The organism is Microbacterium barkeri (genome assembly GCF_027921765.1).
GTDB lineage: Bacteria > Actinomycetota > Actinomycetes > Actinomycetales > Microbacteriaceae > Microbacterium > Microbacterium barkeri.
Window position 1 is genome coordinate 54,779 of sequence record NZ_BSEJ01000001.1, and the last position, 55,970, is coordinate 110,748.

Sequence of the window (55,970 nt, forward strand, 5' to 3'; positions counted from 1 at the left end):
CGTCGGCGCACCGGTCTGCGATCCCCGTCGCCGCCTGGACGATCGAGTCGAATCCCGCACGGGCACCCCAGGGGCCGTCCTCGCCCCACGCCGAGAGGGTCGCGACGATGAGGCCCGGGTGATCGGCCGCGAGGGAGGTCGGCGTCAGTCCGAAGCGGTCGAGGGAACCGGGACGGTAGCCCAGCACGACGACGTCGGCGTCGGCGACGAGAGCCCGCGCGTCGGCGGCGCGGCTCGCGAGATCGAGCTCGATCGAGCGCTTGCCCATCCCCGTCAGGAGGTGCTGCTCGAGGATCTCCGGCCGGTCGGGCGGATCGACCCGCAGCACGTCGGCGCCGAGGCAGGCGAGGAGCTGCGTGCACGTCGGTCCCGCGAGCACGCGGGTGAGATCGACGACCCGCACGCCCGCGAGCGGGGCGATGTCGGAAGGCGCGATGCGGCTCTCCCCGTCCGGGACCACCTCGGTCCAGGCCGCGTCATGCGTCACGCGTCCGTGTGGATGGTCCTTCCACTCATCGGCCGTGCGCACGCGGGCCGCGATGCCGCCCGCCGCGACGACCGTGTCCTCGAGCTCCTGCGCGGGCATGCCGGCAGCGCGCGCGTCGAGCTCGCGCCGCGTCTCGACCCCCAGTGCGCGGCGGATGGCGTCGGCATGGTGCGGGTAGTTGCCGTGCAGACGCGCGAACCCGTCGGCGCAGGCGACGAAGCCCGAGAGATCAGCCCACGGCGACACGCTCCGGCCGTCGACGCGGGCGTGCTCGACCGTCTCGAACGCCGATCGGATGAGCTCGGAGGACGTGTCCACCGAGACGGACAGTCCGCGGGCGCGCGCGACAGCACGCGCGCCATCCGCCGCCGCGGAGACCGCCGTGATCGCGAGGCCCTCGACGTCGAGCGGGCCCTGCCACCACCGGCGGATGCCGATGCTCACGCGGGCGCCCCGGGCCGCGCGATGGTCAGAGCGGCGGTGTCCGTGAACTCCCGCTCGATGTCCGCGTTCGCGCGGTACGTCGCGAGGCTGACGAGCACGGCGATGATGAGGGCGCCGATGAAGCCCGGGAGCAGCTCGTACACGCCGGTGCCGAGCAGCGGCCATGTGAAGACGATGACGGAGCCGGAGACCATGCCGGCGAGGACGCCCCACGCCGTGAGGCGCTTCCAGAACAGGCTGAGGAGGATGAGCGGCCCGAAGGACGCACCGAACCCGGCCCAGGCGAACGCCACGAGCCCGAGGATCGTGTCGTTGGGGCTGATGGCGAGGAGTGCCGCGACGATCGCGACGGCGAGGACGCACGAGCGCCCCAGGATCACCAGCGTGCGGTCACGCGGCGGAGCCTTCCGCACGACCTTGTAGAGGTCCTCGACGAGTGCCGAGGAGCACACGATGAGCTGGCTCGAGATCGTGCTCATGATGGCGGCGAGGACGGCGGCGAGCACGAAGCCGGCGATGAGCGGGTGCAGCAGGATCTGCGACATCCGCAGCACGACCGTCTCGGGGTTCGCGAGCTCCTCGACGCCGGGCTGGTCGAAGTAGGCGATGCCCGCGAGGCCCGCGATGACCGCGCCGCCCATCGAGATCACCATCCAGCCGATCCCGATGCGCCGGGCGGGCTTCGCCCCTGCCGGCGACGGCAGCGCCATGAAGCGCACGATGATGTGCGGCTGCCCGAAGTAGCCCAGGCCCCACGCGAGGGCCGACACGATCGCGAGCACCGTGGCACCGGACAGCGCCTCGCCGCCCGTGAACGAGAGGGCGTCGGGCGATGCCGAGGCGATCGCCTCGCCGACGGCGCCCAGCCCGCCGACGTTCGCGATGGCGACGACCGGCACGAGGATGAGTGCGACCATCATGAGCAGGCCCTGCGCGACGTCGGTGAGAGATGCGCCGAGGAAGCCGCCGAACAGGGTGTAGGCGAGTGTGACGCCCGTGACGAGGAGCATGCCCACGAGGTAGTCGCCGTCGAACGAGCTCTCGAAGAACACGCCGCCGGCGACCATCCCCGATGAGATGTAGAGCGTGAAGAAGACGAGGATGATGAGGGCCGAGACGATCCGGAGCAGCCGCGACCGGTCCTTCAGCCGATTCTCGAAGAAGCTCGGCACGGTGATCGAGTTGTTGCTGACCTCGGTGTACGCGCGCAGCCGGGGCGCGACGATGAGCCAGTTCAGGTAGGCGCCGATCGTGAGCCCGATCGCGATCCAGGCCTCGATGAGGCCGGTCGCGTAGATCGCGCCCGGGAGTCCCATCACGAGCCATCCCGACATGTCCGACGCGCCCGCCGAGAGAGCGGCGACCCAGGGCGGCAGGTTGCGCCCCGCGAGCATGTAGTCCTCGTGGTCCTTCGTGCGGCGGGCGGCGAAGAAGCCGATCGCGAGCATGCCCGCGAAGTAGATGCCGAGCGCGATGTAGAGGTAGACCTGGTCGGACATCGTCGTTCCCGCCTTTTCCTGTCGAGCCGCCCCGCCCGCGCGGGTCTGTCGTGCACAGCACGGTACTCCCCGGCCGCGCGTCGCGGGGAAGGCGCTCCGCCGCGTCAGCCGGCGCGCGAGAACTCGGAGGCCCGGCGCACCTGATCGGGCGTCGGCGTGATGCCCGTGTACCGGGCGAACTGACGGGCGGCCTGCAGGGCGATGACCTCGGCGCCCGTGATCAGCCGCTTGCCGGCGTCGCGTCCCGCCCGCACGAGCGGCGTCTCCGAGGGGAAGGCGACGACATCGAAGACGACGTCGGCGGCCTCCACGTGCGCGGGCGAGAAGGCCAGCGCGTCGGCGTCGGGGCCGTCCATGCCGAGCGGCGTCACGTTGACGATCACGCCCTCGCCCGGCTCGGGGTCGGTCGGCGCCCACCGGTACCCGTAGGCGTCGGCGAGGGCCGGTCCGGCCTGCGGGTTGCGCGCGACCACGGTCAGGCGGTCAAATCCCGCGCCCCGGAAGGCCGCGACCACGGCCTTGGCCATCCCACCCGAACCCCGCACGACCACCGGGAGTGCGGGGTCCACGTCATGCGCCGCGAGCAGCTCGGCGACGGCCTCGTAGTCGGTGTTCGAGGCGATGAGGCGGCCGCCGTCGTTGACGATCGTGTTCACCGAGGCGATCGCCTCGGCCGAGGGCTCGATCTCGTCGACGAGCGGGATGACGGCCTCCTTGAACGGCATCGACACCGAGCAGCCGCGGATGCCGAGGGCCCGCACGCCGCGGATGGCGCCCTCGATGTCGTCGATCGTGAAGGCCTTGTACACGAAGTTCAGGCCCAGCTCCTCGTAGAGGTAGTTGTGGAACCGCGTGCCGATGTTCGAGGGTCGGCCCGAGAGCGAGATGCAGACCGACATGTCCTTGTTGAGGATGGGCATGACGCCATTCTGCCCGGGCCGACCCGCGGCTCCCGATCAGCCGACGTCGATCGCGTCGCCCGCGTCGAGGTCGTGGAAGACGCCGCCGCCCTGCTCGGTGGCCCAGCGCAGGCGCCCGCGGTGCATCGCGAGGCCCTGTGCGGACAGCGGCACGTCGTGGGTGCCGAACGCCGCGCGCGGCGCGACCGCGAGGACGAAGTCCATCGCCTCGCCGATCTTGAGCCAGGGCGCGCCGATCGGGGCGGCGAGCAGTGGCACCTCGCGCCCGGGGAGCGCGTATGAGTCACCGGGGTAGTAGAGGAGGTCGTCGACGAAGACGCCGATGTTCTCGACGAGCGGGATCGAGGAGTGGATCTCGTTGTGCACGCCGCCGTGGAACGAGAGGCGGAAGGGGCCGGCGGTCGCGCTGTCGCCCGATGCGACGACGACCGCGTCGCCGTCGAGCTGCGCAGCGACGGCGCGCGTCGTGAAGACGGGAGCCGACGGGTGGCGCGCGCGGAGCGCCGCGAGGTGCTCGGGGGTCCAGTGATCCGGGTGCTCGTGGGTGATGACGATGCCCGCCAGATCGGAGATGTCCGGCAGGGCGGCGGTGAACGATCCCGGGTCGACGACGAGCGTCGCCCCGTCCTTCTCGATGCGGAGGGCGGCATGTTCGTGCTTCGTGACGCGCATGAGGATCAGTCAACCACCCGGAACGCGAAGAAGCCCGGATCCTCGGATCCGGGCTTCTTCTCTACGGTGACCCCAGCGGGATTCGAACCCGCGTTACCGCCGTGAGAGGGCGGCGTACTAGGCCGCTATACGATGGGGCCGTAGTCTGTGTTCAGTTCTTCGTGTTCTTCCCGTTCCCGGGCACCAGAAGAGTATGACACGGAGAGACAGGGGCGGGCAAATCGAGGCCCCCTCCTGCGGTCGCCCGCGCGTGTCTGGCCGATCAGCGCCGGTTTTCCGGAACGGCCTCTCCGCGTGCGCGCCGCCGCCTGCGCAGGCGGACCACGAGCCAGCACGCTCCTGCGACGATCGAGGCCGCCCCCAGCCACGGGAGGAGGAAGCCGAGCGCGACGACTGCGCCGCTCACGGCCGCCACGAGGCCGTTCCAGCCGGCGACGAGTCCGTCTTGGAAGCCGGCCGGGTCCGGCGCCGTCACGGGGGGCTCCGTGGTGAGCGTGATCGTGAGGCTCGACATCGCGACCTGGTCCTCGAGGAGCGCGAGCTCCTGCTGGTAGGACTCGAGCTGCGCCTGCCGCTCCGAGAGCGACTGCTCCGCCTCGAGCAGCTCCGAGACCGACCGCGCCTGCGCCATGAGCTCGGTGAGCCGGTCGACCGACGCCTGCGCCGCCGCGATGCGCGCGCGCAGATCCACCGCCTGCGTCGTGACGTCCTGCGCCGAGAGCTCCGTGTCGTGGACCTCGCCGACATCGCCGAGCGCGTCGACGACGGCGTCGAGGTCGTCGGCCGGCACGCGCACCGTCACCCAGCTCGCCCCGGGGAGCGCGGCGTCCTCCGCGGCCGCCTCGGTCACGCGGAGCCCCTCGACGTGCCCTCTGTGCCGCTCGACGAGAGCGCGGATGTCGTCGATCGCGTCATCGACGTCGTCGACCTCGACCGAGGCGGATCCCGTGCGGATCACCTCCCTGTCGGCTGCGGCGTCGTCGCCCTCGACCGGCGCCGTGACGCTCTCGCCCTGCAGGGGAGCGGACTCGCCGCCCTCGCTCGAGCTCGCCGAGCCGTCGTAGGCGGCTTCCGAGCCGCGCGGCTGATCGAACCAGGACACGGCAGCCGGGGCGATCGCGAGCGCGAGGACGAGCACCGCGGCTCCCGAGACGATCCCCGGCCACATCCGACGCCGTCGCGGTGCCGGACGCAGCGCGCGATCGCGGTCCCGCTCCTCGTCGATCGCCGCGAACACCCGCTCCTCGATGCGGTCGATGACCTCGGCAGGCACCTCGGGCAGCACGGCGTACTCCCTCTCGTCCATCACGACTCCTCTCCGACGACGGCACGCAGGCGCGTGCGGATGCGGGAGAGACGATTGCGGACGACCCCGTGGCCGACGCCGAGCTCCTCGGCGGCCGCGGCATAGGCGTACCCGTCGACCGCGCACAGCCGGAAGATCCGCTGGTCCAGGGGGCTCAGCGTGCCGACCTCCTCGACGATGCGCTCGGCGAGCCGCGCGTCGAGCACCTGCTGCTCGACGCTCACGAGGCTCGGAAGCGCCTCGTCGACCTCGTCGGCGGCAGCGCGCCGTCGCGCGCGGATCCGGTTCGCGGCCTGGAGGCGGCAGATCGCGGCGAGCCACGGCAGCAGCGATTCGCCGACGAGCTCGAGCCCCGCGATCTTCCGCCACGCCGTGACGAACGTCTCCTGCGTGACGTCCTCCGCGTCGGCATCGGATCCGACGAGGCGGTGCGCGATCCAGTACACAGGTCGGGCATGCCGACGGTAGAGCGCGCGGAACGCGACCTCGTCGCCCGCCCTCGCGGCGGCGACGAGCTCGGCGTCGCGCTGTGCGTCGTCCATCGCGCCTCCCGATGCGGATACGTCGTCTCTCATCGATCAGGTGTCCGGCGAGAGCGCGTTCGTCTCACATGCAACCATCCGCCCTGGCCGCTTGGGTATCCTGATGGTCGAAGGGGAGTATCCCGTCAACGCCTGCTCGTCATCACGGACCTCGACGGAGGGGTCCCGGTCAGGCACCGTGCGCAGCACGGGGGAGAGACTTTCGCATACCGTCGTCCCCTCCGAAAGGCCCTGAGCTTGGACATCCCTGTCTGGTTCCAGGTCGGATCCCTCGTGATCCTGACCCTCATCCTCGTCGCCGACCTCCTCATCATCCTCAAGCGGCCGCACATCCCGTCGACGCGCGAGTCGACGCTGTGGGTCGTGTTCTACGTCACTCTCGCGCTCATCTTCGCCGGCGCCCTCTGGTTCCTCGGCGACGCGCAGCACGCGGGCGAGTTCGTCGCGGGCTGGCTGACGGAGTACAGCCTGTCGATCGACAACCTGTTCGTCTTCGTGCTGATCATGACGCAGTTCTCGGTGCCCCGCCGCTACCAGCAGGAGGTGCTGATGGTGGGCATCATCATCGCGCTCGTGCTGCGCGCCGCGTTCATCCTGCTCGGCGCCGCCCTCATCGAGAACCTCAGCTGGATCTTCTACATCTTCGGCGCGTTCCTCATCTTCACCGCCGTGCGCCAGGCCCTGCCGGAGAAGCACGAGGCCGACGAGCAGACCGAGAGCTTCATCGTCCGGACCCTCCGCCGATTCGTCGACATCAGCGACGAGTACGACGGGGCGAAGCTCCGCACCGTCGTGAACGGCAAGAAGATGCTCACCCCGATGATCATCGTGTTCGTCTCGATCGGCGTGACCGACCTCATGTTCGCGATCGACTCGATCCCCGCGATCTACGGCATCACGCAGGAGCCGTTCCTCGTCTTCGCGGCGAACATCTTCGCGCTCATGGGCCTGCGGCAGCTGTACTTCCTCCTCGGCGACCTGCTCGAGAAGCTCAAGTACCTGCACTACGGCGTCGCGTTCATCCTCGCGTTCATCGGCGTCAAGCTCATCCTGCACGCGCTGCACGTCAACGAGCTGCCGTTCATCAACGGCGGCCACCACATCGACTGGGTGCCCGAGATCAACAACTGGATGTCGCTCGGCGTCATCGTCGGCTCGATGGCCGTGGCCACCATCGCGAGCCTCATCTCGTCCTCGCGCGAGGCGCGCCGCGAGAAGGCCGTCACGGAGCCCGGACGCTGACCGGCTGAGCACTCTGACGACGCGGCGCGTCGATCTGCCCACAGGGCGGGTCGGCGCGCCGCGTCGCACTGTGCAGATCTCGCAGATCGACAGGGGTCGGTGAGCACCCTGCTATCCTGAAGGGGTGCGGTGCGCCCGACTTCTCCTTATGCGCCGCGACGGGATCACGCTCTAGGCCTCTCCCCGTCGCGGAGTCCGTCGTAGGCCGACACCGACGACCGCTAGGAGCAGGAAGAGCATGAGCACCAACGACATCCGGGTTCCGGATCGCCCCCGCACGCTGGCCGAGAAGGTCTGGGATGACCACCTCGTCGTGAAGGGCGAGGACGGCCAGCCCGACCTCATCTACATCGATCTCCACCTCGTCCACGAGGTGACGAGCCCGCAGGCTTTCGACGGCCTGCGCGCCGAGGGACGCGGTCTCCGCCGGCTGGATCTGACGATCGCCACGGAGGACCACAACACCCCGACGATCGACATCGACAAGCCGATCGCCGACCTCACGAGCCGCACCCAGATCGAGACGCTGCGTCGCAACGCCGAGGAGTTCGGCGTGCGCCTGCACTCGCTGGGCGACGCCGAGCAGGGCATCGTGCACGTCGTCGGCCCGCAGCTCGGGCTCACGATGCCGGGCATCACGGTCGTGTGCGGCGACAGCCACACGTCGACGCACGGCGCGTTCGGCGCGATGGCGTTCGGCATCGGCACGAGCGAGGTCGAGCACGTGATGGCCACGCAGACCCTCCCGCTGAAGCCCTTCAAGACGATGGCGATCACGGTCGAGGGCGAGCTGAAGCCGGGCGTCACGGCGAAGGACATCATCCTCGCGGTGATCGCGAAGATCGGCACGGGCGGCGGCCAGGGCTACGTCCTCGAGTACCGCGGCAGCGCTATCCGCTCCCTCTCGATGGAGGGGCGCATGACCATCTGCAACATGTCCATCGAGGCCGGGGCGCGCGCCGGCATGGTCGCGCCGGACGAGACGACGTTCGCCTACCTCGAGGGCCGCCCGCACGCACCCCGGGGCAAGGACTGGGACGACGCGGTCGCGTACTGGAAGACGCTGCCCACCGACGAGGGGGCGGTGTTCGACGCCGAGGTCTTCATCGACGCGAACGAGCTCGAGCCGTTCGTCACGTGGGGCACGAACCCCGGTCAGGGCGTCTCACTGAGCGACGTCGTGCCGGCCGCCGACGACTTCGAGGACCCGAACGAGCGCGCAGCCGCCGAGCGCGCGCTCGAGTACATGGACCTCGTCCCGGGGACCCCGCTCAAGGAGATCCCGGTCGACGCGGTCTTCATGGGCTCGTGCACGAACAGCCGCATCGAGGACCTGCGCGCCTTCGCGTCGATCATCGAGGGCCGCAAGAAGGCCGACGGCGTGCGCGTCATGGTCGTGCCGGGCTCGGCGCGCGTGCGGCTCCAGGCCGAGGCCGAGGGCATCGACCGGATCGTCAAGGAGTTCGGCGGCGAGTGGCGCTTCGCCGGCTGCTCGATGTGCCTGGGCATGAACCCCGACCAGCTCGCGCCGGGCGAGCGCTGCGCGTCCACCTCGAACCGCAACTTCGAGGGGCGCCAGGGCAAGGGCGGGCGCACGCACCTCGTGTCGCCGCTCGTCGCGGCGGCGACGGCCGTGCGCGGCACGCTGTCGAGCCCGTCCGACCTCGCATCCGCCGACCAGCCGGCCCTGTCGGGCGCGGGAGCGTAAGGAGACCGTCATGGAGAAGTTCACCACCCACACCGGGATCGCCGCTCCGCTGAAGCGCTCGAACGTCGACACCGATCAGATCATCCCCGCGGTGTTCCTCAAGCGCGTGACGAAGACGGGCTTCGACGACGCGCTCTTCCACGGCTGGCGCCAGGACCCCGAGTTCGTCCTGAACCAGGAGCCCTACCAGGGCGCATCCATCCTCGTGGCGGGGCCCGACTTCGGCACCGGATCGAGCCGCGAGCACGCCGTCTGGGCGCTGCGCGACTTCGGGTTCAAGGTCGTGCTGAGCCCGCGCTTCGCCGACATCTTCCGCGGCAACTCGGGCAAGCAGGGCCTGCTGACGGGCATCATCTCGGAGGCCGACCTCGAGCGCTTCTGGGCGGCCATCGAGGCGCAGCCCGGCGTGCGGATGACGGTCGACCTCGTCGAGCGAACCGCCGTACTCGGCGACTTCACGGCCGGGTTCGAGATCGACGATTACACTAGGTGGCGGCTCCTCGAGGGGCTCGATGACATCGGGCTCACCCTCCGCAACGAAGACAAGATCGCGGAGTTCGAGGCCCGCCGCGAGGCGTGGCGGCCACGGACGATCCCCGTTCCGTGAGCCCGGGGCTCGGGGCCCCGTCAGCACGGCGGACAACCCGCCAGAACGGTAGTGAGGCCACCAGCACATGACACTCCTGGGCGACACGAAGGTCGCGGGCGCTTCGGCATCCCGCAGCGGCGAAGTGATCCAGATCCGCGGCGGACGTCCGCTGCGCGGGCAGGTCGACGTGCGAGGCGCGAAGAACCTCGCCACCAAGGCCATGGTCGCGTCCCTCCTCGGTGAGACCCCGAGCACCCTGCGCGACGTGCCCGACATCCGCGACGTCGAGGTGGTCCGCTCGCTTCTCGAGGTGCACGGCGTGGCCGTCTCCGAGGGCGAGGAGCCGGGTTCGCTCATCCTCGACCCGAGCGCCGCGAAGTCGGCGAACTTCGAGGAGATCGACGCGCACGCGGGCTCGTCGCGCATCCCGATCCTCTTCTGCGGCCCGCTCCTGCACCTCCTCGGACAGGCGTTCATCCCCGACCTCGGCGGCTGCCGCATCGGCGACCGCCCCATCGACTTCCATCTCGACGCCCTGCGCGCCTTCGGAGCGATCGTCGACAAGCAGCCGAGCGGCATCCGCCTGTCCGCGCCCGAGGGCCTCCACGGCGCCGACATCGAGCTGCCGTACCCGAGCGTGGGCGCGACGGAGCAGGTGCTCCTCACGGCCGTGCGCGCGAACGGCGTCACCGAGCTGCGCAACGCGGCGATCGAGCCCGAGATCATGGACCTGATCGGCGTCCTCCAGAAGATGGGCGCGATCATCTCCTACGAGCCCAACCGCGTCATCTTCATCGAGGGCGTGCAGGAGCTCCGCGGCTACGACCACCGCTCGCTGTTCGACCGCAACGAGGCCGCGTCGTGGGCCTCGGCGGCGCTCGCCACCGACGGCGACATCTTCGTCAAGGGCGCGCGCCAGTACGAGATGCTCACGTTCCTCAACGTCTACCGCAAGGTCGGCGGAGACTTCGACATCACCGACGAGGGCATCCGCTTCCGCCGCGGCGAGGCCCCGCTCAAGCCGGTCATCGTCGAGACCGACGTGCACCCCGGCTTCATGACCGACTGGCAGCAGCCGCTCATCGTCGCGCTCACCCAGGCGCACGGCACGTCCGTCGTGCACGAGACCGTCTACGAGAACCGCTTCGGGTTCATCGAGGCGCTCAACCAGATGGGCGCGGACATCGTCGTGCACCCGCGCGGGCTCGACGGCCCCTACCGTCGCGTGCCGCGTCGCGCGCTCGAGCAGGCCGCGGTCATCACGGGGCCGACGCCGCTGCGCGGCGCCGACATCGTCGTCCCCGACCTCCGGGGCGGATACAGCCACGTCATCGCCGCTCTCACAGCGGAGGGCACGTCGCGCGTGTCGGGCGTCGGCATCATCCGCCGCGGATACGAGAAGTTCTTCGAGAAGCTGACCGCTCTCGGCGCCGACTTCGACGTCGTGGGGTGACGGTGGGCGCTCCCGCCTCACCTGAGAAGAGCCGCCCGAGCATCTTCTGGCCGCTCGCGGCGATCGTCATCCCGCTCGTCGGGCTGCTCGCGCGGATCGAGCTCCGCGGCTCCGAGAACCTGCCCCGTCGCGGTGCGTTCGTCCTCGCGCCGAATCACCACAGCGAGATCGACCCGCTCATCGTCGCGATCGCGACGTGGCGGGCCGGGCGCGCGCCCCGGTTCCTCGCGAAGGAGAGCCTGTTCCGCATCCCCGTCGTCGGATGGGTGCTGAAGGCCTCCGGGATGGTCCCGGTCGCGCGATCCCGCGGCGCGGCCGCGCAGGCGCTCGCGCAGGCGAAGGAGCTCGCCTCGAGCGAGCGCGGCGTGATCGTCTACCCGGAGGGCACCCTCACGCGCGACCCCGGGCTGTGGCCGATGCGCGGCAAGTCGGGCGCGATCCGCCTCGCCCTCGCCGGCGACATCCCGCTCATCCCCCTCGCGCAGTGGGGCACGCAGGCGGTCATGCCGCGCTACGGCAAGCTGTCCCTGCTCCCGCTGCGCAAGCCGATCACCGTCCTCATCGGCGAGCCCCTCGACGTGTCCGACCTGCGCGGGCGGACCGACCAGGCCGCCATCCAGGAGGGCACGGAGCGCCTCATGGCCGCGATCACCGCACTGCTCGAGGAGCTGCGCGGCGAGAAGGCCCCGCCCGAGCGGTGGGACCCGACGCAGCACGGCCAGGCCGAGACGGGCAAGCTGTGATCCCCGAGCGCGTCGTCGTCCTCGGCGCGGGCAGCTGGGGCACGACGTTCGGCAAGATCCTCGCCGACGGCGGCGCCCAGGTCACGATGTGGGCCCGTCGCGCCGAGCTCGCGCACGAGATCGACCAGGCCAAGCGCAACTCGCAGTACCTGTCCGGGATCAACCTGCCCCGGTCCATCCGCGCCACCCACGTTCTCCAGAAGGCCGTCGAGGGCGCAGAGCAGATCTACCTCTCGGTGCCGAGCAAGTCGGCCCGCGACACCCTCAAGCAGCTGCGCCCGCTCATCGGCTCGTCCGACGTGCCGGTCGTGAGCCTCATGAAGGGCGTCGAGAAGAAGTCGGGTCTGCGGATGAGCCAGGTCATCGAGCAGGCGCTCGGCTGCGACCCCGCGCGCATCGCCGTCGCGAGCGGCCCGAACCTCGCGCTCGAGATCGCGCGCGAGCAGCCGACCGCGGCGGTCATCTCGTCGTCGAGCCAGGAGACCGCCGACCGGATCGCGCGCACGGCGCGCAACCGGTACTTCCGCAGCTTCGTCAACACCGACGTCATCGGCACCGAGTTCGGCGGCGTGCTGAAGAACCTCATCGCCGTCGCGATCGGCATCGTCGACGGCGTCGGATACGGCGAGAACACGAAGGCGTCGATCATCACGCGCGGCCTCGTCGAGATGACCGACTTCGCGGTGGCGTACGGCGCGCAGGCCGAGACGATGCAGGGCCTCGCGGGGCTCGGCGACCTCATCGCGACGTGCCAGTCGCCCCTCAGCCGGAACAACACGGCAGGACGTCTGCTCGGGCAGGGCTACACGCTGCAGGACGTCGTGAAGCAGATGGAGCAGACCGCCGAGGGCCTCGGCTCGGTCGCCCCCATCCTCAAGCTCGCGAAGGCGAAGGGCGTCGAGATGCCCATCGTCGAGCAGGTGCGGATGGTGCTCGACGGCACGCTCGATCCGCGCGACATCGCGCCGCACCTCACCACAGACGACGACACCCCCCAGGGCGAGAGGACGACGAATGACGACGGCGACAGTGGCGGTGCTCTTCGGCGGGCGCTCCAGCGAGCACTCCATCTCCTCCGCGACGGCGGGCGGGGTGCTGGGAGCGATCGACCGTGACCGCTACCGGGTGATCCCGATCGGTATCACCCGCGACGGCGTCTTCGTGCTCGAGGACGACGACCCCGGCAAGTTCCGGCTCGACGCCGAGAGGCTGCCGGAGGTCGTCGACAACGGCACGCGGGTGATCTGGCCCGCAGGCGGCGGCGACCGCGTGCTGCGCGTGCGCGACGCGGATGGCGTCGAGCGCGAGCTCGGCGCGGTCGACGCGGTGCTGCCCATCCTGCACGGCCTGCACGGCGAGGACGGCACCATCCAGGGCTTCCTCGACATCCTCGAGCTCCCGTACGCGGGCGGCGGCGTGCTCGACTCCGCCCTGTGCATGGACAAGCACTTCATGAAGATCGCGCTGCAGGCGGCGGGCGTGCCCGTCGCGCCGTGGACGACCGTCCGGCGGTCGCGCTGGAGCACGGCGCCCGACGCGGTCCGCGCCGAGGCCGACGCGCTCGGGTACCCGCTGTTCGTGAAGCCCGCGCGCGCGGGCTCGAGCGTGGGCGTCTCGAAGGCGCACGACGCGTCGGAGCTCGACGAGGCCATGCGCATCGCCTTCGCGGAGGACGACAAGGTGCTCGTCGAGAAGGGCATCGGGGGGCGCGAGATCGAGGTCGCGATGCTCGAGGGCCGCGACGGGGGAGAGGCGCGCGCGTCGCTCCCCGGCGAGATCGTGCTCACGACGCGCGACTTCTACGACTTCGAGGGGAAGTACCTCGGCGGCGAGGGCGTCGACGTCGTGTGCCCTGCCGACCTGTCGGAGGACGAGATCGAGGCGATCCGCGCGGTCGGCATCCGGGCCTTCGAGGCCGTCGACGGACGCGGGCTCGCTCGCGTCGACGTGTTCCTCACGCCCGAGGGCGAGATCGTCGTCAACGAGCTCAACACGATGCCGGGCTTCACGCCGATCTCGATGTTCCCGAAGTGCTGGATCGCGTCCGGGATGACGTACTCCGAGCTCATCACGGAGCTCGTCGAGCTCGGCCGCGCCCGCGCCGCCTGAGCCGGGTCAGTCCTCCGGCTGCGTGCCGGTCGTCGGGGCGTCCTCGCCCTCCGGCGCGGCGTCGGGGTCGGTGCACTGGGCCGCGCGCGGCAGCGTCGAGACCGCGCTGCCGAGCGCGCTGCCCGCGAGCACCGCGTCGGCCGACACGACGGTCGTGTCGACGTAGACCTGCACCGCGGGCTCACGGCCGTACGTCGTCATGCGCAGATTCGGCCGCTCGCTCTCATCGACGATCCAGTCGACGCCGTCGATCGTCACGCACTGCTGGGTGGTGGGGGCGGGAGCGTCGTATCCGCACGAGAGGATGACCGCGGTCGGCTCGCCCCACGCCGCGGTCGCCTGAGCGTCGGTCCAGCGGCGCTCGAGGCCCGAGACCGAGTCGGGCATGCGCACGGAGACCTCGGCGCACAGCGGGTCGTTCGCGCGCGGGGCCGCCTCGAGGTGCACGGTCGGCGCACACCCCGTGAGCGCGACGACGGCGGCGAGGCACGAGACGGCGGCGAGGCGGCGGATCACCCCACCAGCCTACGTTCGGGTGTCCTGGGCGTTCGCCTACGCTGGAGGGATGCATGAGGATCCCACGGTCGGCGAGCTGAGCGAGGGCGAGATCCTCCGGCGGATCCTGGCGCGCACGGGCCGCGCGGGCGCGAGCCTCGTCGGGCCCGGCGACGACGCCGCCGTCGTCGCCGCGCCGTCGGGGTCGGTCGTCGCGACGACCGACACGCTCATCCACGGACCGGACTTCCGGCTGGCCTGGTCGAGCGGCTACGACCTCGGCTGGAAGTCGGCCGCCGTCAATCTCGCCGATGTCGCGGCGATGGGGGCGCGGCCGACGGCGCTCCTCGTCGCACTCGCGATGCCGAACGACACCCGCGCGTCGTTCGTGGAGGCTCTCGCCGACGGCCTCCGCGACGCGTGCGAGGCCCTCGCGCCCGGCTGCGCGGTCGTGGGCGGCGACCTCACCGCGAGCGACGTGCTCACGATCGCCGTGACCGCCCTCGGAGACCTCGAGGGACGCGCCCCCGTGCTGCGCTCGGGCGCCCGCGCGGGCGACGTCGTCGCGATCGCGGGGGAGCTCGGCCGAGCCGCGCGGGGCCTGCAGGTGCTCTTCACGCGCTTCCGCGACGCCGATGGCGCACCCGTGCCCGTCGACCCCGCCCTGCTGCGGGACGGCGACACGGGCGTCCTCGAGGCGCAGCTGCGGCCCGCTCCGCCGATCGGCCTCGGGCCGTTCGCCGCGCGCGCCGGCGCGACCGCCATGATGGACGTCTCGGATGGCCTCGCGCTTGACGCGCGGCGGATGGCCGACGCCTCGGCCGTCACGATCGCGATCGACAGCGCCGACCTGGGGGACGACCCGCGGATCGCGCTCGAGGGCGGGGAGGACCACGCGCTGCTGGCGACCTTCCCGGCAGGCGCCCTGCCCCCCGGATTCCGCCCGATCGGACGCGTCATGCCGCGCGACGAGGCATCGGTCCACGTGGACGGCGTGCCGTACCTCGGCGCGGGCGGCTGGGATCCGTACCGCGATTGGGATGCGGCCGCAGGCTGACGACGCTCAGGCGCTGAGCGGCTCGCCCCACCACAGGGTCGTGTCGCCGTACGCCTTCTCGCGCCACGCGGAGAGGCCGGCGGCGGCCCAGTCGGGGGAACCGGAGCGCGTCGCACGCTCGACGATCACGAGCGCGCCCGGCGCGAGCAGCGGCGCGAGCAGCGCGAGGTCGTCGTCGAGGTCGCGCGGCGGCAGGTCGTAGGGCGGGTCGAGGAACGCGATGTCGATGCCGGGCGCCGTGCCGCGGAGGAAGGCGCGCACCGCGACGGGGTGGACGCGCACGCGGGGCGCGCTCGACCCCATCGCGCGCCGCACGACCTCGACGTTCCGCTTCACGATCTCGGCCGCCGGCCGGGACCGCTCGACGAGGTCGACCGACGCGGCGCCGCGGCTCGCGCACTCGAGACCGAGCGCTCCCGATCCCGCGTACAGATCGACGACCGCGGCGCCCTCGATGAGGCCCGTGTCCTCGAGCGCGCCGAACAGCGACTCGCGCACGCGGTCGCTCGTGGGGCGGGTGCCCGAGCGCGGCACGTCGAGCCGGGCGCCGCCCGCGCGGCCCGCGATGATCCTCGTCACCCTGCCACGATATCCTCGGCGGGCGCGGCGTCCGCGTCCGGGGGCCCTTCTAGACTCGACGCATGCCGCTCTCGCTCGACTCCTCGCTCACGGAGGCCGTCGGCGCGAAGTCCGCCGGCCTGCTCTCGCGGGCGTTCGGGATGGCGACCGTGGGTGACCTGCTCGCGCACTACCCGCGCCGCTACATGAGCAGGGGCGAGCTCACGCCCATCCGCGACCTCCCGCTCGGTGAGACGGTCACGATCGTCGCCGAGGTGCGGCGCGTGCAGTCGCGTCCCATGCGCAGCCGCGGCGGGCGCCTCCTCGAGGTGATCATCGGCGACGGCCAGGGCGAGATGTCGCTCACGTTCTTCAACCAGGACTGGCGCGAGCGCGAGCTCCGGCCAGGGCGGCGCGGCGTCTTCTCGGGCAAGGTCGGGGAGTACCGTCGCGAGCGTCAGTTCTCGCATCCCGCGTACGAGCTCTTCGACGACGAGGGCGATGCCGATGCGCGCGCGCAGGAGTTCGCCGGCCGGCTCATCCCCGTGTATCCCGCGACCTCCGCGCTCACGAGCTGGGCCATCCAGAAGCTCGTCGAGCAGTGTCTGACCCGCCTCGGCGACGTGCCCGAGCCGCTCCCCGACGACCTGCGGGAGCGGGAGGGGCTCATGGGCGCGCGCGACGCGCTCGACGGCGTGCACCGGCCCGCGAACGAGGGGCACGCCTACAGCGCGCGCAAGGCGCTGCGGTGGCACGAGGCGCTCGTGCTCCAGACGGCGCTCGCTCAGCAGCGCCGTGACGTCAGGGCTCTCGCAGCCACGCGCCGCGAGGCGCAGCCGGGCGGCCTGCTCGAGCGCTTCGACGCGGCGCTGCCGTTCGCGCTGACCGACGACCAGCGCGAGACCGGCGAGCGGATCGCGGCCGACCTCGTCGCCGGATGGCCGATGAACCGGCTCGTGCAGGGCGAGGTGGGGTCGGGCAAGACGCTCGTCGCGCTGCGCGCCATGCTGCAGGTGGCCGAGTCCGGCGGCCAGGCGGCGCTGATCGCGCCGACCGAGGTGCTCGCCGGCCAGCATCTGCGCTCCATCACGCGCATGCTCGGGCCGCAGCTGGCTCCCGAGGTCATGCCCACGCTCCTCACCGGCCAGATGCCGGCGGCGGCGCGACGGAAGGCCGCGCTCCGCGTGGCGTCGGGTCAGTCGCGCATCGTCGTCGGCACGCACGCCCTGCTCAGCGAGGGCACGACGTTCGCCGACCTCGGGCTCGTCGTCGTCGACGAGCAGCACCGGTTCGGCGTCGAGCAGCGGGAGACCCTGCGCGCGAAGGGAACGAGTCCGCACGCCCTCGTCCTCACCGCCACGCCCATCCCGCGCACCGTCGCGATGACGGTCTTCGGCGACCTCGACGTGTCGACCATCCGCACGATGCCCGCGGGCCGCGCCGGCATCGAGACCTTCGTCGCTCCGGTCGCCGAGCGCCCGCGCTGGTTCGACCGGGTCTGGGAGCGCGTCGCCGAGGAGGTCGAGAAGGGGCACCAGGTCTTCGTCGTGTGCCCCGCGATCGACGTCGCGGCGAAGGGCAAGGCCGCCGCCGAGGACGATGCCCCGGAGGCCGCCGCGGAGGAGGGCGGCTCCGGCCCGCGCTGGGGCGTCGCGCAGGTCGCCGAGATGCTCGGGCGGCACCCCGCGGTCGGGCGGCTCAGGCTCGCGACGCTGCACGGCCGCATGCCGGGCGAGGAGAAGGACCGCATCATGCAGGAGTTCGCGGCCGCCCGCGTCGACGTGCTCATCGCGACGACCGTGATCGAGGTCGGCGTCGACGTCCCGAACGCGTCGACCATGGTCATCCTCGATGCCGACCGCTTCGGCGTCTCTCAGCTCCACCAGCTGCGCGGACGCGTCGGACGCGGGGGAGTGCCCGGACTCTGCCTGCTCGTGACGGAGGCGACAGAGGGAACGCCGGCGCGCGAGCGCGTCGAGGCGGTCGCGGCGACGCTCGACGGGTTCGCGCTCGCGGAGGTCGATCTCGAGCTGCGCGGCGAGGGCGACGTGCTCGGAGAGGCGCAGTCGGGCGTGCGCTCATCGCTTCGGCTGCTCCGCGTGGTCAAGGACCAGGCGCTCATCGCCCTGGCGCGGGAGGAAGCCGACCGCGTCCTCGCGGCGGACCCCGACCTCGCCCGGCATCCCGGACTCGCCGACGCCCTGGCGCGCCGGGTCACGCAGGAGGAGCGCGCGGCCCTGAGCAAGAGCTGAGCATGCACCCCGCGCGGCGTGTCGCGGGCGCGGCGCTGCCCGGGCGCGGATGGGGCTCCTGGCTAGGCTGGATCGCATGAGTAACCGGATCGCCGTCGTCCCGGGGTCCTTCGACCCGCCCACCCTCGGTCACCTGGACGTCATCCGGCGTGCCGCCTCGCTCTACGACGAGCTCCACGTGCTGGTCGTGCACAACCCCGACAAGGAAGGGATGCTGCCGATCGCGCTGCGGCTGCAGCTCCTCGAGCAGTCGGTCGAGGAGGCGCAGATCCCCGGCAAGGTCATCGTCGGATCGTGGAGCGTGGGCCTGCTCGTCGACTACGCGCAGGAGGTGGGCGCCGGCGTGCTCGTGAAGGGCATCCGCTCGCAGGGCGACGTCGCGTACGAGACGCCCATGGCGGTCGTCAACAACCACCTCGCCGGCGTCGAGACGGTGTTCCTCCTCGCCGATCCCGCCCACTCGGTCGTGTCGAGCTCGCTCGTGCGCCAGGTGGCCGGCCTGGGCGGGGACGTCTCGCCCTACGTGCCGGCGGCGGTCGCCCGCTACCTCCGCAGCGCGACCTCGAAGGACTTCTGACCTCGCGTCCCTGCGCGCGCCACGGCCCTCGTCGTCCCGGGCGCGACTACGATTGATCCCCGTGAGAACGCGTAAAACCGGGCCCTTCGTGCTGCCCGTCCGCGACATCGTCCGCAAGCCGGGCGAGATGCGCGAGCACACGCTGACCATCCCCGCACCCGAGCAGTGGGGCGAGGGGATCGTCTCGATCCCGGAGGGGAAGGAGCTCGAGCTCGACGTCCGTCTCGAATCCGTGCACGAGGGCATCCTCGTGTCGGGGGAGCTCGACACGGAGTTCGAGGGGGTGTGCGGTCGATGCCTTCGCGACATCGCCGAACCGCTCGAAGTCGAGTTCCAGGAGCTTTTCGAGTATCCTGGTGAGGAAACTGCTGACTTCGAGGTTCAAGACGACCACGTGGATCTTGAAACTCTGGTCAGGGATGCGGTCGTCTTGTCGCTTCCGTTTCAGCCGGTGTGTCAGCCGGATTGCCCCGGCCTCGACCCGGTCACGGGCGAGCGGCTGACGCAGAGCCCCGGCACCGCGCAGCAGGCGCCTGTCGATCCTCGGTGGGCCGCGCTCCGAGAACTCACAGACCAGAATGGATCGGCGGACTCCGCCGCCCCGAGCACAGAAGAGAGCTAGTCATGGCAGGTAACCCCCCGAAGCGGAAGGTCTCCCGTTCGAACACCCGCTCGCGTCGCGCGCAGTGGAAGGCGGAGGCTCCGGCCCTCGTCAAGACGGTGGAGAACGGCAAGGTCGTCTACAGCCGCCCGCACCAGGCCAAGGTCGTCACCGACTCGCAGGGCACCGAGCTGTTCCTCGAGTACAAGGGCCGCAAGGTCGCCGACGCCTGAGCGGCGGATACGACTCCGTGGCGCGCATGCGGCCACTCTCCGAGAAGCTCGGCGTCGAGATCGACGCCGAGCTTCTCGCTTTGGCCATGACACACCGCTCGTACGCGTACGAGCACGGCGGCATCCCGCATAACGAGCGACTCGAGTTCCTCGGCGACTCGGTGCTCGGGCTGGCCGTCACCACCATGCTGTATCGCCGGTTCCCCGACCTCGACGAGGGCGCGCTCGCGAAGCGCCGTGCCAGCGTCGTCTCGACCGTCGCCCTCGCGGAGGTCGCGCGCGGCATCGGCCTCGGCGAGCATCTCCGTCTCGGCCGCGGCGAGGAGCAGACGGGCGGCCGCGACAAGGACTCGATCCTCGCCGATGCGACCGAAGCCGTGTTCGGCGCCGCGTACCTGTCGGCAGGGCCCGAGGAGGCGTCGGCCCTCGTGCTGCGGCTCATCGAGCCGCTCCTGGAGAACCCCGAGCGCTACGGCGCGGCGATCGACCCGAAGACGAGCCTTCAGGAGCTCGCCGCGCGCCTCGGCCTGGGAGCGCCGTCGTACTCGGTCGTATCCCGCGGCCCCGACCACGACCGTCGCTTCACCGCCACGGTCGAGGTCGGCGATCACGCGTCGACCGGCGAGGGCACGAGCAAGAAGCAGGCCGAGATGGCCGCGGCTCTCACGGCCTGGCACGCGCTCAGCGCGCGGACCGTCGGTGCCTGAGCTCCCCGAGGTCGAGGTCGTGCGAGCGGGCCTCGAGCCCGCCGTGGTGGGATCGACCATCGCGGGAGTCGAGGTGCTCGACGGCCGTGCACTCACCCGGCACGTGGGCTCCCACGACGACTTCACCGCGCGCCTGAGCGGACGCGCCGTGACGGCCGCCGTGCGTCGCGGCAAGTTCCTCTGGCTTCTGCTCGAGTCGGCGGCGATCGAGCCGGCGGAGGCGCTCATCGGGCACCTCGGCATGAGCGGGCAGCTGCTCCTGCGCGCACCCGGCGCCCCGCGCGAGCGCCACGAGCGCGTGCGGCTCGCGATCGACCATCCGGCTCACGGCGAGCTCGCCGTCGTGTTCGCGGATCAGCGGACGTTCGGGTCGCTCGCCGTCGACGCGCTCGTGCCGACGGCGGATGGCGCGCCGGGCGGATGGGGGAGCGATGCGCCCCTCGTGGCATCGCAGGCCGCGCACATCGCGCGCGATCCGCTGGATCCCGCGTTCGACGACGCCGCGTTCGCGCGAGGGCTCGGCCGCCGCGCGTCGGCGATCAAGCGCGTGCTGCTCGATCAGACGGTCGTGAGCGGCATCGGCAACATCTACGCGGACGAGGCGCTCTGGGCCGCGCGCATCCATCCGGAGACGCCCGCGTCGGCGCTCTCGACGCGGGCCGTCCGCACGCTGCTCGTCGAGATCCGCGCGGTGCTGCAGAAGGCCCTCGCGGAGGGCGGCACGAGCTTCGATGCGCAGTACGTGAACGTCAACGGGCAGGCCGGCTACTTCGCGCACAGCCTCAACGCCTACGGGCGGCATGGCCAGCCCTGCCCGCGCTGCGGCGGAGCGATCCGCCGCGAGGCGTTCATGAACCGCTCGAGTCACTACTGCCCGAGGTGCCAGCGGAAACGCTAGCAGTCTTGTGCGGGCGATCGACGATCCCGGCGGCCTCAGAACGGCGGGCCTATGCTGGCCTCGTGCGTCATCAGCAGATCCTCGACAGGCTCGCGGCGGGCGCGGTCGCGCCGACGGCGCGGGACGAGGTTCGGATCCTGGCGCAGAAGAGCTTCTTCGCTGCGAGGCGCCAGGGGCTGGAGGGCGCTCAGCACGCAGACGTCGTGCCGGCCGTCAAGGAGCGCTGGCACTTCGCGCTCGACGCGGCCCGCCAGCCGTGCGCACCTGAGAGCGATCGGATGAACGCCTACAAGGCCGCGATCGCCATCGCCACCTCATTGCACGAAGTGGGGCTGGGCGATCACGAGCTCACTGAGCTGGCGATCGACGGGATCCACGCGCTGAACGACGCCGTGTGGCTGGGGGATGACTTCCTGCACCGCACGGACGACATGATCGCGCTGCTGCGTTCCTCGCCGGTCCCGCTCACTCGGAAGCCGACCACACGGGAGACCATCACGTTCACCCGCGGCGGGGACCTCCTCGCGATCAGGCTGCGCGGCCGTTGGGTGGTCGGGCACATCCATCTGGTGGACGGGCCGAACAAGCACCCGCACATCGAGCTGTACGAGCGCACGTTCGCCGAGCGACCCGATCCGTCGGAGGTCATCGGGACGCGTGCCTGGGGATACTCCTACGAGGGCCGAGACCGGGCGAACGTCACCCGCCTCATCGTGTCTGGGCTGCGCCATCTGCCGGATCCGGCAGAGCAGATCCACCTCCTTGCGAGCGGAGTCGTCGTCCTGCCGGACAACTCGCACCTGCATGACGAGGGGATCGTCGGCACCCACGTCGACGTGTTCGAGCTGCTCGAGATGGCGCGATCCGTGAACGGCGGGACCTTCTAGCGGCTACGCTGACCGGTGAAGCATATCGCTGAACACCTCGCAGAATTAAGCAAATTCGCTTAATTGTGGCTCTGGTTCAGTGATATGCTTCACGGATGGCGGTGGCAGTGATCGCGGACATCATCTCCTCGCGCGCATCGACGTCGAGAGACGCCGTGCAGCGCGAGATCGAGAACGCGGCCGTCGAGGTGGATCGAACATACCCCTGGGCCCTGCAGAAGTGGTACCCGACCGTGGGAGACGAGTTCCAGGCCGCCTTCCGCACGATCGACGACGCCCTGCTGTCGACGCTCTACCTGCAGCTCGCGCTGCCCGACAACGTCGGCTGCCGGTTCGGCATCGGGCTCGGGGGCATCGTCACGGTCGAGTCGAAGCTCGCCGACCGCATCCAGGACGGCCCAGGATGGTGGGCGGCACGCGACGCCGTCAACCGGGCGCACGAGATCGAGCGGTCGCAGCTGTCCGCGGTGCGCTCGTGGTTCCTCGTCGACCCCGACTCGTCTGCGCATGATCGCGCGATGGAGGGGCCGATCAACGCCTACCTCGTCGCGCGCGACAGCCTCATCGCCGACATCTCGCCGCGCGGACGCCGTGCCGTCTTCCTGCAGTGGTGCGGGTACCCGCAGAAGGAGATCGCCCGCATCGAGGGGGTGTCGCCGTCGGCGATCTCGCAGCTGCTCAACAAGCCGTCGGCGCAGGCTCTCCGCCTCGGCACGGAGGCCCTCGAGCTCGGCGTGCGGCCGCGGCGCGTCCACTGACTCAGCGGTCGACCGCCGCCGCGAGCGCGAGGGCGTCCGCGGCGACCTGCGCCGACGAGTCGGCGTCGCGCAGCCACAGGGGCACGGCTCGCGCGGCGATCCCCGCACGCTCGAGCGGCGCGACCTCAGCGGCGTCGGATGTGTCGACGAGCCAGCCGTCGAGCAGGCCTCCGTCGGTGCGCGGGCCGTAGTGACGAGCGACCGCCCCGGCCGACGTGTCGACCCCGATCGCCGCGAGGCAGGCATCGGCCATGCCGCGCACGACGGCGCCCGCGATGATCCCGGACACCCCGACGACGGGAGCTCGCGCCGCGCGCACCGCGTCGCGCATCCCGGGGACCGCGAGCACGGGGCCGATCGACACGACCGGGTTCGACGGCGCGAGGAGGATGGCATCCGCCTCCGCGATCGCCTCGAGCGCTCCCGCGGTCGGCACCGCCGCGGCGATCCCGGCCTGCTCGAACCCGACCGCCGGGAGGCCGGCGCGGTGCCGGACCCACCACTCCTGGAAGTGCATCCGGCGGCCATCCTCCGTGCGCACGTGCGTGTCGATCTCGCTGTCGGTCGCGGGATGAAGTCGCACGCCGAGATCCCAGCGCTGCGCGAGCCGCTGGAAGACCTCGGACACGCTCGCGCCCTCGCGCAGCCAGGCCGTCCGCGCGATGTGGGTGCCGAGGTCGAGATCGCCCAGCGTGAACCACTCGGGAGCGGCGCCCCACGCGGCGAGCTCCGCGGCCACGCGCTCGGTCTCGCCGGCGCGGCCCCAGCCGCGCTCGGCGTCGTTCACGCCGGCGAGCGCGTAGAGCAGGCTGTCGTGATCGGGGGAGATCCGCAGCCCCGACACCCACCAGTCGTCGGCCGTGTTGACGACGACGTCGATCCGGTCGTCGCCGCCTGTCCGCCGGACGTGCTCGCGGAGACCCTTCACGAAGCGGGCGCAGCCGACGCCGCCTCCGATGACCGTGTAGCGCACCTGACCACGCTACCCGCGAGCGGATGGCCCGGGCGCGCACCCGGGCCATCCGCGTCACGAGAGCGTCTTCTCCCAGGCCGCCGCGTAGGACGCCGGACGGAACCCGACCGCCTCGTTGACGTCGAGCATGAACCGGTTCTCCTCCGCGTTGAACGTCGACACGCACGGCGACTCCGGAACGGCCTCGTGCCAGCGCCGCAGCCCCACGCACTTCACGATGGCGCCGAGGCGACGCCCGCGGTGCTCGGGCATGACGAGCGTTCCCCACTGGGAGGTCGGCCGGGTGCGGTCGGCGCCGATCTGCAGCTCGTTGAACGCCGCGACCTCGCCCGTGGGCGCATGCACGACGAGCGTGACGCCCAGAAGCTGCCCGGCCGCTGCGAGGCGCGCATCGCGCACCCGGACCCGCTCGGCGTCCCACGCCGACTCCTCGGTGACCATCTCGCCCGCGGGCACGTCGGTGCTCATCCGCGCGATGGCGCGGGCGTAGCCCTCGGCGTGCTCGTCGGGGGTCGGGCCGGTCCACCACACCACCCGGTACTCCGGCCCGGCCTTCTCGAGCGCCGCCTCGAGCAGGCGATCGACCGCATCGTAGGGCCCCTGCAGATCGAAGACGCTGTTGCGCTCGACCTGGCTGAGCGCGAATCCCGCGCGCAGCATGCGCTGCGCGGACGCGTCCTCGGCGGGGATGGCGCCGGCACCCGTCGGCGGGACGAGCTGCTCCCCGTCGACGCCGGCACGGTGGATGGTCCACCCCTGGAGGACGGAGCGCCCCTGCGCCGCCGCGATCTCCTCGAGCGCCGAGAGGAGCGCGTCCCCTGCCGCGTCGTGCCCGTCGGCGACCTCGACGTCGATCTCGGCGGTGCGCTGCTTCGAGCGCTCGGCGTCGAGCGCGCCCGCAGCGACGATGCGGTCGCCCTCGCGCGCGACGAGCGGCGTGATCACGTGGTAGGTCTGCTCCTGCCAGCGGCTCAGCACGTCGGCCGGGTCGTCGTCGTGGAGGTCGGTGCCGGAGTCGCGCCGCCACGCGGCGTTGCCGAGGCGGACGAACTCGAGGAAGTCAGCCGCGTCCGGTGCGTCGAGGCTCTCGGGTGCGGTCAGGCGGTCGATGCGCAGCGTCATGTCAGCTCCTTGGTCCACTCGCCCGTGTACGCGGCGGGGCGAAAGCCCACGGCCTCGTTCACGTCGAGCATGTAGCGGTTCTCCTCGGCATTGAACGTCCGGACGACGGGGGAGGTCGGGACGAGCTCGCTCCAGCGGCGCAGGCCGACGCACTTGACGATCGTGCCGAGCCGGCGACCGCGGTGCTCGGGCATGACGAGCGTCCCGTAGTTCTCGGTGGGGGCGGTCCGATCGGCGCCGATCACGAGCTCGTTGTACGCCGCGACCTGCCCCGTCGGCTCGTGGATGACGACCGTCACGGCCATCGTCTGCCCGGCGCGGCGCTTGAGATCCTCCCGATCGCGGACGCGCTGCGCGTCCCAGGGGTCGGCCTCCACGGGCAGCTCTCCGCTCGGGGCGTCCCCGTCCAGCCGGGAGATGGCGGCCGCGTAGCCCTCGATGTGCTCCTCGGGCGTCGGCGTCTGCCACCACGCCACCCGGTAGTCGGGGCCCGCCTTCGCGACCGCGGCCTCGAGAAGCCGGTCGACGGCCTCGAACGAGCCCTGCAGGTCGAACACGCTCGCCCGCTCGACCTGGCCGAGCGCGTAGCCGTTGCGCACGAGGAAGCGCGTCTGCCATGCATCGCGCGGGAGGGATCCGGATCCGGTGGGAGAGGGGAGCCGGTCTCCGCCCGCGTCGGCGGATGCGAACGCGAAGGCCCGCAGCGACGTGCGCCCGCGCTCGCGCGCGCGGCGCTCGATCTCGGCGAGCAGGGCGTCGGCCTCGTCGTCGTCTCTGCGATCGGGGTGGATCACGATGTCGACGTGCGCGGTGCGCTTCGCAGCGCGCGGGCACGCGAGCCCCGCGAAGCCGACGATCTCCTCGCCGCGTCGCGCGACGATGCCGGACTTGTCGACGTAGGTCGTCTCGCGGAGGCCGACGAGCCACTCCGCCGGGTCCTCGCGGAACAGATCGGTGCTCGAGTCGCTGCGCCACATCGCGTTCGCGGCGCCCGTGAACGCCAGGAACTCGCCCGCGTCGGGCGACTCGACCGATGCGGGAAGGTGCATCGGCGCGAACGCGATCGAGGGGCGACCCGCCGAGCGGGCCGCGGGCCGGCGCCCCGCGGAGTGGGAGGCTCCGCGGGGCGCCGGGTGCGCAGCGGTCGTGCGGGCGCTCATCGCATGCCGCCCAGGCCGTACACGAGGGTGATCCGCTGGATCTGCGCCTCGTGCTCGGCGCGCGCGGCGGCCGCCAGGCGCTGACGCTCGTACCGCGCGCGCGTCTGCTCGGGCGTCTCGGACGGGCGGGTGCTCCACAGGAGCAGCCACAGGCCGATGCGCATCGCGATCCGGTCAGCTGCCGAGGCGCGCGGGGTGCGCTCGGGGATGGCCGAGAGCGCGCGCGGCATGCCGCTCGGTTGCGGGGGATGGGCGGACGGGGACAGGTGAATCGTGTTCACGGTGATTCCTTCGTGGGAGAGAGATGTTCCGGATGGGAACGGGGAGACGACCCCGGGCGATGCCGGGGACGGGTGCGGAGCGCGGGGCGGGAAGCGGCCCGGGTGGCGCTCGGAGGCGGACGCCGGAGGCGGCGCGGAGAGACGGCTGTCGCCTGGTCTCAGGGACGGATGAGCCGCGCGTGCGGGCTCAGGGCAGACCTCTCGCTAGGAGAGTCGGCCTGCGCGGCGGAGTCCGCCTGCGACGATCCCTGCGACCTGACGTCGAGCGAAGCCGACGGGGACGGAAGCCGAGAGCGCGATGCGCGCTGCACCTGGGTTCGTTGTGATATCCATGTCGGCTTCCTCCTCTCGTGCCGGTTCGCTGGGCAGAGCGCCCAGAGGTGATCGTGCGATCACACACGTTACGCAGACGGCGCGGGCCGCGTCAAGCGGATTCCCAGGATTCGTCGCGCCGAGCCGCAGCGCATCGCGTCCCGCACAGGGGCCGTCCGGTACCGTGAGACCTGATTTTCCAGGGCGACGACAGGGAAGGGAGCCGCGCGGATGCACTTGAAGAGCCTCACGCTCAAGGGCTTCAAGTCGTTCGCTCAGCCCACGACGTTCGCGCTCGAGCCGGGGGTCACGGCGATCGTCGGGCCCAACGGCTCCGGGAAGTCGAACGTCGTGGACGCGCTCGCCTGGGTGATGGGCGAGCAGGGCGCCAAGACCCTCCGCGGCGGCAAGATGGAGGACGTCATCTTCGCGGGCACCGCGACCCGCGGCCCTCTCGGCCGCGCCGAGGTGCAGCTCACGATCGACAACTCGGACGGGGCGCTCCCGATCGAGTACAGCGAGGTCACGATCAGCCGCACGCTGTTCCGCAGCGGCCAGAGCGAGTACGCGATCAACGGCGAGTCCTGTCGGCTCCTCGACGTCCAGGAGCTCCTGAGCGACTCCGGACTCGGCCGCGAGATGCACGTGATCGTGGGACAGGGACGCCTCGACACCGTGCTCCAGGCCTCGCCGGAGGAGCGCCGCGGCTTCGTTGAGGAGGCGGCCGGCATCCTCAAGCACCGTCGCCGCAAGGAGAAGACGGTCCGCAAGCTCGAGGCCATGGAGCAGAACCTCACGCGTCTGAGCGATCTCGCGGGGGAGATCCGCCGACAGCTCAAGCCGCTCGGCCGCCAGGCCGAGATCGCCCGAGAGGCGCAGACGATCGCGGCGGTCGTGCGCGACGCGAAGGCGCGCCTGTACGCCGACGACGTCGTGCAGCTGCGGCACGCGCTCGCCGATCACGCCAGGGACGAGCACGAGCGCCACACCGAGCGCCTCGCGCTGCAGGAGCAGGCCGACGCCGCGAAGGCCCGGATCGCCGCGCTCGAGCGGGAGCAGAACGCCGAGGCGGTGGATGAGGCGCGTCGCATCCTCTTCGGCCTCGAGCAGGTGCAGGAGCGTCTGCGCGGCCTCTACACCCTCGCGAACCAGCGTCTCGCGCTCCTGGGCGAGCGGGACGACGACGCGGACGCGAAGGTCACGGTGAGCCGCGGCGACATCGACGACGCCCGCGCCGAGATCGTGGAGATCGCCGACGGCGTCGGCGCCGCACAGGACGCGGCGCAGGAGGCCACCCGCCAGGTCGCCGCCGCGCGGGCCGAGCTGGATGCGCTCGACGTCGAGATCGCCGAGCAGAGCGCGCTCGTGTCGGCGCACGACATGCGGATCACGACGCTGCGGGGAGCCGCCGAAGCGGCGCAGCAGACCCTCGCGGCGGTGCGCGGCGGCGTGCTGCGGCAGCAGAACGCGCTCGACGCGGCGGAGCAGCGCCGGCGCGAGGCGGCGGAAGCGTTCGAGGCGCTCGAGGACATCGCCGTCGCCGAGGGCACCGCAGCCGACCTGCAGGCGCGCTACGAGGACGCGCAGCGCGAGGCGGCCGAGGCGGAGGCCGCCGTGGAGGAGCTCCGCGAGGCGCATCGTGCGGCAGAGCGCGAGGCGGACGCGCTCACGGCGAAGGTGTCGGCGCTGGGCAGCGCGCTCGACGTGCAGGGCGGGGCCGCCGAGCTGATCGCCCGCGGCGGCGCCGGCGTGCGCGGGCTCGTCGGCGAGAGCGTGCACGTCGCGGGCGGGTACGAGGCCGCCGTCGCCGCTGTGCTCGGACCGCTCGCGGAGGGCATGCTCGTCGACGACGAGGACGCCGCCTTCCAGGCCGCGCGCGACGCGGTCGACGTCGGCGTCGTGGACATCGTGATCGCGGGCGGCCGAGCCGGCGACCCCGTCGCCGCGCCGCGGGGCGCGACGCCCGCGCACGCGGTCGTGACGGCGCCGGACGGCGTCCTCGGCCTGCTCGCCCGCGTCGTCATCGTCGATGACCTCGACGCGGCGCGGGAGGTGCTCGCGACCGCAGGCTCGGATGACCTCGGCACCACGGTCGTGACACGCGCCGGCGAGGTGTGCACGGCGCGCACCCTGCGCGCCGGCTCCGGCGGCAGCCGCTCGCGCCTCGAGCTCCAGGCGGAGCGCGACGCCGCGTCCGAACGACTCGCCGAGGTGCAGCGCACGCTCGACGACCTCGGACCGCGACGCGAGGAGGCGGCGGAGCGCCTCCAGGCGGCGCGGCGCGCGACGCGCGAGCGGCTCCAGGAGCTCCGCGAGCACGACGCCCAGCTCGCTCAGCACGCCGAGCACGTGAACCGGGTGACCGTCCGCCACGAGGCCGCGATCGCGGAGTGCGAGCGCCTCGAGGCGGGTCTCGCGCAGGCGGCCGGGGCCGTGTCCGACGCCGAGGCGAAGGCCGCAGCCGCTGCCGCGGAGCTCGAGCGCGCCCTCGAGGAGCCCCGCCCCATCCTCGACGCCTCGGCGCGGGACGGCCTGCTCGCCGCGGTGGAGGCCGCGCGCGAGCGCGAGATGGCCGCTCGCCTCGAGGTGGAGACCCTCCGCGAGCGGGTGCGCGCGGCGGAGGCGCGAGCCGTCGAGCTCGAGCGGCAGCGCGAGCGCGAGCAGGCGGCCGCCGAGCAGGCCGCGCGCCGAGCGGTCATCCGGCGCGCCCAGCGCGAGGTCGCGGAGGGCGTGACCGCCGAGCTCCCGCGGGTGCTCGACTCCGTGGACCGCTCAGCGGCCGAGGCCCGCCTCGCCCTCGCCGAGGCCGAGAGCGCCCGCTCGGCCGTCACGGCCGAGCTGCGCGACCTGCGCCAGCAGGAGGGGCGCCTGCGCGAGCGGCTCTCGGGACTCACCGAGAGCGTGCACGGCATCGAGCTCCAGATCCACGAGAAGAAGCTCCACCTCACGAGCCTCCTCGAGCGCGTCGCGAGCGAGCTCGGCCTCTCCGAGGAGATCCTCGTCGCGGAGTACGGCCCCGACCAGCCCGTGCCGCGCGACATCGGGGATCTCGGCGCCGCGACGGGAGACGACGCCGACGACGCGCCCTCGACCATCCCCTACGACCGGCGCATGCAGGAGCGCCGCCTCCGTGAGGCCGAGCGGAAGCTCTCGCAGCTGGGGCGCGTCAATCCGCTCGCGCTCGAGGAGTTCGCCGCACTCGAGCAGCGGCACCGCTTCCTCACCGAGCAGCTCGACGATCTCGTCCAGACCCGCAAGGACCTCATGACGATCATCGCCGATCTCGACGAGCGCATGCAGACGATCTTCGCCGCGGCCTTCGAGGACACCCGAGCGGCGTTCCAGGAGGTGTTCCCGATCCTCTTCCCCGGCGGCACCGGCAGCATCTCGCTCACGAACCCCGACGACATGCTCACGACCGGCATCGAGGTCACCGTGCGGCCCGTGGGGAAGAAGATCGAGCGGCTGTCCCTGCTGTCGGGCGGCGAGCGGTCGCTCGCGGCCGTCGCGCTCCTCACCGCGATCTTCAAGGCGCGCCCCAGCCCGTTCTACATCCTCGACGAAGTCGAGGCCGCGCTCGACGACGCGAATCTGGGCCGGCTGCTCGGCGTCTTCGAGCAGCTGCGCGCCTCGAGCCAGCTGCTCGTCATCACGCACCAGAAGCGCACCATGGAGATCGCCGACGCGCTCTACGGCGTGTCGATGCGCCAGGACGGCGTCTCGGCGGTCGTCGGCCAGCGCGTCGGCGATCGCGTGGCCTCGTGAACGCGCTCGAGGCGTTCGACGCGATCGCACCGCGGCTGCGCCGCGCCCCCGACGTCGAGGCGCACGACCTCGTCGCTGCAGACGCGAGCGATCGCCTCATCCTGTCCGAGGCCGACGCGGGCGACGCGCCCGTCGTCGTCATCGGCGACCGATACGGCGGGCTGTCGCTCCCGCTGCTGCGCGCGCACCCGACCAGGGCCATCCGCCTGCACCAGGACGCGATCACGGGCCGCCGCGCGCTCGAGCGCAACGCCCGGGCGCTCGACATCGACCTCGCACCCCTCGCGATGCACGCGCTCGACGCCGACCTCGTGCGCGACGCGCGGGTCGTCCTCGTGCAGCTGCCGCGCGCCCTGGACGCCCTCGACGAGATCGCGGGGTTCATCGCGGCGCACGCCGCGCCCGACGTGCGCGTCGTCGCGGGAGGGCGCATCAAGCACATGACGCTCGGCATGAACGACGTGCTCGCGCGGCACTTCCGCGAGGTGAGGGCGAGCAGGGCGGCGAGCAAGAGCCGCGTCCTGCACGCGGCCGGCCCCGATCCGCGGCGATCGGGCGGCTGGCCGCGCTGCGTCCGCCACGACGACGTCGGCATCACGGTGTGCGCGCACGGCGCGGCCTTCGCGGGGGCCTCCGTGGACATCGGCACGCGGTTCCTGCTCGGCTTCCTCCCCGACATGCCCGCCGTCCGGGACGCGATCGACCTCGGCTGCGGGACGGGCGTGCTCGCGACCGCGTACGCGCTCGCGCATCCCGATGCCGCGGTCGTCGCGAGCGACCAGTCGGCGGCCGCGGTCGCGTCCGCCCGCGCGACCGCGGCCGCGAACGGCGCCGACCGCATCGCGGTCGTGCAGGACGACGGCCTCGGCTCGCGTGCAGACGCCTCGGCCGACCTCGTCATCCTCAACCCGCCGTTCCACTCCGGAGCCGCCGTGACCGACGCGATCGCACCGCGCCTCTTCGCCGACGCCGCGCGCGTGCTGCGGCCGGGCGGCGAGCTCTGGTGCGTGTGGAACTCGCACCTCGCGTACCGGCCAGCGCTCGAGCGCATCGTCGGCCCCACGCGCCAGGTCGGCCGCAGCACCCGCTTCACGGTCACCGCGTCGACCCGCCGCTGACGGTCGGCCGCCCGCGCGCCGCGAACTAGGCTGGGAGCATGGCGGAGAAGTGGTCACTCGGGCGCGCGCTGCGCGGGATGTTCGTCAAGCCCACGATCGACGAGGGCACGTGGGAGGACCTCGAGACGGCTCTCATCACGGCGGACTTCGGCCCCGAGATCACCGAGCGCATCGTCGACGAGCTCCGCGAGAAGGTCGATCGGTACCGCACGACCGACCCCAAGGACCTCCAGCGGATGCTGAAGGAGACGCTCGAGGAGCACTTCGCGCGATTCGACACCACGCTCAAGCTCACCGAGCGCCCCGCGGTCGTGCTCGTCGTCGGCGTGAACGGCGTCGGCAAGACCACGACGATCGGCAAGTTCGCGCACTTCCTGCGCCGCTACAACCGGTCGGTGGTGGTCGGCGCGGCCGACACGTTCCGCGCCGCCGCCGTCGACCAGCTCGCGACGTGGGCGGAGCGCGGCGGGGCAGCGATCGTCCGCCCCGAGCGCGAGGGGCAGGATCCGGCGTCCGTCGCCTTCCAGACGATCGACCACGCCAAGCGCACGGGCACGGAGATCGTGCTCGTCGACACCGCCGGCCGCCTGCACACCAAGGGCGGCCTGATGGACGAGCTCACGAAGATCCGGCGCGTGATCGAGAAGCAGGCCCCCATCAGCGAGGTGCTCCTCGTGCTCGACGCGACGACCGGGCAGAACGGCGTGATGCAGGCGCAGGCGTTCCTCGAGCACGCCGGGGTCACCGGTCTCGTCCTCACCAAGCTCGACGGATCGGCGAAGGGCGGCTTCGTGCTCGCGGTGCAGGAGCGCACGGGCATCCCCGTCAAGCTGCTCGGTCAGGGCGAGGGGATCGGCGACCTCACGGGCTTCACGCCGCACGTGTTCGCCGCGTCGCTTGTCGACTGACGGCTCGGATGGTTGAGTAAGCGACATGGCGATCGAACACGACTTCTTCGGACTGCTGGAGTCCGGTCCCGACGGCTCGATCTTCTGGTCGGAGAACGTCGAGCTCGGCGACCAGACCGTGTCCGTCGACCTGACGGCGCCCGATCAGGAGGACGTGTCGCAGGAGGCGCTGGACGCCGCCGCGGCGATCGTGTCGTCGCTCGAGGAGGTCGACCGCCGCAGCCGGATCGCCATGCTCGGCGAGGTCGACAACCGCGCGAGCGAGGTGACCGAGTACATCCTCATGCAGCAGGAGACGCTCGGCGACGGCCTCGAGGACTTCCTCGTCGACATCTCCGGCGATCCGGCGGTCGACATCATCCGCTCGCTCAATCTCATGAGCATGACGATCCTCGCGGACGAGCACGGCGGATCCGACCCGTTCGCGGTGCTCGAGTACGCGCTCGACCCCGACGCGACCGACGACGTGCTGCTCGTGAACCTCACGAGCGACGGCAGCATCCACTCGGTCACGAGCGCCGAGTAGCGCGCCTCAGCGCGATGCCGCGATGAGCTCGCGCGTGAAGGGGTGCGCCGGCGAGGCGTAGACGTCCTCGGTGGCGCCCGTCTCGACGATCCGCCCGTCCTGCATCACGGCGACGCGGTCGCTGACGAGGCGCACGACCGCGAGGTCGTGCGAGATGAACACGATGCCGAGGCCCTCGTCGCGCTGGAGGCCGTCGAGCAGCCGGAGGATGCCGGCCTGCGTCGTGACGTCGAGCGCCGAGACCGGCTCGTCGCAGACGAGCACGTCGGGACGGCCCGCGAGAGCCCGGGCGATGGCGACGCGCTGGCGCTGCCCTCCGGACAGCTCCGCCGGGCGCCGCGCGAGGATCGACGCGTCGAGGCCGACCCGCGCGAGCAGCTGCGCGGGCGCGGGTGCGCCATCCCGATGAGAGTGCCGCAGGATGCGCGCGACGTCGTGGCGCGGGTCGAACGAGGCCAGCGGATCCTGCGGGACGAGGCGCACGCGCGGCGCCGGGGCGGCGAGCACCCGCCGACCCGCATCGGGCGCCTCCGCTCCGATGAGGAGGCGCGCGAGCGTCGACTTGCCCGAGCCCGACTCGCCGACGACGCCGAGCGTCTCGCCGCGGCGCACGACGACGTCCACGCCGTCTACGGCCGCCGTGGGCGCGCCGGATGGCCCGCGATACCGCCGGACGAGGCCCTCGCCCCGCAGCAGCACGGGGCCGGCAGGGGCGGATGGCGCGGGCCGCGGCCCGCGAGGACGCGCCGCGAGCAGCGCGCGCGTGACCGCGTGTGTCGGCGCGGCGAGGACGGTCTCGGCCGCGCCGGCCTCCACGATGCGTCCGGCGTCGAGGACCGCGACGCGGTCCGCGACACGCGCGACCGCGCCGAGGTCGTGGCTGATGAGGAGGAGAGCCGCCCCCTCGTCCCGCAGGCGCGCGAGCAGATCCAGCACGCGGACCGCGGTGGTCGCGTCGAGCGCCGTCGTCGGCTCGTCGGCGACGATGACGCGCGCGCCGCCCACGATGGCGGACGCGATGAGCGCGCGCTGGCGCATGCCGCCCGAGAGCTCACCGGGACGCTGCCGGAGCCGGCCAGCGGCATCGGGCAGCCCCGCGCTCTCGAGGGCGGCGATCACGCGGCGCCGGCGCTCGGGCCGCGGCACGCGGCGCACCGCGAGCGCCTCGCCGACCTCGTCCTCGATCGTGCGCAGGGGGTCGAGCGACTGCAGCGCGTCCTGCAGGACGAGTGCGATGTCCGCGCCCCGCAGCCGGCGCCATCCGCGCCCGCCGAGCCGCCGCACGTCCCGCCCCGCGAACGCGAGACGCGATGCCGTGACCGCGGCGCCGGGCGTCGTCTGGATGAGGCCGAGCAGCGTCCGCGCGAGCACGGACTTGCCAGCGCCCGACTCCCCGACGACGGCGAGGCACTCGCCCGCGTCGAGCGCCAGGTCGACCCCCTTCAGCACCTCGCCCGCCCCGCGCAGGCGCACGCGCAGATCGGCGACGTCGAGCACGCTCATCGGCCGGCCCCTCCCAGTCGGCGGCCGACGACCGTGAGCGCCGTGGCGGTGGCGACGATCGCGAGGCCGGGGAAGATCGTCAGCCACGGGGCGTACGAGATGTAGACACGGCCCGCATCGAGCATGGCGCCCCATTCGGGCGACGGCGGCGGCGTGCCCAGCCCGAGGAAGCTGAGGGCCGACACCCACACGATGGCCTGCCCGATGCCGAGGGTCGCCGTCGCGACGAGGGGCCAGAGCGTGTTGGGTGCGATATGGCGCGTGAAGGCGCGCAGGGGAGGGGTCCCCTCGAGGCGCGCGTAGGCGACGTAGTCGCTGCGCGCGACGCCGCGCACCCGCGAGCGGAGGATCCGCGCATAGCCCGGAGCGGTCGCGAGCCCGATCGCGAGGACCGAGCTCTGGGTGCCGGGGCCGAGCACCGCGACGAGGAGGAGCGCCATGACGAGCGTGGGCAGGGCGAACAGCACCTCGACCACGCGCCCGAGGGCCGCCTCGAGCCAGCGCGGACCGAGGCCGGCGGCGAACCCGATCGCGACGCCGAGGCCGATGCCGAGCGCGGTCGCCCAGACGCCGATGCCCGCCGACGCCGCCGCTCCGTGGACGATGCGGACGAGCACATCGCGCCCCGACTCGTCCGTGCCGAGCGGATGGCCGGGGGAAGGCGGGCGGAACGCGGATGCCGGGTCGATCGCGAGCGGATCCTGCGGCGCGAGCACGGACGGCGCGATGATCGCCACGCCGAGGAGGGCGAGGCACGCGAGCGCGGCCGCTCCCGACCAGCCGAGGCGCGACCTCACGAGCCCACCGCCACGTCGGGCATGCGGACGGCACCCGGCCGCGGACCGCGCAGGCGCGGGTCGACGAGCAGCTCGGCCGCGTCGGAGAGGACGACGACCGCGACGTAGAGGAGCGCGACGATCGAGACGGCGCCGATCACGACGGGCACGTCCCGCGCGAGCGCGGCCTCCTGGAGCAGTCGGCCGAGACCCGGGCGCGCGAACAGCACCTCGACGACGACCGCTCCGCTCAGGAGGTTGCCGAAGGCCCATCCCGACAGCGCGATCGCGGGCAGCGCGGCGTGCGGCAGGGTGTGGCGCAGGAGCACGCGCGGCTCGCCGGCGCCCCGAGCCCGCGCCGTGGTCGCGAACGGGGCGCGATCGGCCTCGAGCAGCGCATCGCGGGAGACCTGGGCGAGGAAGCCGGCGATCGGGATCGCGAGCGTCACGACCGGGAGCACGAGCTCGGCGGGCGAGCTGCCGGCGCTCGTGGCGGGGAGGGCGCCGAGCGTCGACGCGAAGACGAGGATGAGCACCGCGCCCAGCCAGAACTGCGGCATGACCGTCGCGGTCACCTCGACGCCGCGGAGCGCGGCGCCGACGACGCGGCCCGCACGGCCGCGGGCCGACGTGGCGACGATCGCGCCGGCGACGGCCAGCACCCACGCGAGACCGAGGGCGAGCACGGCCAGGAGCAGCGTCGAGGGCAGCTGCTGCCCGATGAGCTCGGCCACGCTCTGGCGGCGCGCATAGGAGTCGCCGAGCTGCAGCGTCGCGACCCGCGCGAGCTGCACGGCGTACTGCACGACGAGCGGCTGGTCGAGCCCGTACGCGCGCTCCGCGGCGGCGACCGCCTCGGGCCCGGCCTGGGATCCGGGGCCGCCCAGGATCGCCTCGAGCGGGTCGCCCGTCGCGCGCAGCGCGAAGAAGACGACCGTCGCGACGATCCAGACCACGAGCGCCGCGCGCGCGAGGCGCGCGGCGATCCAGCGCAGGGCGGCCATCCGGCTCAGTCGGCCAGGCGCGCGTTCACGAACGTGGGCGTCGCCACCGTGCCGAGGGTCGTGACGCCCGTCGCGCCGCCCACGAGGAAGTGGTTCTGCTGGTCGTAGAGGGGCAGGATCGCGAAGCTCTCGAGCACGATGCGCTGCGCCTCGGTGTAGCGCTCGGCGCGCTCGTCGGGGTCGAGCGTCGACGCCGCGGCGTCGAGAGCCGCATCGAGCTCGGGCACCTGGAGCATCGCGTGGTTCGCGAAGTACCCCGACGGCGCGGGGACCGTTCCGGACGAGTGGTAGAGGATGCGCAGCACGTCCGGTCCGACGATCGTGTAGGGCGCGCTCACGGCCTCGTACTCGTGCGCGCCGAGCGCGCCGTACCAGGTGGAGAGGTCGACCGGGTCGAGCACGACGTCGAATCCGACCGCCGCGGCGTTGGCCTGGATCTGCTCGAAGAGCGACTGCTCTGCCGCGGTCGACTGGTCGGTCGAGACGGGGAACCGCACGGTGAGGCGCGCCCCGTCCTTCATCCGCGTCCCGTCGTCGGCGGCATCGGTCCAGCCCGCCTCGTCGAGGAGCGCCGCTGCCGCGTCGGGATCGGTCGCGAAGAGCTCCTCGTCGGAGTAGGCGAGCGGCTCGACGCTCGACAGCGGCGAGTACGACCGCTCGGCCGTGCCGAGGAACAGCGACTCGATGCCGGGGGTGGGGTCGGCGGCGCGGATGAAGGCCTCGCGCACGCGCACGTCGTCGAACGGGGGCTGGGCCGTGTTCAGCTCGATGCGGTTGGACGAGGCGGGGCGGGGCGCGTCGATGTGCTCGATGCCCTGTTGCTGGGCCGCGACGATGTCGGCGGGCAGCGGGTTGTCGATGACGTCGACCTCGCCCGAGGCGAGTGCGGCCTGGCGCGTGGCGGCGTCGGGGATGAAGCGCCACTCGATGCCGTCGAGGTGCGCGGGCCCGTCGTGGTCGGCATGCGGGTTCGACGCGACGTAGTCCTCGTTGCGCGTGAGCGTGACGCTCTGCTGAGGGGTCCACTCCTGCACGACGAAGGGGCCGGTCCCGATCGGGGCGAGGCAGTTCTCCTCCTGCCCGCGTGCGAGGCCCGCCGGCGACTCCATGGCCGTCCAGGGCTGGCTCAGGGCCTCGAGGAGGGCGGACTTCGGCGTCGAGAGGCGGAAGCGCACGTGCGTGTCGTCGACGACCTCGATCTGCTCGATCTGCTCGACGGCCAGGTAGCCCGTCGAGGACGCCGTGTCCGGGTCCTGCAGGTGCTCGATGTTGGCCTTGACCGCCTCGGCGTCGAAGGGCGTTCCGTCGGTGAACGAGACGTCGTCGCGCAGCGTGATGTCCCAGGTCAGTCCGTCCTCCGACGTCTCCCAGTCCGTCGCGAGCCAGGGTCGCATCGTGCCGTCGGCGTCGCGGCCGAAGAGCGGCTCGAGGTACTGCGAGCTGAGCAGGGCCTGCGGGTAGTTGCCGCCCACGTGCGGGTCGAGGCAGGTGGGCTCCGCATCGCCGGTCGCGTAGACGAGCGTTCCGCCGGCGGATGGCGACGCCGCGCCGTCGCCGGGCGCCGCGGGAGCGCAGGCCGCGAGGAGCGCGACGGGGAGGACGAGGACGGCGGCGGACAGGGCGCGTGAGGACATGGCTGCTTTCGACGGGAAAGGTGGACAGCGTCCAACTTTACCGGCGCCGGCAGCCCCGGCGCGCGGCGGCGGGTATTGTTGGACGGGATCCAGAAACACCGAGGAGGAGGCGCCGTGATGGACGTCCTGCTGGCGGGGCTCGCGCCCGACTACGTTCCCTATCTGGAGGGCTGGTCCCTGCAGCGCCGCATCCACGCCGACGTGGTCGCCGGCGAGCGCTCCGACACGCTCATCCTGCTCGAGCACGAGGCCGTGTACACGGCGGGCAAGCGCACCGAGCCGCACGAGCGCCCTCAGGACGGCACCCCCGTCGTCGACGTCGACCGCGGCGGCAAGATCACCTGGCACGGGCCCGGCCAGCTGGTCGGCTACCCGATCCTCCGCCTGCCCGAGCGGTTCGCCGTCGTCGACCACGTGCGGCGGCTCGAGCGGATCCTCATCGGCGTGCTCGCCGAGCACGGTGTGGAGGGGTTCCAGGTCGACGGCCGCAGCGGCGTGTGGGTGCAGGGCGTGCTCCGCGAGGAGAAGGTCGCCGCGATCGGCGTGCGCGTCGCGCAGGGCGTGTCGATGCACGGCTTCGCGATCAACTGCGACAACACGCTCGAGGGGTTCGGCGGCATCATCCCCTGCGGCATCACCGATGCGGGGGTGACGACGATGAGCTCGCACGCCGGCCGGATCATCTCGCCCGCCGACGTCGTCGACTCGGTCGTGTCGGCCTTCGCCGCCGAGGACGCGGAGGTGACCGCGTGAGCGCCGCTCCCGACGGACGCCGCCTGCTGCGGCTCGAGGTGCGCAACGCGCAGACGCCGATCGAGCGCAAGCCGTCCTGGATCAAGACGACAGCCAAGCTGGGCCCCGAGTACCAGGCGCTCCACTCGCTCGTGAAGAGCGAGGACCTGCACACGGTGTGCCAGGAGGCGGGATGCCCCAACATCTTCGAGTGCTGGGAGGACCGCGAGGCGACCTTCCTCATCGGCGGCTCGCAGTGCACCCGCCGCTGCGACTTCTGCCAGATCGACACGGGGAAGCCGGCCGAGTACGACACCGACGAGCCGCGCCGCGTCGCGGAGAGCGTCCAGCGGATGGGCCTGCGCTACGCGACGGTGACGAGCGTGGCCCGCGACGACCTGCCCGACACGGGCGCGTGGCTCAACGCCGAGACCGTGCGGAAGATCCACGAGCTCAACCCGAACACGGGCGTCGAGCTCCTCGCGAACGAGCACAATGCGGATCCCGCGCTCCTGGGGCAGATCTTCGACGCGCGCCCCGAGGTGTTCGCGCACAACGTCGAGACGGTGCCGCGCATCTTCAAACGGATCCGGCCGGCGTTCCGCTACGAGCGCTCGCTCGACGTCCTCACGCAGGCGCGCGCCGCCGGGCTCATCACGAAGTCGAACCTCATCCTCGGCATGGGCGAGGAGCCGCACGAGGTGGTCCAGGCGCTGCAGGACCTCCACGACGCGGGCTGCGACATCATCACGATCACGCAGTACCTGCGGCCGTCGCCGCGTCACCTCCCCGTGCACCGCTGGGTCAAGCCCGAGGAGTTCATCGGGTTCAAGGAGGAGGCGGAGCGCATCGGGTTCCTCGGCGTGCTCGCGGGTCCGCTCGTGCGGTCGTCGTACCGTGCCGGGCGCCTCTGGGCGCAGTCGATGATCTCGAAGGGGCGGGAGATCCCCGAGCACCTCGCGCACATCGCGGCGTCGGCCGACCTCGGCTTCGCCCAGGCGGTCTGACGGCGGCTAGCCTGGAACGGATGGCCAGGACGAGGGGAGCGGGGCGACCGCGCGCGTCCTCGCTCGAGATGCTCGCCGAGGCCGCGTGCGAGCTCTTCCTCGAGCAGGGCTTCGATGCGACGTCGATCGCCGACATCGCGAACCGCGCGGGCGTGAGCCGCTCCAGCTTCTTCAACTACGCGTCGTCGAAGTCGGCGCTCCTGTGGGCCGGCTTCGACGAGCGCGCCGCGGCCCTCGAGCGCGCGCTGGATGCTCCGGGCGTCGACGGGCCCGCGATCGTCGAGGCGCTGCGCGCCTTCGCCGACGGGCTGCGGCCCGACGCGCTCGCCCTCGCGATCGCGAACGCCGACGCCATGGGCATCGCAGCGGACCTCGAGCGCGAGTCGGCGGTGCGGATGGCGCGGATCGCCGCGACCGTCGCCGCCGCGCTGCGGCACGCCGGTCGCGCGTCCATCCCGGCCGACGTGCTCGGAGCCGCGTACGCGGGGGCCGTGATGAGCGCGCTGCGTCACTGGGCGCACGTCGGGCCCGGAGCGCGCTCTCTCGGCGACGTCGTCGCGGAGGCGCTCGGCTCCGTCCCCGCCGACCCGCCGCGCGCGGCGACGTCCGGCGCCGGGTAAAATCGACCCATCATGGCTACTTTCGGCACGCTCTCCGAGCGCCTCACCGACACCTTCCGCAACCTCCGCACGAAGGGCAAGCTCTCGCCCGCGGACGTCGACGGGACCGTGCGCGAGATCCGCCGCGCACTCCTCGATGCGGATGTCGCGCTGCAGGTGGTCAAGGAGTTCACGGGCCGCGTGCGCGAGCGCGCGCTGGGCGACGACGTCAACCGGGCGCTCAATCCCGCGCAGCAGGTCGTGCAGATCGTCAACGAGGAGCTGGTGGGCATCCTCGGCGGCGAGCAGCGCCGTCTGGCGTTCGCGAAGAACCCGCCGACGGTCATCATGCTCGCGGGCCTGCAGGGCTCGGGCAAGACGACCTTCGCCGGCAAGCTCGCCAAGCGGCTCGAGAAGGACGGCCACACGCCGCTCCTCATCGCCGCCGACCTGCAGCGCCCCAACGCCGTGAACCAGCTCCAGGTCGTCGCCGAGCGCGCGGGGGCCGCGATCTACGCGCCCGAGCCCGGCAACGGCGTCGGCGACCCCGTGCGGGTCGCGCGCGACGGCGTCGAGCACGCGCGCCGTCAGCTGCACGACGTCGTGATCATCGACACCGCCGGCCGTCTCGGCGTCGACGCCGAGCTCATGAAGCAGGCCTCCGACATCCGCCGCGCGACGCAGCCCGACGAGGTGCTCTTCGTCATCGACGCGATGATCGGACAGGATGCGGTCAACACCGCGAAGGCCTTCCAGGACGGCGTGGACTTCACCGGCGTCGTGCTGTCGAAGCTCGACGGCGACGCGCGAGGCGGCGCGGCGCTCTCGGTCGCGTCGGTGACCGGGCGCCCGATCATCTTCGCGTCGACCGGCGAGGGCCTCGACGACCTCGAGGACTTCCACCCCGACCGCATGGCGAGCCGCATCCTCGACCTCGGCGACATCCTCACCCTCATCGAGCAGGCCCAGCAGGCGTTCGACGAGGAGGAGGCGCGGAAGGTCGCCGAGAAGTTCGCGACCGACCAGTTCACCCTCGACGACTTCCTGCAGCAGATGCAGCAGCTGAAGAAGATGGGGTCGATGAAGAAGATGCTCGGGATGCTCCCGGGCATGGGCCAGATGAAGCAGCAGCTCGAGGACTTCGACGAGCGCGAGATCGACCGCACCGAGGCGATCATCCGCTCGATGACGCCCGCGGAGCGCGCGAACACGAAGATCCTCAACGGCTCCCGCCGCCTCCGCATCGCGAAGGGCTCCGGCGTGACGGTCACCGACGTCAACCAGCTCGTGAACCGCTTCGAGCAGGCGGCGAAGATGATGAAGACCGTCGCCCGCGGCGGCACCCCGAGCATCCCCGGCATGGGCGCGATGCCCGGCATGGGCCGGCCGGGCGCCTCCGCCAAGCGCGGCAAGAAGGGCAAGAAGGGCCAGGGGTCGCGCTCGGGCAACCCGGCCAAGCGCGCCGCCGAGAACGCCGCTCTGCCGGCGGCGCCCGCGCCCAGCGGCTCGGGCTTCGGTCTCGGCGCGGGCGCGCCGGCGCCGAGCGAGGCCGATCTCGCGGAGATCCAGAAGCTCTTCGGCAAGGGCTGAGTCAGGCCCCGCCCACGACCTGGGCGCGCCGCGCGGGCACCTGGCCGATGATGAGCGCGCCGAGAGCGAGCGCGATCCCCGCCGCCTGCACGGGCGTGAAGGTCTCGCCGAGCACGGCGACGCCGATGAGCGTCGCTACCACGGGCGAGAGCAGGCCGAGCAGCCCCGCGGCGAATGCCGGCAGCCGCTGGATCCCGCGGAACCACAGGGTGTACGCGACGATGCCGCCCGCCGTCGCGAGCCAGACGTACCCGGCGACCGCAGCGCCGTCGATGCGCGCGGGGACGCCCTCGACGGCGAGCACGGCCGGCAGCAGGACGAGACCGCCCGCCGTCAGCTGCCAGCCGGCGTAGGAGATCGCGCCCACGCCCTCGGGGCGCCCCCAGCGCTTCGTGAGGACGAGCCCGAGCGCCATCGAGGCGGTCCCGCCGATGGCCGCGGCGACGCCGATCGGATCGAGAGCGGCGCTCGGCCCGAGGACGACGAGCGCCACGCCCACCGCGCCGGCCGCGCCGATCGCGAGCGGCCGCGGGCGCACCGGAGTGCGCAGCACCACGGCCGACAGGAGCACGACGATGACCGGCTGCGCGCCGCCGACGGCCGCGGCGACGCCGCCGGGAAGGCGCTCGGCCGCGAGGAAGAGCAGCGGGAAGAACGCGCCGATGTTCAGCGCGCCCAGGAGCGCGGCGCGAGCCCACCAGACGCCGCGGGGCAGCGCGCGGCCGATCGCGAGCGCGAGGAGCCCCGCGGGCAGGGCGCGCAGGAGCGCCGCGAAGAGGGGATGCTCTGGCGGCAGGAGCTCGCTCGTCACGATGTAGGTCGTGCCCCACGCGATCGGCGCGAGGGCGGTGAGGAGGACGGTGACGGGAGCGCTCATGGCTCCAGCCTCCGCCCCGCGCGGGAGATGAGTCCAACGCATCCTTCTCATCTGAATGATGAAGCGGGATCATGGGTGCATGGAGCTCCAGCAGATGCGCTACGTCGTCGCCGTGATCGAGGAGGGCGGGTTCACGCGCGCCGCGGCGCGCTGCCACGTGACGCAGTCGGCCCTCAGTCACCAGATCGCTGCGCTCGAGCGCGAGATCGGGACGCGCCTGTTCGCGCGGACGAGCAGGGCGGTGCGCGTGACGGAGGCGGGCGAGGCGTTCGCGGCGCACGCGCGCGAGGCGCTCCTCGCAGCCGACCGCGCCAGGGAGGAGGCCGCGTCGGCCGCCGGAGAGGTGCGCGGGACGCTGCGCATGGGCGTCATCCCGACGGTCACGGCCGTCGACGTCCCGGCGGTGCTCGGGCGCTTCCGCGCGGAGCATCCGCACGTGCGCGTCGAGCTGCGGATGGGCAACAGCGACGAGATGGTGCCCGCCGTGCGCGCGGGCGCGCTCGACGTCGCCCTCCTCGGCCTGCGGGACGGCCTCGTGCCCGAGGGTGTCGCCTCGCGGGTGCTCGCACGGGAGGCCCTGGTCGCGGTGCTGCCGGGCGGCCATCCGCTCGCGTCCCGCGAGATCCTCTCGCTCGCCGACCTCGCGGACGCGGTCTTCGCCGACTTCCCCTCCGGCACCTCAGGGCGGGAGCAGTCCGATCATGCGTTCGCGTCGGCCGGCATCGCGCGCGACGTCGCGTTCGAGGCGGGCACGGCCGATCATCTGCGCGGCCTCGCGGCCGCGGGCCTCGCGGTCACGCTCCTGCCGCCGGGGGTCGTCCCGATGGACGACCGGGCGATCGCGGCGGTGCCCGTGAGCGACGGTCCGGTGCGCGCCGAGCACGTCGCGTGGGACGCCCGCGCCCCGCGCGCGGCGGCGCGTGCGCTCCTGCCGCTCATCGTGTGACTCTGGGATCGCGCTCACGCCGAGGAGGAGATCGGCGCGGTCACCCGCGGAGGCACACCGCCGGTCACGCTCGCGCACAACGTCGCCGAGCCCGCGCAGGTCGACGCCGTGCTCGCGCAGGCGCGGACCGCCGGCGCGACGGCCGTCCTCGCGGCGCAGCAGCGCGAGTGGGGCGGCTACTCCGGCTACTTCGCCGACCCCGACGGCTTCCGATGGGAGGTCGCCGTCAACCCGTCGCCCCTGGGCGAGAGCCTGCTGCCCTGACGCGACGTCGGGCCCGGAGGATCGCTCCTCCGGGCCCGCCGTGCGCACAGGTCACGCGACGTCGTCGTCGACCCAGTCCATCGACTTCGTGACGGCCTTGCGCCACTGCCGCAGCAGGCGGTCGCGCTCGCCCTCCTCCATCGTCGGCTCCCAGCGCTTGTCCTCCTGCCAGTTCGCGGACAGGTCGTCGAGGCCGTTCCAGAAGCCCACGGCGAGGCCCGCGGCGTAGGCAGCGCCGAGCGCCGTCGTCTCGGCGACGACGGGGCGGACGACCGGCACGCCGAGGACATCGGCCTGGAACTGCATGAGCGCGTCGTTGGCGACCATGCCGCCGTCGACCTTGAGCTCGGTGAGGTCCACGCCCGCGTCGGCGTTCACGGCGTCGAGCACGTCGCGCGTCTGGTACGCCACGGCCTCGAGGGCGGCGCGCGCGATGTGGTTCCGGTTCGCGTAGCGGGTCAGGCCCACGATCGCACCGCGCGCATCCGGCCGCCAGTACGGAGCGAACAGGCCCGAGAACGCGGGGACGATGTACACGCCGCCGTTGTCCTCGACCTGGCGCGCGAGCTCCTCGACCTCGGGCGCCGTCTGGATGATCCCGAGCTGATCCCGCAGCCACTGGATGAGCGAGCCCGTGACCGCGATCGAGCCCTCCAGGGCGTAGTGCGTCGGGCCGTCGCCGAGCTTGTAGCCGACGGTCGTGAGGAGCCCGTTCTTCGAGTGGACGATGTCCTCGCCCGTGTTGAAGATGAGGAAGCAGCCCGTGCCGTAGGTGTTCTTGCTCTCGCCCTTCTGGAAGGCGGCCTGGCCGAACGTCGCGGCCTGCTGGTCGCCCAGGATGCCGGCGATGGGGGTCTCGCGCAGGAGCGACGAGCTCTCGGCCGCGCCGTAGACCTCGGAGGACGAGCGGATCTCGGGCATCATCGAGCGCGGCACGCCGAACGCCTCGAGGATGTCGTCGCGCCACTCGAGCGTCTCGAGGTCCATGAACATCGTGCGCGACGCGTTCGTCACGTCGGTGACGTGGACGCCGCCGTCCGTCCCGCCGGTGAGGTTCCAGAGCACCCACGAGTCGGTCGTGCCGAACGCGAGGTCGCCCGCCTCGGCCTTCTCGCGCGCGCCCTCGACGTTCTCGAGGATCCACGTGATCTTCGTGCCGGAGAAGTAGGTGGCGAGCGGGAGGCCGACCACCTGCTTGAACCGGTCGCCGCCCCCGTCGGCCGCCAGGCGGTCGACGATGTCCTGCGTGCGCGTGTCCTGCCAGACGATCGCGTTGTAGACCGGCTTGCCCGTCGTGCGGTCCCACACGACGGCCGTCTCGCGCTGGTTCGTGATGCCCACCGCCGCGATGTCGTGGCGGGTGAGGTCTGCGCGGCTCAGCGCGAGGCCGATGACCTCCTGCACGTTGCGCCAGATCTCGATCGGGTCATGCTCGACCCAGCCGGCCTTCGGCAGGATCTGCTCGTGCTCCTTCTGACCGGTCGCGACGATGCTGCCCTTCTTGTCGAAGATGATCGCGCGGCTCGACGTCGTGCCCTGGTCGATCGCGATGATGTAGTCGGCCATGGTGATTCTCCTTTGAACGCGGATGCGGATGGCGGGTGCTCAGGCGGCGAGGCCGAGGAGCGCGGGTGCGGCGAGGGCGGCGATCGCGCCGCCGATGAGCGGGCCCACGACGGGAACCCACGAGTAGCCCCAGTCGCTCGAGCCCTTGCCCTTGATGGGCAGGATGGCGTGCGCGATGCGCGGGCCGAGATCGCGGGCCGGGTTGATCGCGTAGCCCGTGGGGCCGCCGAGCGAGGCGCCGATGCTGACGACGACCAGCGCGACCGGCAGGGCCGTGAGCGGGCCGAGGCCGCCGGGCACGCCCACCTCGATGTCGCCGTAGTCGGCGAACGCGAAGATGATGAACACGAGCACGAACGTGCCGATGATCTCGGTGATGAGGTTGTGGCCGTAGGAGCGGATGGCGGGGCCCGTCGAGAACACGCCCAGCTTGTTCGCGGGGTCCTCCTCGACGTCGAAGTGCTGGCGGTAGGCCGCCCAGCACAGGACAGCGCCGATGATCGCGCCGACGAGCTCGGCGGCCGTGGCCACGAGGAACATCGTGAAGGTGATCTTGCCCGCGAGGAGCAGGCCGATGCCGACGGCGGGGTTGAGGATCGCGCCGGAGTACGCGGAGGCGAGCACGCCCGCGAAGACCGCGAGGCCCCATCCCCAGTTCACCATCAGGAAGCCGCCGCCGAAGCCCTTGTTCTTCGCGAGCACGACGTTCGCGACGACGCCGCATCCGAGCAGGATCAGCATCCCCGTTCCGACCATCTCGGACAGGAAGTAGAGCCCGAGGTTCACTTCGTTCATGTCTTCTTCGACCTTTCGTGAGTGCGGCGGCCCCTCTGCCGTCGCACGGGAGTGAGCGGAGATGTCTCCGGTCGGGGCCCCGAGGAGGGAGGCCCCTGCGACCGTGCGTCAGTGACGCGTGCGGTCGGGGATCGTGAGTCCGTGGAAGTCGTTGAGGATCGTGCGGGCCTGCTCGACCTCATCATCGCGCCGAGCGGCGTCCCAGCCGAGCAGCGGCGCGAGCGCGTCGGCCAGCTCGTCGAGGATGTCCGCGTCCGCGCCTCCCGTGAAGGCGATGCTCGTGCGGCGCAGCACGACGTCGGCGAGGTGGACGACGTGCTCGTCCTGCACCATCCACGCCAGTTCGCGCGTGGAGAGGTCGCCGCGCGCGAGCGGCGCGTCGTCGCCCTGGGCGATGAAGTCCCAGACGGCCGCGGCGCGCGTGCCGTACCGCGTGAGAAGGGCGTCGGCGCGCTCGCCCGCTCCGGCGAGGTGCGCGGAGGTCCACGCCCGGCGGTCGGCCGGCGTGCGCGGGAAGTCGCGGCCGCCGCCGATCGGGCGACCGGCCGTCTTGACGGTGCGGGTGCGGCCGAGGAGGTCGAGGACCGTGTTCGACAGCGACTCGCCGAGCGCGCGGAAGGTCGTCCACTTGCCGCCCACGAGGCTGAGGAGCGGGACGCGCCCCGAGCGGTCGATCTCGACCCGGTAGTCGCGCGAGACAAAGCCGGGTGCGGTGTCCTCGTGGCGGGGGAGCGGGCGGATGCCCGCGAAGCGGTAGACGATCTGGCCGCGGTCGACGGCGATCTGGGGGAAGACGTGGTGGATGAGGTCGAAGAAGTAGTCGACCTCCTCCTCGGTGCACACCGCCGGCGTGCTCGGGTCGGCGTCGATGTCGGTCGTCCCCACGAGCACCCGGCCCTTGAGCGGGTAGATGAGCACGATGCGCCCGTCCGAGTGCTCGAAGAAGATCTCGCGCCCCTTGGTCGCCGCGAGCAGCTCGGGGTGATCGAGGACGATGTGCGAGCCCTTCGTGCCGCCCATGAAGCGCGTCTCGGTGCCGAGCGCCTCGTTCGTGAGGTCGGTCCACGGGCCCGACGCGTTCACGACGACGTCCGCCGCGATGGGGAACGTCTCGCCGGTCTCCCGGTCGCGCACGATCACGCCGTCGTCGGTGCGGCCGACCGCCTCGACGTAGTTGAGCGCCTGCGCCCCCGGGTGCGCCGCGATGCCGTCGAGCAGGACGTCGAGCGCGAGGCGCTCGGGGTCGTGCATCGACGCGTCGAAGTACGTCGCCGTGTACTTGATCCTGGGGTCGAGGGCGGGAAGCTCCTCGAGCGACCTGCGGCGGCCGAGGAAGCGGTGCCGCGGCACCATGCCGCCGTCGCGCGAGAAGGTGTCGTAGATGGTCAGGCCGATCTTGATGAGCGCGGCCCCGCGCTCCTGCGGCTTGCCCGATCGGTGCGTGAGGAAGCGCATGGGCGCCGAGAGGATGCCCGAGAAGGTCGAGTAGATCGGGATCGTCGTCTCGAGCGGCTTGACGTAGTGCGGGGCGATCTTGAGGAGTCCGTTGCGCTCCTGGACCGATTCCTGGACGAGGCGGAACTCGCCGTTCTCGAGGTAGCGGATGCCGCCGTGGATCATGTGGCTCGACGCCGAGGAGGCTCCCGAGGCGAAGTCGCCCCGCTCGACGAGCACGACATCGACGCCCTGCAGGGCGAGGTCGCGGAAGGTCGAGATGCCGTTGATGCCGCCGCCGATGATGAGGACCGTCGTGCGGCCGGTCTCGCGGACGGCCGCGACGGACGGGCGCTCGGCGGAAGGACGGGAATCGATCATCGTCGACCTCTCTTCTGTGTCGGTTCGGGTATAGCCTCGGACCCGAGGACACAAGTGCACAACTCGACTGCACATATGTGCAGCGAAGGCGCGGCGGAGAGGTGGCGGAATGGACGCGGAGAGGCCGGGAGCCCGGGATGCGAAGCTCGTGCAGGCGCTCAAGGCCGCGCAGCTCTACTACATGCAGGACCGCACGATGGAGGCGATCGCACGCGAGCTGGGCACCTCGCGCTCGTCGGTCTCGCGCCTGCTGAGCCACGCGCGGGACATCGGGCTCGTGGACATCCGGATCAACTCGCCGCTCGAGCGCGGGGGCATGCTCGAGCAGCGGGTGAGCGAGCGGTTCCGGGTGGCCGCGCACGTCGTGCCCGTGCCCGCGAACGTGAGCGAGGTCGATCGCCTCGAGCGCGTCGCGATGACGGCAGCGCGTCTGACGGCGCAGTTCGTCGACTCGAACATGATCGTGGGCGTCGCATGGGGATCGACGCTGAGCGCCGTGAGCCGCAACCTCCCCCAGAAGGAGACCCACAACACGACTGTCGTCCAGCTCAACGGCGCGGGCAACACGCAGACGACCGGCGTCGAGTACTCGAGCGAGATCCTGCAGCGGTTCGGGCATGCGTTCGGCGCGAAGGTGCAGCAGTTCCCGGTGCCCGCGTTCTTCGACGACCCGGCCACGCGTGAGGCGATGTGGCGCGAGCGGAGCACCCGGCGGGTGCTCGACCTGCAGGCGCGCATGGATCTCGCGCTCTTCAGCCTGGGCTCGCCGTCCGCCGAGGTCCCCAGCCGGGTCTACGTCGGGGGCTACCTCGACCGGGACGACTACCGGAGCCTCTCGGAGGACCGCGTCATCGGCGACGTCGCGACGGTGTTCTTCCGGGCGGACGGCAGCTGGCGCGACGTGCGGCTCAACGCGCGCGCGACGGGTCCGACGCTCGACCGCCTGCGCCGCGTGCCGCGTCGCGTGTGCGTGGTCGCCGGCGCGCACAAGCTCGCGAGCCTGCGCGCCGCGCTCGGCGCGGGGCTGGCCACCGACGTCGTGCTCGACGAGGCCCTCGCGAACCGCCTCCTCGACGCGAGCTGAGGGCGCCCCCGGTCAGATCTCGGATCGGCCGAGACGCCAGTAGCCCATGAACGCCACGGCGCGGCGGTCGACGCCGTGCTCGCTCACGAGGTGACGCCGCAGCGTCTTGATGCCGGCGGATTCGCCCGCGAGCCACGCGTAGAGCGGAGCGCTCCGGAGCGCCGTCGCGCCCTTCCTCCTCGTCGGCACGTCCCACAGGATCTCGCTGTCGACGTCGATCTCCTCCACCTCGGAGCCGCGGCCCGGCGCGCACAGCGCGGGCGCGACATCCCGCACCGTCTGCACGAGGTGCTCGTTGCGCTGTCGGGAGCCGCGCCCTGTCACGTGCACCGCGAACCCGGGGTGGTCGGGCAGGTAGGCGGCGTCGCGGTCGTCCGGCACCTCGAGGACGACCGTGCCCCGCGCGGTGCGGGGGAGCTGCTCGAGGATCACCGCGATCGCGGGCGCGGCCGTCTCGTCTCCCGCGAGCAGGACGTGCTCGACCTCGGCCGGCGGCACGAAGTCGACGCCGAGGCTCACGCCCTCGCGCTCGACCGTCGGCGCGAGGATGAGCAGCTCGTCGCCCACCTGCGCATTCTGGATCCACGCCGAGGCAGGGCCCGAGACGTCGTGCGCGACCATGTCGACGTCGACCTCGCGGAGGTCGCCGCGCACGGCGCGCGTCGTGTAGGTCCGGAACGGAGGACGGCGATCGACCGGGAGCTCTCGCCAGGTCGTGTACCAGTCCTCGCCCGTCGGCATGTCGTCGATCGACGCCGTCGCGCTCGGGAAGACGACCTTGATGCGCTGGTCGAAGCCGGGGTCGCCGTAGCGGTGCAGCTGCTCGCCCGTGAACGTGAAGCGCCGGAAGCTGGGGGTGAGGTCGGCGATGCGCGCGACGGACACGCGGAAGAACTCCATGTCGGACACGTCAGACTCCTGTCGGGGTGGAGTGCTCGGCCGTGAGCGCGGCGGGGAGCACGTGGTGGCGGCCGCGGGGGAGCACGAGGGGCGTGCCCGAGACCGGGTCGGTGATGACGAGCGCGTCGAGGTCGAACACGTCGGAGATGAGCTCGCTCGTGACGACGTCGCCGGGTGCGCCCGAGGCGATGAGCCGTCCGGCGCGGAGCGCGAAGAGGTGGTCGGCGTACCGGGCCGCGAGGTTGATGTCGTGGAGCACCATGACGATGGTCGTCCCGCGGCGCCGGTTGAGGTCGGTGAGCAGATCGAGCACCTCGATCTGGTGCGTGACGTCGAGGAAGGTCGTGGGCTCGTCGAGGAGGAGGATGCCCGTCTGCTGTGCGAGGGCCATGGCGATCCACACGCGCTGGCGCTGGCCGCCCGACAGCTCGTCGACCGACCGGTCGGCGAGATCGGCGATGCCGGTCGCCTCGAGCGCCTCGGCGACCGCGCGCTCGTCCTCGGCGGTCCACGAGCGGAAGAGCTTCTGGTGCGGATGGCGGCCGCGTCCGACGAGGTCGGCGACGGCGATGCCCTCGGGCGCGATCGGCTGCTGGGGCAGGAGCCCCAGCGTGCGCGCGAGCTGCTTGGTGGGGACCTCGTCGATGCGGCGCCCGTCGAGGACGACGCCGCCGCTGCGCGCGGGGATCAGCCGGGAGATGGTCTTGAGCAGCGTCGACTTGCCGCACGCGTTGGCGCCCACGATGACGCTGATGCGCCCGGCGGGGACGACGAGGTCGATGCCGTCGACGATCGTGCGGCCGCCGTAGCCGGCGACGAGGGACTGTGCTTCGAGGGTGTGCTGCACCGTCATGAGGAACCTCCGAGGCGGCTCGTGCGGACGAGGAGGAAGAGCAGATAGGGGGCGCCGAGGATGCCCGTGATCACGCCGACGGGGAACTTCGTGTCGAACGCGAACTGGCCGAGGAGGTCGGCGCCGAGGACGAGGCAGCCGCCCACGAGGGCCGCCGGCACGGCGAGCGAGGCGCCCGGGCCGACGATGCGCGCGGCGATCGGCCCGGCCAGGAACGCGACGAACGCGATGGGCCCCGTGGTGGCGGTGGCGAAGCACGCGAGCGCGACGGCGGCGAGCACGAGCAGGATGCGCGCGCGGTCGACGCGCACGCCGAGCGCGGTGGCCGAGGCGTCGCCGAGCTCGAGCGCGCGCAGGTCCCGCGAGAGGAGCAGCACGAGGGGCAGGAGGATCGCGACCGCGACGGCGAGCGGCACGACGTCGTCCATCTTGACGCCGTTGAGACTGCCGGTGAGCCAGCGCATCGCGACCGGGACATCCCACTCCGCCGCGCGCGAGATGACGAACGCCACGACCGAGTCGAGCATCGCGCCGATGCCGATCCCGATGAGGATCAGCCGGCCGCCGGTCGACTCCCCGCCCCTGGCCGTCGCGTAGATGACCGCGGCTGTGCCGACTCCCACGACGAGCGAGAGGAGCATCGTCGCGCCGGCCGACCAGTGCAGGACGACGAGAGCGACCACCGCGGCGGCGCTCGCTCCCGACGTGATGCCGATCACGTCGGGGCTCGCGAGCGGATTGCGCAGCATAGTCTGGAAGGTCGAGCCGGCCAGGCCGAACGCGAGCCCCGCGAGCGCCCCGGCGATGGCCCGCGGGACGCGCAGCGTGCCGACCGTGAACGACGCTCCGGGGACATCCGCGCCGAGGATCACGGCGAGGACGTCGCCCACGGGGTAGATCGTGCGGCCGAGCATGAGCATCGCGCCGAACAGGGCGACGAGCAGCACCGCGAGCACGGCGACGGCGATCGTGCGGCGCCGTGAGCGGCGCCGGCGGCCGGCGCGCAGCGGCTCGACGACGTCGGGCGTCGCGGGCGCGGGAGCGAGGACGGTCATGGCGGGCTTTCGGTCAGAGGGCCTTTATGCGCGTGCGCCGCGCGATGAGGACGAGGACGGGGGCGCCGAGGAAGGCGGTGACGATGCCGGCCTCGACCTCGCCCGGCGAGCCGATCACGCGGCCGATCGTGTCGGCGAGGGTGAGGAGGACGGCGCCGCCGACGGCGGAGAGGGGGAGAAGCCACCGCTGGTCGGGGCCCGACAGGAGACGCACGACGTGCGGCACCATGAGGCCCACGAAGGCGATGGGCCCTGCGATGGCCGTGACGCCCGCGCACAGGACGACGCCGGCCGCGGCGGCGATGGCCCGGGTGCGCCCGACGCGGACGCCGAGCCCGACCGCCACGTCGTCGCCGAGGGCGAGCGCGTTGAGTGCGGGCGAGGCGAGGAGGGCGACGAGGGCAGCCGCGGCCAGCAGCGGCACGATCACGGCCATCGTGTCCCAGCTCGCGCCGCCCACGCCGCCGACCTGCCAGAAGCGGAACTCGTTCATCGCCTGCGCGCGCGGCAGCAGCACGGCGCTCACGAGCGAGGACAGCGCGGCGGTCGTCGCCGCGCCGGCGAGCGCGAGCTTGATGGGCGTCGCGCCGCCGGGGCCGATCGAGCCGATCACGTAGACGAACGCCGCGGCCAGGCTCGCACCCGCGAGGGCGAGGCCGAGGTACGCCCAGGTCGACGAGATGCCGAGGAAGGCGATGCCGCACACCACGAACAGCGAGGCACCGGTGTTGACGCCGAGGATGCCCGGATCCGCGATGGGATTGCGCGTGACCGCCTGCATGAGAGCGCCGGAGAGCGCGAGAGCGGCCCCCGCGGCGAGCGCGAGCACGGTCCGGGGGATGCGCTCCTGCACGGCGATCGCGCCGAGCTGCTGCGCGACCTCCCCCCGCGTCCAGGCCGCGAGGCCCTCGAGGATCTCCGGAAGGGCGACCGTCCGCGAGCCGAACGCGAGCGAGAGGACGGCGGCGACGGCGATCGCGAGGACGCCGCCGATGACGAGGGCGACGCGCCGCACCGCCTCCGGCTTCGAGACGGAGGCGGTGCGGTGCTCCGCGAGCGTCACTCGGCCTTCGCCGCCGCGTCGCTCAGCAGCCCGACGTACTCGTCGAGCATCCACGGGATGGACAGGGCGGTCGGCGAGACCGCGCTGGAGAGGGCGTCGCCCATGCCGACGGCGACGACCGCGCCGTTCTGGACCGCGGGGATCGTGCTCCACAGCGGGTCGGCCTGGAGAGCCGGGAGGAGGTCGTCGCCGCCGTACGCGACGATCACATCGACGTCGGAGAGCCGGTCGACGTTCTCGGCGCTGAAGTCGGCGTAGAACGACCCGTCGGCTCCGGCCTCCTCGACGATGGTCGGCGTGTCGAAGCCGAGGTCGCCGAGGAACGCGGCGCGCGTGTCGCCCGCGGCGTACACGGAGCCGGTGGAGAGGTCGGCCGCGCTGAGCGACAGGAATGCGGCTGTCTTGCCCTCGAAGCCCGCGTCCGCGGTCGCCTCGGCGATCTGCTCGTCGATGTCGGCGATGAGGGCCTCGGCCTCGTCGGCGAGCCCGAGGGCCGCGCCGTCGAGGCGGATCGTCTCGCGCCACGGCGTGTACCAGGGCACGTCCGGGTACGCGACGACCGGCGCGATCTCGCTGAGCGTCGCGTGGTCGTCCTCGGTGATCCCGGAGTGAGCGGCCAGGATCACGTCGGGCGCGGTGTCGGCGATCGCCTCGAAGTCGATGCCGGCGGACGTGTCGAAGATCACCGGCTCCTCGGCGCCGAGCTCCTCGTATGCGTCGAGCGACCACTCGTAGAGGCCGAGCCCGTCGCTCTGGTCGAACGACCAGGTCTGGTCGTCGGCGCCCACAGGGGCCACGCCGAGGGCGAGGGCCGCGTCGTGGTTGCCCCATCCGATCGCGGCGACGCGCTCGGGCGCGCTCTCGATCGTCGTCGTGCCGAGCGCGTGCTCGATCTCGACCGGGAAGGAGCCCTCGGCCGGCGAACCCGCGTCCGCGTCGGGGTCGGTGGTCGCTGAGGAGGAGGCGCAGGCCGTCAGGGCGGCGGCGGCGGTGAGGGTCGCGGCGAGCGCGACAGCACGTGTGGAACGCACAGGGGTGCCTTTCATCGTGAGGCCGGAGCCTCGGGCGTCGGGTACTGAGCTTAGGCTACCCTAATGCACCCGCCGCCCGTGCATCACCCCCGCGGGGTGGGAGGGAGTGCGCGCCCCTGTGCGAACTCCGCCATGAGGTGCGCGACGACGGCGCGCAGGTCTCCGCCCGTCGCCTCGGCGACCGCGGCCTGCCGTGCGTAGCTCGCTCCGCCCTCGAGCATGTCGCCGATGCCCGCGAGCTCGGCCGCGCATCCGAGCTGCTCCGCGATGGGGAGCAGGTCATCGAGCGCCTCTGCGAGATGGTCCCGCACCGGCCGCTGCGCGCCCGACCGATCCACGACGACGTCCGCGTCGAGTCCGTACCGCGCGGCCCGCCACTTGTTCTCGCGCACGTACCAGGGCTGCAGGACGAGAGGGGTCCGACCGGAGTCGAGTGCGCGCGAGAAGGCCTCCACGAGCGTCTGGGTGAATGCCGCGACCGCAGCGAGCTCGGCGGCCGTCGACATCCCGTCGCACACCCGCACCTCGACCGTGCCCCAGCGCGGCGCCGGGCGGATGTCCCAGCGGACCTCGGTCTCGTCGGCCATGACCCCCGCTCGCGTCATGTCGTCGACGTACCCCTCGAAGTCCGACCACGCGTCCAGCTGCCAGGGGAGCCCCGCGGTTGGCAGCTGCTGGAAGACGAGGGCCCGGTTCGAGGCGTACCCCGTGCGCTCGCCCGCCCAGAACGGGCTCGACGCGGAGAGGGCCTGGAAATGCGGGAGGAACGTCGTGAGCGCGCCGACGATCGGCATGACCTTGGCGACGTCCTCAACGCCGACGTGCACGTGCACGCCCCAGATCATCATGTTGCGCCCCCACCACTGCGTGCGCTCGATGAGCGAGTGGTAGCGCGTCTTGTCGGTGACGGCCTGGTCGTACCACTGCGCGAACGGATGGCTCCCCGCCGACAGCAGCGCCACGCCGAGCGGGTCGGTGTGGGCGCGGACGACGTCGACGGCGGCGGAGATGTCGTCGAGGGCCTCGGCGACCGTCGTGCCCACGCCGCTGGTCACCTCGACCGTGTTCGTCAGGAGCTCGCCGGTGACCGTGAAGCGCTCGCGCTCGGTCGCCGCGGCGAGCGCGTCGACGATCTCGGGCCCGCGCCCGACGAGCTCGCCGCTGTCGCGATCGGCGAGCATGAGCTCCCACTCGACGCCCACGGACGAGCGGGCGGAGCGGGCGAAGCGCAGCGTCATGCGCTCAGCCTCGCACAGACGACTCGCGTGGCGGATGGTTCGCGCCTCGGTGCGTCATCTGGCAGAATGGAGGGTCGGACCAGCTGCTCGACCCTCTATCCAGCAGCCGGACCACCCTCAGAGCTTCCGCCGGCGTGCACCCCACGCGCAGGGCGACGTTCGATCCCTCTTCACCACACAGGAGAATCGTGGCTGTCAAGATCCGTCTCAAGCGCCTGGGCAAGATCCGTGCGCCCTACTACCGCATCGTCGTCGCCGACTCGCGCACCAAGCGCGATGGTCGCGTGATCGAGGAGATCGGCAAGTACCACCCGACCGAGGAGCCCTCGTTCATCGAGGTCGACTCGGAGCGTGCGCAGTACTGGCTCTCCGTGGGCGCTCAGCCCACCGAGCAGGTCCGCGCCATCCTCAAGATCACGGGCGACTGGGGCACGTTCAAGGGCGACAAGGACGCCAAGAGCACGCTGAAGACCGCCGAGGAGAAGGCCGCGTACGCGCCCGACTCGTCGAAGAAGTCGGTCGTCAAGCCGCAGGCGCCGAAGAAGGCGGAGGAGCCCGCCGAGGCTCCCGCCGCCGAGGCCGACGCCGAGTCGGCAGAGTAGTCGTCGTGCTGGCTGCCGCGCTCGAGCACGTCGTCAAGGGGATCGTGGATCACCCGGACGACGTGAGGATCGTCGCCTCGTCGTCGCCGCGGGGGGATGTGCTCGAAGTGCACGTCCACGCGGATGACCGGGGG

55 protein-coding genes and 1 tRNA gene (2 of these 56 running past the window's edge) are annotated in these 55,970 nt (G+C 72.3%); 29 read left to right on the forward strand and 27 right to left on the reverse strand.

The annotated features are described in order from the left end of the window. The 7 genes from PKE79_RS00305 to PKE79_RS00335 all read right to left on the reverse strand — a co-directional run. Nucleotides 1–931: the 5' portion of a CoA transferase gene (locus PKE79_RS00305; protein WP_271171668.1), read on the reverse strand. Its footprint begins 320 nt before the window's first position; the window shows 931 of its 1,251 coding nt (coding positions 1–931); the start codon lies at nt 929–931; its stop codon lies beyond the left edge, outside the window. Further along, nucleotides 928–2,430: a sodium/proline symporter PutP gene (gene putP, locus PKE79_RS00310; RefSeq protein WP_271171669.1), complete on the reverse strand. Its 1,503-nt coding sequence runs from the start codon at nt 2,428–2,430 to the stop codon at nt 928–930. Before putP ends, PKE79_RS00305 begins: the two co-directional genes overlap by 4 nt. Before the next feature lie 104 nt (nt 2,431–2,534). After that, nucleotides 2,535–3,350: a shikimate 5-dehydrogenase gene (locus PKE79_RS00315; RefSeq protein WP_271171670.1), complete on the reverse strand. Its 816-nt coding sequence runs from the start codon at nt 3,348–3,350 to the stop codon at nt 2,535–2,537. Nucleotides 3,351–3,386: 36 nt separating this feature from the next. Continuing rightward, nucleotides 3,387–4,022 (reverse strand): MBL fold metallo-hydrolase, encoded by a 636-nt coding sequence (locus tag PKE79_RS00320; RefSeq protein ID WP_271171671.1) that lies wholly within the window; start codon nt 4,020–4,022, stop codon nt 3,387–3,389. Between the two features lie 67 nt (nt 4,023–4,089). Further along, nucleotides 4,090–4,162 (reverse strand) — tRNA-Glu (locus tag PKE79_RS00325). A gap of 122 nt (nt 4,163–4,284) precedes the next feature. Then, nucleotides 4,285–5,328, reverse strand: a complete 1,044-nt coding sequence (locus PKE79_RS00330; RefSeq protein ID WP_271171672.1) for a DUF4349 domain-containing protein — start codon at nt 5,326–5,328, stop codon at nt 4,285–4,287. Beyond that, nucleotides 5,328–5,870: an RNA polymerase sigma factor gene (locus tag PKE79_RS00335; protein ID WP_271171673.1), complete on the reverse strand. Its 543-nt coding sequence runs from the start codon at nt 5,868–5,870 to the stop codon at nt 5,328–5,330. Before PKE79_RS00335 ends, PKE79_RS00330 begins: the two co-directional genes overlap by 1 nt. A 237-nt stretch (nt 5,871–6,107) precedes the next feature. Between PKE79_RS00335 and PKE79_RS00340 the strand changes: the two genes are divergently transcribed. The 7 genes from PKE79_RS00340 to PKE79_RS00370 all read left to right on the forward strand — a co-directional run bounded on the left by PKE79_RS00340 (nt 6,108) and on the right by PKE79_RS00370 (nt 13,714). Then, nucleotides 6,108–7,112 carry a TerC family protein gene (locus PKE79_RS00340; protein WP_271171674.1) on the forward strand — a complete coding sequence of 335 codons (1,005 nt, stop codon included), beginning with the start codon at nt 6,108–6,110 and terminating at the stop codon, nt 7,110–7,112. A 238-nt stretch (nt 7,113–7,350) separates the two neighbouring features. Then, entirely contained in the window at nt 7,351–8,820 is a 1,470-nt protein-coding gene (gene leuC, locus PKE79_RS00345; protein WP_271171675.1) for a 3-isopropylmalate dehydratase large subunit, read from the forward strand. Nucleotides 8,821–8,830: 10 nt separating this feature from the next. Next, nucleotides 8,831–9,427, forward strand: coding sequence for a 3-isopropylmalate dehydratase small subunit (gene leuD, locus PKE79_RS00350; protein ID WP_271171676.1), 597 nt, complete (start codon nt 8,831–8,833; stop codon nt 9,425–9,427). A 67-nt stretch (nt 9,428–9,494) separates the two neighbouring features. After that, nucleotides 9,495–10,862 (forward strand): UDP-N-acetylglucosamine 1-carboxyvinyltransferase, encoded by a 1,368-nt coding sequence (murA, locus tag PKE79_RS00355; RefSeq protein WP_271171677.1) that lies wholly within the window; start codon nt 9,495–9,497, stop codon nt 10,860–10,862. Then, nucleotides 10,859–11,605 carry a lysophospholipid acyltransferase family protein gene (locus tag PKE79_RS00360; RefSeq protein ID WP_271171678.1) on the forward strand — a complete coding sequence of 249 codons (747 nt, stop codon included), beginning with the start codon at nt 10,859–10,861 and terminating at the stop codon, nt 11,603–11,605. Before murA ends, PKE79_RS00360 begins: the two co-directional genes overlap by 4 nt. Next, entirely contained in the window at nt 11,605–12,720 is a 1,116-nt protein-coding gene (locus PKE79_RS00365) for an NAD(P)H-dependent glycerol-3-phosphate dehydrogenase (protein WP_374727769.1), read from the forward strand. The genes PKE79_RS00360 and PKE79_RS00365 overlap by 1 nt, the downstream gene beginning before the upstream one ends. Further along, a complete protein-coding gene (locus PKE79_RS00370; protein WP_271171680.1) occupies nt 12,620–13,714 on the forward strand; it encodes a D-alanine--D-alanine ligase family protein in 1,095 nt (364 codons plus the stop codon). The genes PKE79_RS00365 and PKE79_RS00370 overlap by 101 nt, the downstream gene beginning before the upstream one ends. A gap of 6 nt (nt 13,715–13,720) precedes the next feature. On the opposite strand, the gene PKE79_RS00375 is transcribed toward PKE79_RS00370, so the two are convergent. Next, nucleotides 13,721–14,230: a DUF3515 family protein gene (locus PKE79_RS00375; RefSeq protein ID WP_271171681.1), complete on the reverse strand. Its 510-nt coding sequence runs from the start codon at nt 14,228–14,230 to the stop codon at nt 13,721–13,723. Between the two features lie 49 nt (nt 14,231–14,279). Between PKE79_RS00375 and thiL the strand changes: the two genes are divergently transcribed. Continuing rightward, nucleotides 14,280–15,266: a thiamine-phosphate kinase gene (gene thiL, locus PKE79_RS00380; RefSeq protein ID WP_271171682.1), complete on the forward strand. Its 987-nt coding sequence runs from the start codon at nt 14,280–14,282 to the stop codon at nt 15,264–15,266. A 6-nt stretch (nt 15,267–15,272) separates the two neighbouring features. Here thiL and PKE79_RS00385 read toward each other — a convergent pair whose 3' ends face one another. After that, on the reverse strand, nt 15,273–15,845 hold the full coding sequence (locus tag PKE79_RS00385) for an RsmD family RNA methyltransferase (protein ID WP_271171683.1): 573 nt from the start codon (nt 15,843–15,845) through the stop codon (nt 15,273–15,275). Between the two features lie 62 nt (nt 15,846–15,907). Between PKE79_RS00385 and PKE79_RS00390 the strand changes: the two genes are divergently transcribed. From PKE79_RS00390 to PKE79_RS00425, 8 genes are all read left to right on the forward strand, one after another. Further along, nucleotides 15,908–18,076 carry an ATP-dependent DNA helicase RecG gene (locus PKE79_RS00390; protein ID WP_271171684.1) on the forward strand — a complete coding sequence of 723 codons (2,169 nt, stop codon included), beginning with the start codon at nt 15,908–15,910 and terminating at the stop codon, nt 18,074–18,076. A gap of 76 nt (nt 18,077–18,152) precedes the next feature. Continuing rightward, nucleotides 18,153–18,653, forward strand: coding sequence for a pantetheine-phosphate adenylyltransferase (gene coaD / locus PKE79_RS00395; protein ID WP_271171685.1), 501 nt, complete (start codon nt 18,153–18,155; stop codon nt 18,651–18,653). Between the two features lie 127 nt (nt 18,654–18,780). Continuing rightward, complete coding sequence (locus PKE79_RS00400) at nt 18,781–19,275, forward strand: YceD family protein (protein ID WP_271172174.1); 495 nt, start codon at nt 18,781–18,783, stop codon at nt 19,273–19,275. A gap of 2 nt (nt 19,276–19,277) precedes the next feature. Continuing rightward, complete coding sequence (gene rpmF, locus PKE79_RS00405; RefSeq protein WP_172989695.1) at nt 19,278–19,487, forward strand: 50S ribosomal protein L32; 210 nt, start codon at nt 19,278–19,280, stop codon at nt 19,485–19,487. 26 nt (nt 19,488–19,513) lie between these two features. Beyond that, a complete protein-coding gene (gene rnc, locus PKE79_RS00410; RefSeq protein WP_271171686.1) occupies nt 19,514–20,194 on the forward strand; it encodes a ribonuclease III in 681 nt (226 codons plus the stop codon). After that, the gene (mutM, locus tag PKE79_RS00415; RefSeq protein ID WP_271171687.1) at nt 20,187–21,092 is read left to right on the forward strand and encodes a bifunctional DNA-formamidopyrimidine glycosylase/DNA-(apurinic or apyrimidinic site) lyase; all 906 of its coding nucleotides are present in this window, start codon (nt 20,187–20,189) and stop codon (nt 21,090–21,092) included. Before rnc ends, mutM begins: the two co-directional genes overlap by 8 nt. 62 nt (nt 21,093–21,154) lie before the next feature. Further along, entirely contained in the window at nt 21,155–21,979 is an 825-nt protein-coding gene (locus tag PKE79_RS00420; protein WP_271171688.1) for a hypothetical protein, read from the forward strand. 95 nt (nt 21,980–22,074) lie between these two features. Further along, nucleotides 22,075–22,737 (forward strand): SatD family protein, encoded by a 663-nt coding sequence (locus PKE79_RS00425; protein ID WP_271171689.1) that lies wholly within the window; start codon nt 22,075–22,077, stop codon nt 22,735–22,737. A 1-nt stretch (nt 22,738) separates the two neighbouring features. Here the strand turns inward: PKE79_RS00425 and cofD are convergent, their stop codons facing one another. The 4 genes from cofD to PKE79_RS00445 are packed head-to-tail and all read right to left on the reverse strand — an operon-like array spanning nt 22,739 to nt 26,273. Then, a complete protein-coding gene (gene cofD, locus PKE79_RS00430) occupies nt 22,739–23,710 on the reverse strand; it encodes a 2-phospho-L-lactate transferase (protein ID WP_271171690.1) in 972 nt (323 codons plus the stop codon). Between the two features lie 54 nt (nt 23,711–23,764). Continuing rightward, entirely contained in the window at nt 23,765–24,832 is a 1,068-nt protein-coding gene (locus PKE79_RS00435; protein ID WP_271171691.1) for a GNAT family N-acetyltransferase, read from the reverse strand. Next, the gene (locus PKE79_RS00440) at nt 24,829–25,992 is read right to left on the reverse strand and encodes a GNAT family N-acetyltransferase (protein ID WP_271171692.1); all 1,164 of its coding nucleotides are present in this window, start codon (nt 25,990–25,992) and stop codon (nt 24,829–24,831) included. Before PKE79_RS00440 ends, PKE79_RS00435 begins: the two co-directional genes overlap by 4 nt. Next, complete coding sequence (locus tag PKE79_RS00445) at nt 25,989–26,273, reverse strand: hypothetical protein (RefSeq protein ID WP_271171693.1); 285 nt, start codon at nt 26,271–26,273, stop codon at nt 25,989–25,991. Before PKE79_RS00445 ends, PKE79_RS00440 begins: the two co-directional genes overlap by 4 nt. Before the next feature lie 543 nt (nt 26,274–26,816). On the opposite strand from PKE79_RS00445, the gene smc reads away from it, so the two are divergent. Genes smc through PKE79_RS00465 form a run of 4 tightly spaced genes read left to right on the forward strand, consistent with a single transcriptional unit; the run spans nt 26,817 to nt 32,902 of the window. Further along, nucleotides 26,817–30,350 carry a chromosome segregation protein SMC gene (smc, locus tag PKE79_RS00450; RefSeq protein WP_271171694.1) on the forward strand — a complete coding sequence of 1,178 codons (3,534 nt, stop codon included), beginning with the start codon at nt 26,817–26,819 and terminating at the stop codon, nt 30,348–30,350. Then, complete coding sequence (locus tag PKE79_RS00455) at nt 30,347–31,468, forward strand: class I SAM-dependent methyltransferase (RefSeq protein WP_271171695.1); 1,122 nt, start codon at nt 30,347–30,349, stop codon at nt 31,466–31,468. Before smc ends, PKE79_RS00455 begins: the two co-directional genes overlap by 4 nt. Nucleotides 31,469–31,506: 38 nt before the next feature. Further along, a complete protein-coding gene (gene ftsY / locus PKE79_RS00460) occupies nt 31,507–32,376 on the forward strand; it encodes a signal recognition particle-docking protein FtsY (RefSeq protein WP_271171696.1) in 870 nt (289 codons plus the stop codon). A 25-nt stretch (nt 32,377–32,401) separates the two neighbouring features. Further along, a complete protein-coding gene (locus PKE79_RS00465) occupies nt 32,402–32,902 on the forward strand; it encodes a DUF2004 domain-containing protein (protein ID WP_271171697.1) in 501 nt (166 codons plus the stop codon). Between the two features lie 6 nt (nt 32,903–32,908). Here the strand turns inward: PKE79_RS00465 and PKE79_RS00470 are convergent, their stop codons facing one another. The 4 genes from PKE79_RS00470 to PKE79_RS00485 are packed head-to-tail and all read right to left on the reverse strand — an operon-like array spanning nt 32,909 to nt 37,819. Continuing rightward, nucleotides 32,909–34,405, reverse strand: a complete 1,497-nt coding sequence (locus PKE79_RS00470; protein ID WP_271171698.1) for an ATP-binding cassette domain-containing protein — start codon at nt 34,403–34,405, stop codon at nt 32,909–32,911. Further along, the gene (locus PKE79_RS00475) at nt 34,402–35,202 is read right to left on the reverse strand and encodes an ABC transporter permease (protein WP_271171699.1); all 801 of its coding nucleotides are present in this window, start codon (nt 35,200–35,202) and stop codon (nt 34,402–34,404) included. Before PKE79_RS00475 ends, PKE79_RS00470 begins: the two co-directional genes overlap by 4 nt. After that, a complete protein-coding gene (locus PKE79_RS00480) occupies nt 35,199–36,185 on the reverse strand; it encodes an ABC transporter permease (RefSeq protein ID WP_271171700.1) in 987 nt (328 codons plus the stop codon). Before PKE79_RS00480 ends, PKE79_RS00475 begins: the two co-directional genes overlap by 4 nt. 5 nt (nt 36,186–36,190) lie before the next feature. Then, nucleotides 36,191–37,819, reverse strand: coding sequence for an ABC transporter substrate-binding protein (locus tag PKE79_RS00485; protein WP_271171701.1), 1,629 nt, complete (start codon nt 37,817–37,819; stop codon nt 36,191–36,193). Nucleotides 37,820–37,933: 114 nt separating this feature from the next. Here PKE79_RS00485 and lipB point away from each other — a divergent pair, with 114 nt between their 5' ends. The 4 genes from lipB to ffh are packed head-to-tail and all read left to right on the forward strand — an operon-like array spanning nt 37,934 to nt 41,747. After that, nucleotides 37,934–38,572 carry a lipoyl(octanoyl) transferase LipB gene (gene lipB, locus PKE79_RS00490; protein WP_271171702.1) on the forward strand — a complete coding sequence of 213 codons (639 nt, stop codon included), beginning with the start codon at nt 37,934–37,936 and terminating at the stop codon, nt 38,570–38,572. Then, nucleotides 38,569–39,558, forward strand: coding sequence for a lipoyl synthase (gene lipA / locus PKE79_RS00495; RefSeq protein WP_271171703.1), 990 nt, complete (start codon nt 38,569–38,571; stop codon nt 39,556–39,558). The genes lipB and lipA overlap by 4 nt, the downstream gene beginning before the upstream one ends. Nucleotides 39,559–39,578: 20 nt before the next feature. Further along, complete coding sequence (locus tag PKE79_RS00500; RefSeq protein WP_271171704.1) at nt 39,579–40,178, forward strand: TetR/AcrR family transcriptional regulator; 600 nt, start codon at nt 39,579–39,581, stop codon at nt 40,176–40,178. Nucleotides 40,179–40,190: 12 nt separating this feature from the next. After that, a complete protein-coding gene (ffh, locus tag PKE79_RS00505; protein WP_271171705.1) occupies nt 40,191–41,747 on the forward strand; it encodes a signal recognition particle protein in 1,557 nt (518 codons plus the stop codon). A gap of 1 nt (nt 41,748) precedes the next feature. Here ffh and PKE79_RS00510 read toward each other — a convergent pair whose 3' ends face one another. Beyond that, nucleotides 41,749–42,624 (reverse strand): EamA family transporter, encoded by an 876-nt coding sequence (locus PKE79_RS00510; RefSeq protein WP_271171706.1) that lies wholly within the window; start codon nt 42,622–42,624, stop codon nt 41,749–41,751. A 79-nt stretch (nt 42,625–42,703) separates the two neighbouring features. Between PKE79_RS00510 and PKE79_RS00515 the strand changes: the two genes are divergently transcribed. Both PKE79_RS00515 and PKE79_RS00520 read left to right on the forward strand, forming a co-directional pair. Beyond that, nucleotides 42,704–43,570, forward strand: a complete 867-nt coding sequence (locus PKE79_RS00515) for a LysR family transcriptional regulator (protein ID WP_271171707.1) — start codon at nt 42,704–42,706, stop codon at nt 43,568–43,570. 30 nt (nt 43,571–43,600) lie between these two features. Then, nucleotides 43,601–43,834 (forward strand): VOC family protein, encoded by a 234-nt coding sequence (locus tag PKE79_RS00520; RefSeq protein WP_369015237.1) that lies wholly within the window; start codon nt 43,601–43,603, stop codon nt 43,832–43,834. 51 nt (nt 43,835–43,885) lie between these two features. Here PKE79_RS00520 and glpK read toward each other — a convergent pair whose 3' ends face one another. The 3 genes from glpK to PKE79_RS00535 form a co-directional block, all read right to left on the reverse strand. Further along, entirely contained in the window at nt 43,886–45,400 is a 1,515-nt protein-coding gene (gene glpK, locus PKE79_RS00525; RefSeq protein WP_271171709.1) for a glycerol kinase GlpK, read from the reverse strand. A 39-nt stretch (nt 45,401–45,439) separates the two neighbouring features. Next, nucleotides 45,440–46,195: an MIP/aquaporin family protein gene (locus PKE79_RS00530; protein ID WP_271171710.1), complete on the reverse strand. Its 756-nt coding sequence runs from the start codon at nt 46,193–46,195 to the stop codon at nt 45,440–45,442. A gap of 108 nt (nt 46,196–46,303) precedes the next feature. Next, nucleotides 46,304–48,010: a glycerol-3-phosphate dehydrogenase/oxidase gene (locus PKE79_RS00535; RefSeq protein WP_271171711.1), complete on the reverse strand. Its 1,707-nt coding sequence runs from the start codon at nt 48,008–48,010 to the stop codon at nt 46,304–46,306. A gap of 109 nt (nt 48,011–48,119) precedes the next feature. Here PKE79_RS00535 and PKE79_RS00540 point away from each other — a divergent pair, with 109 nt between their 5' ends. Then, nucleotides 48,120–49,094: a sugar-binding transcriptional regulator gene (locus tag PKE79_RS00540; RefSeq protein WP_271171712.1), complete on the forward strand. Its 975-nt coding sequence runs from the start codon at nt 48,120–48,122 to the stop codon at nt 49,092–49,094. 12 nt (nt 49,095–49,106) lie between these two features. Here the strand turns inward: PKE79_RS00540 and PKE79_RS00545 are convergent, their stop codons facing one another. From PKE79_RS00545 to PKE79_RS00570, 6 genes are all read right to left on the reverse strand, one after another. Beyond that, nucleotides 49,107–49,994 (reverse strand): siderophore-interacting protein, encoded by an 888-nt coding sequence (locus PKE79_RS00545; RefSeq protein WP_271172175.1) that lies wholly within the window; start codon nt 49,992–49,994, stop codon nt 49,107–49,109. 10 nt (nt 49,995–50,004) lie between these two features. Beyond that, the gene (locus PKE79_RS00550) at nt 50,005–50,847 is read right to left on the reverse strand and encodes an ABC transporter ATP-binding protein (protein WP_271171713.1); all 843 of its coding nucleotides are present in this window, start codon (nt 50,845–50,847) and stop codon (nt 50,005–50,007) included. Then, nucleotides 50,844–51,902, reverse strand: coding sequence for a FecCD family ABC transporter permease (locus tag PKE79_RS00555; protein ID WP_271171714.1), 1,059 nt, complete (start codon nt 51,900–51,902; stop codon nt 50,844–50,846). The genes PKE79_RS00550 and PKE79_RS00555 overlap by 4 nt, the downstream gene beginning before the upstream one ends. A 13-nt stretch (nt 51,903–51,915) precedes the next feature. Further along, entirely contained in the window at nt 51,916–52,965 is a 1,050-nt protein-coding gene (locus PKE79_RS00560; RefSeq protein ID WP_271171715.1) for a FecCD family ABC transporter permease, read from the reverse strand. Then, nucleotides 52,962–53,996: an iron-siderophore ABC transporter substrate-binding protein gene (locus tag PKE79_RS00565; RefSeq protein WP_271171716.1), complete on the reverse strand. Its 1,035-nt coding sequence runs from the start codon at nt 53,994–53,996 to the stop codon at nt 52,962–52,964. The genes PKE79_RS00560 and PKE79_RS00565 overlap by 4 nt, the downstream gene beginning before the upstream one ends. An 83-nt stretch (nt 53,997–54,079) precedes the next feature. Then, nucleotides 54,080–55,234: a glutamate--cysteine ligase gene (locus tag PKE79_RS00570; protein ID WP_271171717.1), complete on the reverse strand. Its 1,155-nt coding sequence runs from the start codon at nt 55,232–55,234 to the stop codon at nt 54,080–54,082. Between the two features lie 188 nt (nt 55,235–55,422). Here PKE79_RS00570 and rpsP point away from each other — a divergent pair, with 188 nt between their 5' ends. Continuing rightward, on the forward strand, nt 55,423–55,836 hold the full coding sequence (rpsP, locus tag PKE79_RS00575) for a 30S ribosomal protein S16 (RefSeq protein WP_271171718.1): 414 nt from the start codon (nt 55,423–55,425) through the stop codon (nt 55,834–55,836). A gap of 5 nt (nt 55,837–55,841) precedes the next feature. Beyond that, nucleotides 55,842–55,970, forward strand: the 5' portion of a protein-coding gene (locus tag PKE79_RS00580) for an RNA-binding protein (protein WP_271171719.1). The gene runs 102 nt beyond the window's last position; only the first 129 of its 231 coding nucleotides appear in the window; the start codon lies at nt 55,842–55,844; the stop codon falls past the right edge of the window.

Excerpts from the sequence above, each read along its gene's own strand:
- putP (WP_271171669.1), bottom strand. The coding sequence starts at position 2,430 with ATGTCCGACCAGGTCTACCTCTACATCGCGCTCGGCATCTACTTCGCG.
- PKE79_RS00315 (WP_271171670.1), bottom strand. The coding sequence starts at position 3,350 with ATGCCCATCCTCAACAAGGACATGTCGGTCTGCATCTCGCTCTCGGGC.
- PKE79_RS00320 (WP_271171671.1), bottom strand. The coding sequence starts at position 4,022 with ATGCGCGTCACGAAGCACGAACATGCCGCCCTCCGCATCGAGAAGGAC.
- PKE79_RS00330 (WP_271171672.1), bottom strand. The coding sequence starts at position 5,328 with ATGGACGAGAGGGAGTACGCCGTGCTGCCCGAGGTGCCTGCCGAGGTC.
- PKE79_RS00335 (WP_271171673.1), bottom strand. The coding sequence starts at position 5,870 with ATGGACGACGCACAGCGCGACGCCGAGCTCGTCGCCGCCGCGAGGGCG.
- leuC (WP_271171675.1), top strand. The coding sequence starts at position 7,351 with ATGAGCACCAACGACATCCGGGTTCCGGATCGCCCCCGCACGCTGGCC.
- leuD (WP_271171676.1), top strand. The coding sequence starts at position 8,831 with ATGGAGAAGTTCACCACCCACACCGGGATCGCCGCTCCGCTGAAGCGC.
- murA (WP_271171677.1), top strand. The coding sequence starts at position 9,495 with ATGACACTCCTGGGCGACACGAAGGTCGCGGGCGCTTCGGCATCCCGC.
- PKE79_RS00370 (WP_271171680.1), top strand. The coding sequence starts at position 12,620 with ATGACGACGGCGACAGTGGCGGTGCTCTTCGGCGGGCGCTCCAGCGAG.
- thiL (WP_271171682.1), top strand. The coding sequence starts at position 14,280 with ATGCATGAGGATCCCACGGTCGGCGAGCTGAGCGAGGGCGAGATCCTC.
- PKE79_RS00390 (WP_271171684.1), top strand. The coding sequence starts at position 15,908 with ATGCCGCTCTCGCTCGACTCCTCGCTCACGGAGGCCGTCGGCGCGAAG.
- coaD (WP_271171685.1), top strand. The coding sequence starts at position 18,153 with ATGAGTAACCGGATCGCCGTCGTCCCGGGGTCCTTCGACCCGCCCACC.
- PKE79_RS00400 (WP_271172174.1), top strand. The coding sequence starts at position 18,781 with ATGCGCGAGCACACGCTGACCATCCCCGCACCCGAGCAGTGGGGCGAG.
- rpmF (WP_172989695.1), top strand. The coding sequence starts at position 19,278 with ATGGCAGGTAACCCCCCGAAGCGGAAGGTCTCCCGTTCGAACACCCGC.
- rnc (WP_271171686.1), top strand. The coding sequence starts at position 19,514 with ATGCGGCCACTCTCCGAGAAGCTCGGCGTCGAGATCGACGCCGAGCTT.
- PKE79_RS00425 (WP_271171689.1), top strand. The coding sequence starts at position 22,075 with ATGGCGGTGGCAGTGATCGCGGACATCATCTCCTCGCGCGCATCGACG.
- PKE79_RS00435 (WP_271171691.1), bottom strand. The coding sequence starts at position 24,832 with ATGACGCTGCGCATCGACCGCCTGACCGCACCCGAGAGCCTCGACGCA.
- PKE79_RS00440 (WP_271171692.1), bottom strand. The coding sequence starts at position 25,992 with ATGAGCGCCCGCACGACCGCTGCGCACCCGGCGCCCCGCGGAGCCTCC.
- smc (WP_271171694.1), top strand. The coding sequence starts at position 26,817 with ATGCACTTGAAGAGCCTCACGCTCAAGGGCTTCAAGTCGTTCGCTCAG.
- ftsY (WP_271171696.1), top strand. The coding sequence starts at position 31,507 with ATGGCGGAGAAGTGGTCACTCGGGCGCGCGCTGCGCGGGATGTTCGTC.
- PKE79_RS00465 (WP_271171697.1), top strand. The coding sequence starts at position 32,402 with ATGGCGATCGAACACGACTTCTTCGGACTGCTGGAGTCCGGTCCCGAC.
- PKE79_RS00470 (WP_271171698.1), bottom strand. The coding sequence starts at position 34,405 with ATGAGCGTGCTCGACGTCGCCGATCTGCGCGTGCGCCTGCGCGGGGCG.
- PKE79_RS00480 (WP_271171700.1), bottom strand. The coding sequence starts at position 36,185 with ATGGCCGCCCTGCGCTGGATCGCCGCGCGCCTCGCGCGCGCGGCGCTC.
- PKE79_RS00485 (WP_271171701.1), bottom strand. The coding sequence starts at position 37,819 with ATGTCCTCACGCGCCCTGTCCGCCGCCGTCCTCGTCCTCCCCGTCGCG.
- PKE79_RS00500 (WP_271171704.1), top strand. The coding sequence starts at position 39,579 with ATGGCCAGGACGAGGGGAGCGGGGCGACCGCGCGCGTCCTCGCTCGAG.
- ffh (WP_271171705.1), top strand. The coding sequence starts at position 40,191 with ATGGCTACTTTCGGCACGCTCTCCGAGCGCCTCACCGACACCTTCCGC.
- PKE79_RS00510 (WP_271171706.1), bottom strand. The coding sequence starts at position 42,624 with ATGAGCGCTCCCGTCACCGTCCTCCTCACCGCCCTCGCGCCGATCGCG.
- PKE79_RS00515 (WP_271171707.1), top strand. The coding sequence starts at position 42,704 with ATGGAGCTCCAGCAGATGCGCTACGTCGTCGCCGTGATCGAGGAGGGC.
- glpK (WP_271171709.1), bottom strand. The coding sequence starts at position 45,400 with ATGGCCGACTACATCATCGCGATCGACCAGGGCACGACGTCGAGCCGC.
- PKE79_RS00530 (WP_271171710.1), bottom strand. The coding sequence starts at position 46,195 with ATGAACGAAGTGAACCTCGGGCTCTACTTCCTGTCCGAGATGGTCGGA.
- PKE79_RS00535 (WP_271171711.1), bottom strand. The coding sequence starts at position 48,010 with ATGATCGATTCCCGTCCTTCCGCCGAGCGCCCGTCCGTCGCGGCCGTC.
- PKE79_RS00540 (WP_271171712.1), top strand. The coding sequence starts at position 48,120 with ATGGACGCGGAGAGGCCGGGAGCCCGGGATGCGAAGCTCGTGCAGGCG.
- PKE79_RS00545 (WP_271172175.1), bottom strand. The coding sequence starts at position 49,994 with ATGGAGTTCTTCCGCGTGTCCGTCGCGCGCATCGCCGACCTCACCCCC.
- PKE79_RS00550 (WP_271171713.1), bottom strand. The coding sequence starts at position 50,847 with ATGACGGTGCAGCACACCCTCGAAGCACAGTCCCTCGTCGCCGGCTAC.
- PKE79_RS00555 (WP_271171714.1), bottom strand. The coding sequence starts at position 51,902 with ATGACCGTCCTCGCTCCCGCGCCCGCGACGCCCGACGTCGTCGAGCCG.
- PKE79_RS00570 (WP_271171717.1), bottom strand. The coding sequence starts at position 55,234 with ATGACGCTGCGCTTCGCCCGCTCCGCCCGCTCGTCCGTGGGCGTCGAG.